The organism is Mucilaginibacter pallidiroseus, assembly GCF_007846085.1.
In the GTDB taxonomy this organism is placed as follows: domain Bacteria; phylum Bacteroidota; class Bacteroidia; order Sphingobacteriales; family Sphingobacteriaceae; genus Mucilaginibacter; species Mucilaginibacter pallidiroseus.
In genome coordinates this window covers 692,059-749,729 of sequence record NZ_VOEJ01000001.1, presented here as the reverse complement: position 1 = coordinate 749,729, position 57,671 = coordinate 692,059, and the positions used below count along the sequence as shown (strand labels likewise).

The following is a 57,671-nucleotide window of genomic DNA, read 5'->3' as shown; positions in this document are numbered from 1 at the left end:
AAAAGCGATAAAAGCCAACCAAACCTACGGCCTGGCATAGCAGGATTGTAGCGGCGATGGCATGGGCAAGCTTTAATTTGAATACAGTTGTAAACAAGTAAGGCAACAGATACTGCCCAGGTGACCACCAAGTAAGAAATTCGGACGCATTGGTTGCAATATTTTCGTGGGCGGGCAGTACAAGATTATTAAACCCATAGCCCCGTTGCATGCTTTTCATAACCTGCAACCCCCATGACGGGTCTGGGAATACAGCAGGCGCATTTATGAAGAGGAGCACTCCTGTAATTAACAGGACCAATAATATAACACTTGTTAAGATACTTGGCAATAATGCTTTTTTAATCAGCATAATATAAAATTAGACAGCAGCTATTTCCCTCTTCCTGACAGCAACTGCGGGGTTTCCCTGGTAAATAAAATATTCGTTAAGGTTTTTATTTGCTATGGAGCCCGTAGTAAGCACCGAATGGCTGCCTGCGGTGACGCCGGCGCTTACAGTTGCGCCGCAGCCTACCCAAACTCCGTCCTTTAATACGATGCTGCCGGTGATCAGATCGAACGAAGATTTTTTATAATTATGATTGCCAGTTTGTAAAATAGCCCCTTGCGAAAGGCATACGTTGCTACCAATAGTTACCATCACAAGGTTATCAATCCAAACGCCTTCACCAATCCAGGTATTATTATCAACTGTTAAATGCCAAGGATATTTGATGTTTACGTTTGGTTTTATGACAACTCCGGTTCCAATCTTTGCACCAAAGGCTCTCAATAAAAAGATTTTAATTTGGTTTATCGGCAATAAGTATGATTTAAAGATAATGGCATTGATGTAAAACCAAAGTGTCCGCTTAACCCAGCCAGCGCCGGGCTGGTAGGGGTGATTATTGTATAACGACAAGTCGGTTTGGCTCATACAATCAATATTGACGGTTAGTTAGGGACAAGTAATGCATACCCGCCAACTATTACTTAGCTAGGTTAAATATCAGCAAGGCTGTGTTGATGAGTAACAACGCTGGCTGTGCAATAAGCGAAAAGTTTTGCAGGTTTTCATTCCTAACAGCGCGTTTGTTTTTGGCAATGTAAATAATGTCGCCGCTTTGCAAAATCGCTTTTGGGTCCGATAATGAATTGATGTCGCTCAAGTCTATTGTGGTAACGGTTTTTACTCTGCCGCCTCTTATAATTTTTACATTCTTTTCATTGGCGGTTGGCATCAAGCCGCCGGCTTGTCCAATTATTTCAACGAGCGTAACATTATCTTTCTCGAGCATGAAGTTACCTTGGCTGGCTATATCGCCCAAAACAGTAACTTTTAAATTAACAACTTTCAGATCGATTATAGGATCTTTAAGCAGGCTTTTACGATAGAGGTCTTCAATTACTTTTGTAGCTTCAATACGTGTAAGGTTAGCAACCTTTACATGGCCAATAACGGGCAGTGTAACAGTTCCGTCTTGTTCTACCTGATAGGTTTGCCCGTTATTTGCAGAACCAGCACCTCCGGCGCTACCTGTACCCGATGCACTGCCCGGCACCTCATCTACAATGTATTTTAAGCTTTGCAGATTGCGTATTTGCAGCATATCCTGCGGTTTTATGCGGTAGCTTGAAAGCGGGATATCTGAATTGGCTGTACCAACAGTGTCAACCTTGGCTGTTTTTTGTTGAAAAAGCAATTGATTTTGCTGCGTAGAGCATGAAGTTAAAAAAGTAACTATTGCGATAAAACCAAGGAGTAATAATTTACACATATATAATATCTGCCGTATGTTAATAAAGAATAGGCAGCACGATCAAATTTACATAATTTGCGCAAAAAATAGCTACCAGTACGTGCCTTACCCTAAATTAACTGTTATCACCGTCGCCTTCAATGCATCAAAAACGCTTGAGCGTTGTATTAATTCTGTACTTAGCCAACAGTATGACAATATTGAATATATATTAATAGATGGTGGTTCAACAGATGACTCGGCCCTGATTTTTGAACAGTATCGCGATAGGATAGATGTGCTTATATCTGAACCTGATAATGGGTTGTATGATGCTATGAATAAAGGTATAGCACTTGCCACGGGCGACGTAATTGGGATGCTGAATGCCGACGATTTTTATGCTGATGAAAGTGTCCTGAGCGAAATTGCCCAAGCGTTCACTACCGGTACAATAGATGCGGTGTACGCCGACCTTGATTACATAGATGAGACGGACAAAGTAGTGCGTAAATGGTGTGCAGGCAGATATACACATGGATTATTTAATTATGGGTGGATGCCACCACACCCTACCTTCTATTGCAAAAGGGAACTGTATAGAACCCTGAATCATTACAGCCTAAATTATGGTACCGCTGCAGATTATGAATTGATGCTGCGTTTCATACATATAAATAAGATAAAGCTGGTTTATATAGAGCGAATACTTGTAAAAATGACGGTTGGCGGGGTTAGTAACAGCAGCCTGCAAAACAGGCTAAACTCGTTACGTCACGATTTGCGGGCAATGCGCCATAACGGCATTAAAATGCCTTATATTTCATTGTTGATGAAGCCCTTGCGTAAACTAAAACAGTTTCTTTAGGATTAATTATATTTATTATATTTGTAACACCCCTCAGATAATTTAGATAACTATTTTAACTGCATTGATGCCCGAATACTTAAGTACATATTACTTTCTGTATTATTTTTTAATAATAGTGTTTTCGGGCCTGATAACACTTTTTATTATTCCTTCCATATTACATGTTGCGCGTACAAGGCATTTGTACGATGATGTTGGCCACTTTCGCAAACAGCATGACCATGGCATTCCCCGTCTGGGTGGTGTTGCCATATTTGTAAGCTTTACCCTTACCATATTACTGTTCAGCATGATTGATAAGACGCTGCCTATAAGCTATTTGCTTACTGCTGCTATTATCCTGTTTGCTATGGGCATAAAGGACGATCTTTCAGGTGTCAATTCAAGCACAAAATTCTTTATCCAGTTTATTGTAGGTTTAATACTCGTAATACTTGGTGATATCCGGTTAACCAGTATGTATGGCGTTTTTAATATTTATGATTTGCCTTACGTGCCAAGCGTAGTATTGTCTGTATTGATGATAATGCTGCTTATAAATGCTTTTAACCTTATTGACGGTATAGACGGACTTGCCGGAACAACGTGTGTTGTAGTGCACGCCACGCTTGCTGTGTTGTTTATACTTTCAAACCATTATGAGCTTGCTGCCGTATCACTGGCGCTTGTGGGGGCAGTTGCCGGTTTTCTTCGTTTTAATTTTACCCCCGCTAAGATATTCATGGGCGATACAGGATCATTGCTCATTGGCCTGATATCAGCTGTTATGGCTATAAAGTTTATAGAACTCAATAAGGTTACGCCCTCAAGCAACCCCGCTATTTATTCGGCACCTGCTTTGGCTTTTGCCATACTGATAGGGCCGATATTTGATACTCTGCGCGTATTTACCCTACGTATCCTGAAAGGCCTGTCGCCATTTGCTGCAGACAGAAATCACATACATCATCGTATGCTCCGCCTAGGTTACAGCCACCTGCAAACCACTATTATATTGGTGATCATAAATATTATGGCTATTGGTGTAGCGCTTATTTTTAGTGGCTTGGGTAATTTTGTGTTGATCGGGCTGATCTTTGCAAATTCTTTATTGTTTAATTGGATAGTAACTTTTTGCCTGCGCTCAAAAGAACGCCATAATTTAGCCTTTAAAAACTTCTTTGTCTAGTCGGCAAAATTTTGCGTGATCATTAGGCCATAAATGCCACCGTCCATTATGCCAATGCCAACCCGACCGAAGTTTGGGTTTAAAATGTTCGCTCTGTGAGTTGGCGAATCTATAAGTCCTTGATGCGCTATTTGTATGGTTTGCGCAATAGCAATATTTTCACCCATTGCAGCAAATACAACGTTTCCATTCCGCATACGATTATAGGGATTACCGCCATCAGGGCTGTAGTGTGAAAAGTAGCTTTGCTTGAACATATCGGCCGAATGAAGGCGTGCCACTTGTACAATACTTTTATCGATGCTAAGCGGTCTCAATCTATTTTTCTTTCGTTCGGCATTCAAGATAGTAAGCATTTCCCTCTCAAGATCGGGCCGTGCCGTAGGGGCTGCTACTTTAAAAGGTAATTTTACAGGTTCATCGCTGCTGATCACTGCATTAGTTTTTGGCAGGCTGGCATTTACCGCTGCACGGAATACAGGCTCGATTTTCCCTTCTAACCATGCAATGCCCATACCCGCTTTACCCGCAAGGCGGCTTTCGCGCACTTCTACAGATGCGCCGTGCGTGAACGGGATGAGGGTGAAAAGGCTTCCCAACAATGTCAGCCATATGGTTCCATTTACACATCCTGGTATAACGCCAGCTGCCTTGTTAATTTTGTTATCATGTAAACTGTCAGGCACACGGTCGAGTATAAGGTTAGTGACATATTGCAGTAATGATTTCGCAATTATAGTAGCCATTACAAAAGCTACCGGCAATGCCCAAACACCAAGTGCATTTATTTTAAGCCAACCATGTGTTAAAAAAGCTATGGCAAGGGCACCCGTCCACGAAATAAGGGATAGTGCAGCCAGGATAAAGCCCTGCTTGTAGCCTTCCCAAACTGAATAGGCCAAAATAGCCACCAGTACTAAATCAATATAATTCATGGTATGCTCAATATAGCGCTTTTATCAATTCGGCTCAAGGGAAGGCGTTTTAACTAAATTACTTTCTGTTAAATAAAATAAATCCCATTAAATAGAGTTTAATTGCCAACCTTGATCTTATTGTGATATTGTGCTGTTGAATTACCTTGTTGAACCACTTATACCTATTAATGAAGTTTAAGTTGCTGATCTTGATGCTGACCCTATCGGCATCTACAACTATTGCCCAAAACTTTGATGCAAAGTTACTATCAAAAATAAACCCGAATGGCGGGTATAGCAGCACATGGGGCTTTGTTTCGAATAACGCCGTTCAGGTAGCCGTTGCCGCGCCATTTGCCATGATGGCGGTTGGTATAATTGAGCACGATCCTTTACTGAAGCGCAACGCCGTTAACACAGGCGTAGCTTTATTGGCCACCGGACTTATCACTCAAGGTGTGAAAAGCACCATACAAAGGCAGCGTCCATTTATGGCAAACCAGGGCATGATATTTCAGCAGGGCAATGCAGGTGGCTATTCTTTTCCGTCGGGCCACACTTCTGCTACGTTTTCTTTAGCAACCTCGCTAAGTTTGTCATATTCCAAATGGTACGTTATCGCACCATCTTTTGCTTTTGCTGGAGCAACAGCATACTCCCGCATGTATCGTGGAGCGCATTATCCGGGCGACGTATTAGGCGGCATTATTGTCGGTACGGGCACGTCTTTCCTAACCTGGAAACTTCAAAAGTGGATTTATAAATACAATAAAGCTTACAACAAGGGCTTTGTAAAAAACAAATGATTTTCTGATAAAACTGGTGAACGTAAAACTTCTCGTTGGCCATCTTTATTACGTTTTGGGAGTAACCGGGCTTTAAAGTCAGGGAGCATGCCTTAGCGGCTAGAACAAAATGTATCAAATTTCTTCTTTAAGCATAAATATGTTCATAAGTTTGTACATATTGTAAGCCAATAACAAACCTAATGCCAGCACTACTACGCTGTTAATATCAATTTGCGCCTACATAATACATTCATGCTTAGCCTATGATGAGTTTTATTAAAACAGTTTTGCTTGCCGCGAGTTTATCGGCGATCGCTGTTGTGTCAAGCGCGCAAAAACCAACTAAACAACCCGTTGACTATGCCGATCCGCTTTTGGGCACTTCGGAATCGAGATGGATGCTCAACCCTGGTGCAACAATGCCTTTCGGAATGGTGCAACTTGCTCCCGATAATCAGGGTGGTGTTTGGAAGTCAGGTTACGAATACACACTCAATAACGTTGGCGGGTTTAGCCATATCCACTCGTGGACAATGGCAGGTTTATCTGTAATGCCAACAGTAGGCGTTTTGAATACCCGCCGCGGGCCTGCAGATGGCCCTACCACAGGCTGGACAACCGGTTATCGGTCGCGCGTGTATAAAGAGACTGAAAAGGCAAGCCCTGGTTATTATGCCGTTAAGCTCATGAATGGCGATATCACTACAGAAATAACAACTACAACACGCTCTGGCTTCTTCAGGTTTACTTATCCAAAAGCCGAGGATGCGCACATTTTATTTGATTTAGATATCCCTTTTGAGGACACTGCTGAAATATTGGACGCAATATTTACCAAAGTAAGTGATACCCAAATAGATGGCTACTCCAAACAAAAAAGTGGTTGGAACGAGTACACAGTGTATTTTGTAATCCGCTTTGACAGGCCCATACAAGGGTTTGGTGGTTGGATAGGAAATAAACAGATCAAAAATGTTACTAAGGTTGCAGGTAAGGGCAGCATGGGTGCCTATGCAGATTTTAAAACCCAGGCAGGAGATGTTATACAAATGCAAACTGCTATTTCGTTGGTTAGCATTGACCAGGCAAAGCTGAATCTCACTACCGAAATGGATCCCTTTAAATGGAGCTTTGAGGCCGTGCATAACAATGCGCGTACAATATGGAACAACCTGCTAAGCAAAATTAAAGTTGAGGACAATAGCGAAATCAACAAAAAGAAATTTTACACCAACCTTTACCGCTCGTACGTAGCACGCACTACATGGAGCGATGTAAATGGTAAATGGATTGACCCTAATGAAAAGGAGCGCCAAACAGACCCGCGTTATCCTATCCTTGGCTCGGATGCTTTATGGAACACCTTCTGGAATCTAAACCAGCTTTGGACATTAGTGAACCCCGATATCGCCAGTAACTGGAGTAAGTCGCTTTTAGAGATTTACAAGGCAGGAGGGTGGCTGCCCAAGGGCCCGGCCGGGATTGAATATTCCGGTATAATGGAAGCATCGCATGAAATTTCATTAATCGCCAGTACATATCAAAAAGGTATCCGCGATTTTGATGCCAACCTGGCTTTGGATGCAATGCTGCATCAGCAAACAACACCCGGCGTTAAGACGCCTGAAGGAGGAATTGCAGGCAATAAGTTTTATAAATCGTACCTGGAGCTTGGCTATGTGCCAAATGATGAAGGACAGGTATCAAACACGTTGGAGTATGCATACGATGACTGGTGCGTAGCGCAAATGGCTAAAGCGCTTGGTAAAACCGTTGAGTATAATACTTTTATGAAACGGGCGGGCAATTACCGTAACATTTGGGACCCGAAAGTGAAGTATGTGCGTATGAAGAATCGGGATGGCAGTTGGGTAAAGGACTGGACACCTTATTGCTGCACCAGCTTTAACGGTTCGGGTTATCTGGAAGGTAATGCCTGGCAATACAGCTTTTTTAATCCGCATGATGTGCAGGGTATTATTAACCTGATGGGGAAGGATGAATTTAATAACCGCCTTAACGAAGGATTTATAAAATCGGCCAGGTATGATTTTAATGCCGAAGGCGATCTTTACGATCTTGTGCCTATTAATCATGGCAACCAGCCAAATATGCAGGCTTCGTGGCTTTTTAATTACTCGGGCAAGCCATGGCTTACACAGAAATGGACTCGTGAGATCATGAATAAGTATTACGGTGCAACGCCTTACAAGGGTTGGCTTGGCGATGAGGACGAAGGCCAGATGGGTGCCTGGTTTGTTATGGCGGCTATGGGCTTGTTTGAAACCGATGGCGGCGCGTCAACCAAGCCGTTTTATGAAATTGGCAGTCCGCTTTTTAATAAGGTAACCATTAACCTTAATCAACAATACTATAAAGGGAAAACTTTTATCATCGAAGCTCGCAACACATCGGACGTAAACCGCTATATACAATCAGCCACCCTAAATGACAAACCGCTTAATAAGCCTTGGTTTTACCATCAGGATTTGGTTAAAGGAGGTAGCTTGATATTAATAATGGGCCCGCAACCTAATACCAACTGGGGCAGTAAACCTGGCGACGCACCCCCATCTATGTCATCAGCTAATTAGCCGTTTAAAGGAGCTTATAATATCTTCGATGCTGTTTCGCGGCGCACTACAGGGGCCACTTCAGTTCCTAACAGCTCAATTGCCTTGAGTATTTTTGCGTGTGGCGTGTGGCCTGTAACCAGTTGTGCCAGGAAACGCGTGTTGCCGAAAAGCTCATATTGCTGCATTATCTTGTCGATAGCAAGCTGCGCATCGCCCACCACAAGCGGGCCGTCTTGCCTCAAATATTCAAACTGTTCCCTCGACATCGGCGACCAGCCCCTGTCGCGCCCCACGCGGTTCATTAAAGCCTCGTACGATGGGTAAAATGCACTTACAGCTTCACTATTTGTACCTGCAACAAGTGTTTGTGATGATATGCCCAACTGCAGTTTTGATATATCGTGGCCTGCTTTTTCTGCAGCTTCGCGGTAAAGTTCCACAAAGGGTATAAAATGCCTTGGTGCGCTGCCCAATATGGCTATCATCATTGGCAGACCCAAACGGCCGGCCCTAATGGCTGATGCCGGTGTGCCGCCTACACCCAACCAAACAGGTATTTGCTCCTGTACAGGCCGTGGGTAAACGCCCTGGTTACGTATTGGTGCACGGAAGTTACCCTGCCAATTTACGTTGATAGACTTATTGATCTGCATCAGCAAGTCAAGTTTTTCTTCAAATAATTGGTCGTAATCATTTAAATTGTAACCAAATAAAGGGTATGATTCGATAAATGATCCACGGCCCGCAATCATTTCCGCGCGCCCGCCAGATATCAGGTCGGCAGTGGCAAAAGCTTGGAAGGTGCGTACGGGATCGGCCGAGCTGAGTACGGTAACCGAGCTTGAAAGCTTTATATTTTTAGTGATAGCCCCCGCCGCAGCCATGAATATTTCGGGCGACGAAATCACGAAATCGGGGCGATGATGCTCGCCAAAGGCAAACACATCAAGCCCTACCTCATCTGCCAGTTTCACTTCTTCCAGCAATTGCTGCACACGTATATGTGCCAGTTTATCGTTGCCTGGCGTATTTGCCGGTTGCACTTCCCCAAATGTGCTGATGCCTATTTCCATAGTTTAATGATGATAAGCCAAAGTTATCTATATCAAGTTCAATAAATGATATCTTTAATCAAAAAACAGCTGAGTGTATATGACTAAGAATAAAACCACTGAAACTGAAAACAGCGTTGAAGCCTTTTTAGACAGCATTGCCGACAGTACAAAACGTGGCGACAGTTTAAAGTTAGTGCAGATTATGCAACAGGAAACCGGTTTTGAGCCTAAATTATGGGGGCCTAATACAATTGGATTTGGCAGCTATCATTACAAGTACGCCAGTGGCCATGAAGGCGACGCACCATTAGCAGCTTTTTCGCCAAGAGCAAAAGAATTTTTAATTTACTTGTCGGCAGAGTTCGAAGAAAAGCAACAGTTGCTTCAGCAACTCGGCAAGCATAGGGCGGCAGTAGCTTGCATCTATATTAAAAAATTGGAAGATATTGATCCCGATGCTTTGTGCAAAATGATTGTTGCATCTGTAAAGCACCTTAAAAATTTGTACATCGTTACATAAAAAGGAGCTAATTTATTTTACAGGCTAAAGTTTCATAAAGGTCAATTTTGACTATATTGAACTTCAAATGCCTGCCTTATGAAGAAAGCTTTATACCTTTTGTCTATTCTACTAATTGCATTGTTAGCGGTTTCATTTACCACCACCGACTGGCTTGAGGCTTTGTTAGGAAAACTGGAGCAATATGCAAGTAAAAATCCACAGGAAAAAGTATACATTCAGTTAGATAAGCCATATTACAGTATAGGGGATGATGTTTGGTTTAAAGCATATATGGTTAAAGCAGATGACAATCAACCCTCGCCTTTAAGCAATACCATATTCGTTTCGTTGCTTGACGAAAGTGACTCCGTAAGAAAAACGGTTGTTGTGCCTGTAGAGAATGGTACGGCTGATGGCAGTTTTACACTTACAGATTCATTGATTAATTCGGGGCATTATAAATTAATTGCTTACTCATCATTGATGCAGAACTTTGACAGTGACTTTTATTTTACCAAAGATTTGTTAATTGCCGATGCCCGAACATCTACCAGCCTGTTTTTAAAGGATCAGATTGATTTCGAAGGATCAAAGATGACGGCGAACATCGATATATATAATCCTTTAACTGACAAAAAGTTAGCAGGTACAGCTGTCGACTACAAAATCATTCAAAATAATAAAAGCTTAACGGATGGCAAGGCTGTTACTAACCAGGATGGTAAGTTAATTGTTACACATAATATGGCAAGCAATTTTGCCGAGAGCGGGCCTGTATTTTTGGAACTAGATATCCCCCAAAATGATAGAAGCGTCTCCAAAAGAATAATTAGTGTATATAATAAAAAAGCAAAACCCGATGTGCAATTTTTCCCGGAAAGCGGAAAACTTGTTGCAGGAGTAAGATCAAAAGTAGGTTTTAAGGCACTAGGGCCGGATGGTTTTGGCATAGATTTAAAAGGCTTCATTATAAATCAGAGCAATAAAAAGCTTTTTGATTTTAAGAGCAGCCATGCAGGTATGGGGGCATTTGCACTACAGCCCACCGCTGGCGACGTGTATACTGCAGTAATAACTGATGCAGCCGGCGCAGTAAACAAATACACCTTACCTAAAGTAGAAAATACAGGATATGTGTTAAGTGTCAACGGAATATCTGACGATAGCCTAACTGTAGCTGTACAAGCAGGCAAGGGAACGCCTTCAAATGATGAACTTGCAATTGTGGCACTTCAAAATAGTATTGTGATGTTTTCCGGGAGATTAAAAAAGGGTGTAAATTCATCAGCTGTTAAAATATCAAATGCAAAGTTCAACACTGGTATAGTTCAGTTTACACTTTTGTCATCATCCTCAATCCCTCTCGCCGAAAGGCTTTCATATATCCATCATGACGATCAGATAAATTTAACAATAAGCAGTGATAAACAGATATATAACAAGCGCGAGAAAGTTGATTTGACCGTGTCTGCGACTGATGATGATAAATCGCCTGTACAGGGTAACTTTTCAATCTCGGTTACCGACGAAAATAAAGTTGGCATAGATGAGGACGCTGAAACCACGATTCTATCAAATTTGCTATTAACGTCTGACTTGCATGGATACATAGAGGCCCCAAACTATTATTTTAACACCGACAATAAAGATAGGTATGTACATTTAGATAATTTATTACTTACGCAAGGCTGGCGACGTTTCAAGTGGACAGATGCGGTTTCCGGAAAACAATCACCATCACCTTATGATGCCAAAGGGGGTATAAGCGTTAGTGGCCAGGTATTAAGTTTAACAAACAAGCCTTTGCCTAACAGTAAGGTTTCGATATATGCGACAACAGAAAATGGCGTAGTTACCCTTGATACTGTTGCAGATGCGAGCGGAAGATTTATTTTTAAAAATATTCAAATACAGAATACCGCTAAATTTCTTGTTAAGGCTGAAAAAGCTAATGGAAACGTAAATGCCAAAATTGTTTTCGATGTTCCACCTAAGCGCAATTATACATCAACACCCATTATTAATGATTTTTCTACAAAAGGTTTGTTGGTGTATCTGCAATCAACAGAAAAGCGTTTCAATTTGATGCCAGACGGTTTGCCCGGCCATACAATCATGTTGAACGAGGTAAAAGTTAAAGATAAAAAAGTTGACAGGTATACAATCCCAGAGTCAGCAAAACTAGGTACTGGCAATGCCAACATCGTTTTAAAAAGTGAGGAAGTAGAGAAATACCAAAATTTGTGGGAAATATTTTATAATAAACCCGGCGTTGAAGTTCGTGACAGATCCGTTTACAGCGTTGGAAGAGTTGTATCGTTAACAAGACCTAATCGCTCGCCTATGTTGGTAAGGCTTAATGGCATGGCGGTAGATCAAAGTGTGATTTTAGATTTGCAGCCGTCGGTGGTGGAAGGCGTCGAAATATTTTTACCAGGTCCGGCCACTGCTATATATGGTAATGAAGGTTATTGGGGAGTGATAGAAATAACAACCAAAAAGGGTGGCGTCAAAAACTATTCACGTTCAACTAATATAAATAGCATTGTGGTAGATGGCAATGTTCCCGATAAAGAGTTTTATAGTCCAGTTTACGAAACTAAGAGTATTAAGTCAAATAATCCCGATTTGAGATCTACAATCTATTGGAACCCTGGTGTAAACAGTGATGCTGAGGGAAAAGCCAAAGTTTCATTTTATACTGCCGATGAGCCTGGAACATACAGGGTAACTATAGAAGGGCTTGATGCAGAAGGTCGGCTTGCACACAAGGTATATCGCTATAATGTCAAATAGATATCGACTCATTTGGACGTGAAAGCCTTTGAGATTTTAAGTCAATATTAATTTTCTGCTAATGAATAGGTTATAATTTGTTGTTTAAATTCTTTCAAAAAAAATTTGCTAAGGCAGTATAAAAAGCTACCTTTGCAATCCCAAACGGGATGTAGCGTAGCCCGGTATCGCGCCACATTTGGGATGTGGAGGCCGCAGGTTCGAATCCTGCCATCCCGACACCGGATTTTAAAACCCTGACGTAAGTCGGGGTTTTCTTTTTAAAAATGTTTTCTGTTTAACTTCGACAATATAACCGGTACTTTTAACCTACATTGTGTTAGCTGCTGGTATGGAGAACCATTTTACTCTTAAATTTTTAAAGCCTGAGCCGGAAATTTCTGCTTTTGTGGAAAGCATTGGTATGTTTCACAATCAAGGTGCTGAGGCGAAAGAAGTTGTGGTACTGCCCGACGGCCGAATCGATCTGTTTTTCTGGAAACCCGGGATTGAAGATTTCCAGGTAACGCTTATTGGATTGGAAACCGCGCCCGAGCAACGCTTTATTCCGCCTGGCACCAACGCCTTTGTAGTAAGTTTTAGGCCGCTAGCAGCAGAGTATATCTTGAAAACATCAGTTGCCGATATTTTAAATAGCGCAAAAAATCTGATTAATGACTTTTGGAATTTTGACAAAGATATTCTGGATGATTTCGATGCGTTTTACAACAGGGTTACAGAGAGTGTAAAAGCGCTTATCCCAACAAGCGTTGATAACAGGAAAACAAAACTGTTCGACTTGATTTATACATCAAACGGGGATTTAACCGTAAGTGCACTTGCCGACCAAACAGGGTGGAGCAGCCGGCAAATGAGCCGTTATTTTAATCAACAGTTTGGTTTATCGCCAAAAGCTTATTGCAATATCTTACGCTTCAGGGCATCATTGGGCCATATAGCTCAAGGAAAATTGTATCCACAATACAATTTTACAGATCAGGCTTACTTTATTAAAGAGATTAAGCGATTCGCCGGCGTTGTTCCCAAGGAGTTATCAAAGAACAAAAACGACCGATTTCTACTATTATCCGTTTTAAAGGGCGAATAGTTTTGTGCCGTATTAATTTTTACGGTATGCTATTACAAAATAAAACAGTAGGTATTATAGGCGGCGGCCCCGGCGGGCTAACCTTAGCAAGACTTTTACAAATCCAAAACATCAATGTCAAGCTATACGAGCGCGACGCTGACAAAAACGCGCGGGTACAGGGCTCGCCGTTAGATATGCATGAACAATCGGGCATGGCGGCTCTGCGCCAGGCAAAACTGCTGGATGCCTTTAAGCAGAACTTTATGCCTGGTGCCGACAGGAAGCTGATTGTAAACGAACAAGCCAAAATCTTTTTTAGTGACCACAACAAACCTGAAGAAAATTTCGGTCATCCACATTTCCGGCCGGAAATAGATCGCGGAACGCTAAGGAAGATTTTATTAGAATCATTGCAACCAGGCACAGTTGTATGGAACAGTCACTTTATGCAGATGAAAAAAATGGGTGAGGGCTGGCAATTGCATTTTAAAAACGGTACATCTGCCTATGCGGATGTTGTTGTGGCTGCCGACGGTGCCAACTCCAAAATAAGGCCTTACATTACAGATATTAAGCCGTTTTATACCGGAATTACCATGTTAGAAGGCAATGTGCCAGACGCGGCGTTACGCGCACCGCGAGTGAATGCGCTGATTAAGGGTGGCAAAATAATGGCTTTTGGTAAAGGTAAAAACCTTTTGCTTGGCCAAAAAGGTAACGGCGACCTCGGTTTTTACGCAAGCCTGCGGGTACCGGAAGATTGGGGTGCATCAAACGGACTGGATTATAACGATCACGAGTCGGTATTAAATTGGTTTAAGCGAGAATATGCAGGTTGGGCCGACATTTGGCAGGAACTATTTGTTGGCGCAGAAACGCCCTTTGTACCGCGTGTAATAAATTGCATGCCGTTAACTCAATCTTGGCAGGCACTCCCTAACCTTACCATGCTTGGCGATGCGGCCCACGTAATGCCACCGTTTGCAGGCGAGGGCGCAAATATGGCAATGCTTGATGCTTTAGAGCTATGCAATGCTTTAACAAGTGATGCTTATCAAACTCAGCAAGAAGCCATCACTGCCTATGAGGAGCAAATGCGCCGACGCGCTGCTCTTGCGGCAAAAGAGTCATTAGAGAATGGCGAGCGTATGCATGCTCGGGCTGCATTGGCTAATATGTTGCAGCTATTTGGCAACCATTAAGTTTTTTGCAATTAAAAATTTTGAAATATTAAATTAAAGTCTACTTTTGCAACCCCAATCGGGATGTAGCGTAGCCCGGTATCGCGCCACATTTGGGATGTGGAGGCCGCAGGTTCGAATCCTGCCATCCCGACGATACCACATATCAAACGATATGGAAAGCCTGTAAATCATTGATTTACAGGCTTTTTTGTTTTCCTGCCAACGCAAATGATATCAAATCATCGCAAGTTATCCGTCACCTAACTGAACACCTCTTTTCGTTTCATACTTTTGAGGTATTCAAAAGTGGTTTAAATCACTGTATAACAATACGTTACAAGGCAACGAACTTGCGTTGTTTTGCGCTGATTTGAGCTGATCTTTTGATGCCATTTGGTATGATTTAATACCTAATAAATGCAAATGGTTTAATTAGATCAATGTTATGAAAACGATCAACACATTCAGTGTCCACTTCAATTTGAGGACAGAAAAAGGAAAAGAGGGAAAAGCGCCGGTCTATGCGGCAATCAAGGTCAATGGAGAGAAAGCCATGCTGGCACTCAAACAGAGCGTTGCGACAAGGTGCTGGGACGTTCGGAAAGGTATGGGTAAGACTACGACCGCTGAAGGCAGGGAACTCAACATTTACCTGGAAGAGGTAAGGCAGGTATTGGGAGAATGTTACCGCGAGTTACAACTCAAACGGCGTGTGATCAGTGCCGATGCGGTTAAGAACGCTTTTCTTAAAAGCGGTGACGACGAACATACCCTGGAAGAAGTTGCCGAGTATCATAATGAAACCTCCAAAGGGATACTTGCACCAGCGACCATGAAAAATTATTATACTACCCAAAAGTATTTGCGGGAGTTTGTAAGCAATAAGTTAAAGAGAAGATCATTTTTTCTATCAGAGCTTAATTACAAGTTCATCCAAGACTTTGAGGTATTTCTGCGCAACCATCAGCCACTTGACCACCAGAAGCCACTAACGACCAACGGCATTATGAAACATCTCGAGCGATTTAAAAAGATGATCAATTTAGCTTGCCGGATCGAGTGGTTATACCGTGATCCGTTTGAAAAGTATCAATTGAAATTTGATCGCGTGGAGAAAGATTTTTTAACGTCTGACGAGCTGGCTGCACTAGAACAAAAACATCTGCTACTACCCAGGCTGAGCGTCGTTAGAGACATATTCGTATTTGCTTGTTATACCGGGCTTGCTTTTGTTGATGTGATGGAGCTTACGCCAGGCAACTTGGTCAAAGGTCAGGACGGCGGTCTATGGATCAAGACCTGTCGTCAGAAAACCACTATACCGGTCAATGTTCCGGTACTCAATGAACCGGAAAGGTTATTGAATAAGTACAAAGGAAACGTAAGAGCAGCTGCGAACGGAACGATCTTTCCCAGATTATCCAACCAAAAAATGAATAGCTACCTCAAGGAACTTGCTGAACTATGTGGGATAAATAAAGTCCTCACCTTCCATATGGCAAGGCATACCTTCGCCACCACTGTAACACTTGTGAACGGAGTGCCAATAGAAACGGTGAGCAAGCTTCTTGGTCATACGTCGATGCGTTCGACACAAGTCTACGCGAAGGTTATCGAAAGAAAAGTGAGCGAGGATATGGCAGCGTTGAAAGGAAAGCTCAAAGGACTGTCTGTTGCTTAAATGTTTGTTGAACAAAACTTTAAAAGGGAATGATCGATTTCAGCTAATCGTTCCTGATGGGCTTTAAGGTCACAAATTGTGACCTTAAAGCAGATTTAATCGACGGTCTTTCCAGTATATATTATAACTATCTTATTGTTTTCACAATTAGTGATAACCTTTATTGAACATCATGCAAACGAAGCAAAAATAACGGACGAAATTACTCCAAGTAAAATATGTTTCGTTTGGGTCAAAAAGAAGACTGGATCAGGATTTTGCAGAGCTATACAAAGTGGAAACCAAGCACCTTAAGCGCCAGGTAAGAAGGAATATTGAGCGATTCCCAGTGGCGGATTATATGTTCCAATTATCCCTGCAGAGTATCAGATTTCAAGGAGCCAAATTGGCACCTTGAAACAGGGGCAAAATATTAATTATGCCTTATGGCCTTTACAGAGCTGGGTATATGCATGCTTTCAAATGTGTTAAATAGTTCCACCGCCATCCAGGTAGTATACGTATCATGCGAATTTTTGTGCATGTCAGATAATTTTAACTGATACCACAGAGATACGTTTGGAAATCGAAAAGATCAGGAGCGAACTTTTTAATTATGGGAAAAACATGGAGATAGTCCTTTGCTATTTGGACAAATAATGGCACAAAATCGAATCCCAACAATGGGCTGCAAAGAATAGAAAGCGAATTGGATTTTGATAAAATCGTTATCTTGCCAATTGTTTCTAAACCTTTTTTAAAAATGAATTCTGATCAAATCTCGCAAACTAGAACCTTTATCAGTAGAGGTTGGGAGGTCTTTCTTCAATCAATTGCATCTCTAATGTTGGCTTGGGGAATTATTTGGATCGTTTTTGTTTATTGCTCATCTCCTTTGAAACAAAAAGTGCAATTACATGTGCCAACAAAAGGGGCACCATTTAAAGATTCCAGTACATTTAAACAGGATAAATCCACTGATAATGAAGAATCTGATAAAAATTATTGGGCGATACAGGGTACAAAGGGAGATTTCACCAATGGTATAGGTGGATTCTTCGCCGCCGCAGCTGGCTTCATTTATCTGTTTCTGTCCTTCTCTAAACAACGAGAATCGAATGCTGTTCAAAGGGATGCTTTTGCTCATGAGAAAATTGAGGGACGCTTCTTTGAACTAATAGGCCTTCATCGTGATAATGTAGCCGAATTATCTTTCACTTACTATTACAGAAAAAAGGTTGTTAATAGAGACCTACCGATGCCTGAACCAATAAAAGACCGTGTCACTCAAAGAAAGATTTTCCAAGTCTTCAAAACACAGTTTAAAGAGCTTCAAGACGAAATCGAACATTTTTTTATTGATAAAAAAATCACTGATGTTTATGAGGATACATACCGACTTCGCTTGATAAAAAATTCTACGGTGGTAGATCGAAATATCGACCTTCTTATACTAGCCAAAGCTGATATTTTATATTTAATGATCTTTTTTGGGGTAGGAATCGAGGGTCGGGAAACCATCTTAAATCTAACTAAAAATAAATACAAAGAACTCTTTTTAGTAGATGTTCTCAAGTATGCGGCTCTAAAACCCAAGGTAGAATCAGACTTTTATGTGAATTGGTGGGCTATCAACAGTTTAACTAATAAACGCCAGCGATTTGAAGAAATTTTGTTAAAGCGAAATCTAACATCTACAAATAAGAAAGTTAAAGTGACTAGTGAAAAAGATGTCAATATCCAAAGTAAAGCTACTTTTTACCCGGATGATTATGACAAGTACTATGGCGGACATCAATTCAGGTTGGGACATTACTTTAGACATCTATATCAAACAGTATCGTTTATCAATGACCAGCCCGATATTTCTGGCATTGATCAGCGAAATTATATCCGCCATTTGAGAGGACAGCTTTCCACAGATGAACAAATCATCTTCTTTTTAAATAGTCTGTCCCAATTAGGTCGTGTATGGGAATTGGAGGAAAAAAAGACAGGAATGGCGGTTGAAAGAAGACAACAACTGGTAACTGACTATGCACTTATAAAAAATATCCCTAACGATGAGGCTATAAAAGGGTTTAAATTATCACACTTTTATCCAAGCATTGACTATGAAGGTTTTATGAGTGTTAAATAAATCTCACCTAGTAAGAGACATATTAATTGCTTACACGATCAGTAGCCAATTTTAGTGGATTAGTCGTTTTTATTATTATCACATCAATATTAAATTAACCTTGCATATAGCAATGGAATACCGTACCACAATTAATAATATTTTTAGCCCCCGAAAACATACATTCGCTGTCCCAACGTATCAACGTGCATATTCATGGGAAAAGGAAAGGCAGGTTGCCCAATTTTTATCTGACCTTAAAGATCACCCAGATAGTGTCGAACAATATCATTATGGTCATTTTCTTTTTGAAAGAGATGAGGTAAAGCCAAATAAATTTTGGGTTATTGATGGTCAGCAACGCATGACAACAGCAATTATCTTTTTGAGTGCTATTTATCAGGTGTTGTCAAAGCTTTCAGAACATCAACGTGATTCATTTAATCTAAGGCAGGAATATCTAATAAGTAGTGATGATCAACAAAAATTTCATACAGTCGCTTACGATAACAATTTCTTTATTAACCTAGTTATAGAAAATAGGCAAGATAAAGTTGATACTAGATCACGCCAAAGGATAAAAGAGGCTTTTGATTACTTTTCTGAACAGATAAGTATATCACCGCTGCATGAAGTAATAAAATGGAAAGAACTTATTGAGAATGCTAAAATTACAACTGATATTGTTAACGATAAAGCAGAAGCTACACAAATATTCACATTCCAGAATGACAGAGGTAAAGGCTTAACCAATTTAGAAAAACTGAAGGCTTTCTTAATGTTGCAAATTTTTCTAAGTTGTAAGAATACGGACACAGATCCAAATGAAACTATTGGATTCATTGAGAAAGAATTCGAGCATGTCTATCGTGCAATAGAAAAAATAAAGATTGCAACTGAGGATCAAGTACTCGGCTATCATACAACTGCTTTTCTACCTTACGGAGATACAGCGATTGACAGAATAAAAAACTCGATTTCGAAGCTTAAATCAGAAGCAATTCAAAAATGGATAAAAAATTTTGTTGTTGAATTAAAGCGCTCTTTCGAGTTTGCTATTTCTATACAAGCCAAAAGAAAAACCTATAGCTTTGTAGGAGATATTCTATTCCTTGATCAAGCGAGTTGCTTTCCACTATTACTTAAGCTTTTTCATTATCATGAGAATGATCCGCAAATGGAGAAGGTATTGCGCTTAATTGAGATAATACTATTTCGATTAAAATACACAACAGGAAGTTATTATACTAATTCGCTTCCAACAATCGCGAATCGTTATCAAGGCAACGACATCAGAGAATTAATAAAACAGTTGTGGAATCATGCAAAGTTTGGTTTCCAACCGTATTGGAGCTTTGAGGCTGATTTTAACAGAAGGTTAGATGGTGATAATCACTACACGGGGCTTACAAGATATTTACTTTGGAAATACGAAAATTCGTTGAGAGATGGTGTTCGTGAACCTTACATGCTATTTCCCGAATTTAAGAATTTATATGGCACTCCCAAACTAGAGAACACGCTTGATCATTGGATGCCTCGAAATCCATACGAGATTGAGTATGAACAAGAGTTTAAAGATAAATACTTAAATAATATTGGAAATCTAGTTTTATCAACTAGAGGACGTAACGCAAGTGACAGCAATAATCTACCTGGTAATCGCTCTACATATTCAACTCTTATCTCACGCCAGTTATTAGAAGACTTTAAGGGCTCTTGGGGAAAGGAGCAAATATCGCTTAGACAATCGTACATAGTGGCATTTGCTAAACATTATTGGGACCCCGACAAAGCTTAAAGTTCGAATAAGAGATTTATGGAGGCATCCTACCCTTAATTTTTGAACTCGCAAATTTTATTCACTGAGATAATTCTATGAGCGACTTGGAAGAAATTCTACTATTTAAAATTAATATCAAACACTCCATCCCATTGTATCGCTTAAACAACCGGCAGCAGTAAGCAGGAAGACTGTCAAGGGCGCTGCTGCCAATGAAAGCCATTAAGTGCAGCGTTCATACACCCTTGACAGTTTTCCTGCGGCGCTAATTTTGTGATGGCGGTACAGGGGTCAATTACTTTGTGGGGGAAAAGGCAAGTCTATGGTGAGAGATAGCGAGCCATAGTATTGACTGTGCGGCAGAAAGGCTGTCGGTGTAGTGGAACCCGGAGCGATAGCGTGTGGTGAAATGCAACGGTCTGCCTTTCTGCAAGGGCTAATCTATCATTTGCTCTTTTATCTGGTGATACATTCCTTCAGCAGTTATGAACAGCTTGCACACTTTGTCTGATAACGCCTTCACTATATCTTTATCAACGTAAAAGTCGTCTTTATACCTTGCTGCGGAATAGGCCGTTTGTAAAAGCTCAAAAAGCTGTACATCCTCAATTACACTAAAGTCAAATACATTTTTCAAGTCATCAGTGAAGATCAACGTTATCCTTAGCTGCCTGGCCAGATTATGAATGGAGAGCCGGTAACCCAAGTTGACCCTTATGATAGCGCTTAAAGTGCTTTCTACAGCCTGATGCATCAGGAACACAGCTAAATTGTAATTGCCTTCATTAAAGCAGCTTAGGGACGTATCCAGAAAGTCTTTACCTTGCTTACCCCAACGGTTCCATATAGCTTCTACCTGGTTTTTTATATGTATTTCATCTGGATTCCGCAGTTCGGGTAACTCCAATTTAGATGACTGGTAAGCTATTTTGTCTTTCCGTAAAGCATTGATAAAAAAGCGACTCCCTTCTTTGAGCGCCCTAAGAAAAGCGTCTGACTTATGAACGATCGCGCAAACATTGATCAGATGACCGCATTTCTTCTCGATCTTATCTAAGAGTTGATGTTCCGATGTTTTGTCTTGCTCCTTAGTGATAATTAGCAGATAGAACGTGTCAGGATCAGGATGTGTCCCAAGGTGAATAATCATTAATACAGGCTCAATCTCCTTTAGTATGATCTCTACCAACTGGCTTAGGCCAAGCTGTTCAGCGGTGGTAATTGCTTCATTAAACCTGCAATTGAAATTCATTAATGGCAATCTTACAGGATACCGCTTTACCTGCGTAGATGCTAACTCACCAGATCCATCTACGCTCTTCTTTAACGTTGGTTCGACCTCCCGCTGCTTGATGACCCATGCGGCTTCGTAAAGCTTTTGCATGTTCTCGTAAAAATAGATCACATCGCTGGTGTCTAAGAACTCATCTGCTGAATGATTGGACAGGGCAGTTTCCAGCCACTCATAAAGAAGATCAAGGTATTGACCAACAGTATAGATCTTAAAGAAATTGCCGATAGCCAAATAGGGATTAATGCGTTCGGCGGAGGATAGGTGAACAGGATAATGCAGCCAATCCTGTTCTTCTTGCTGTAATTGTAGATCAAAGTTAATATGAACGGCATTCGCCAACTTCAATGCTCTCTTTGTTCGGCTGATTAAGTAAACTGCTTCGACTAACCTTGCATTTAACTGGTGCGTAAACAGCAACCCAGCTGGACTTTTCTTGTGTTCATCCGTGTAATAACCCTCCTCAATCACATGCTTACGCCATTCCAGTAAGCTTTCTAAATGTCCGGGTAGCCAGTCAGCGGAAAAGAAATCACTGATCACCTTTAAAGGCTCGTTGACCTCATCCTGGTCAAGATACTTAGGATAAAAGTTTTGTACATCATATTGCTTTAAGTCCATGACTGATGCTATTGTGACCGGCCTTTATTGACCGGCAACACAAAAAAATAGCAGAACACCTACGTGCCGAACCACAGCTATTTGTACTTTACAATAATGCGGTTGTTTCGTACATTTACAATAATTGATACATTTACACCATGGCAGAGACTTTACACATCGGAAGAAAGATCAGCAAGATTCGTGAGTTACGTGGTATTAAGCAGGAAGCACTGGCTGCGTTGCTCGGTATCAGCCAGCAAGCTATTTCTAAAATTGAACAAAGCGAAGAGGTAGAAGACTTAGCGTTAAATAAGATTGCTGCAGCTTTAGGAGTTACTCCAGAAGCAATCAAAAACTTTAGTGAAGATGCGGTATTGAATATTATTAATAATACTTTTACCAGTCACGATACGTCAACCCTAAACGCCATTAACTTCCAACCAACGTTTAACCCTATTGACAAACTAGTAGAAGTTTTCGAAGAGAATAAAAAGCTCTATGAGCAGTTGTTAGCGAGTGAGCGAGAGAAAATCGAGCTTTTAAAAAACTTAAAATAATATCAGCTCCGCAAGGGGCTTTTTTATTTGCGGTCAGCCTTGCATAGTTTACTTATTAAAAATGCATATTTCTGTTTCTAAGTTTCTGCATTAACAGAAATGTTCATTTCTATAAATGCAGAAATCTATTTTTCTATATCTCTACATTTGCAGTCTACTCATGGAATTAGTTAAATTATTTGTTGGCGGCTTCCCGCTTGAGATCGACGAATTGGAACTGGCCAAGTTATTTGCACCGCATGGTGACATCAGTACCATCAAGATCGTTCGTGATAAGAAAACACGCATTTGTAAAGGCTATGCCTTTATTGAAATGAATGACCGGCAAGGAGCCGAAGCTGCGGTAGAAGCTCTGGATGGCACAGATATGAACGGCAAGCAGCTCACTGTTAAGATCAATGAGGAACCCGCTGCAAAACCAAGCTATGCACCTAAAGCTTTTGCTCCGCAAAGACAACCTGTTTATCAAAAGGTATCTAGGCCAGGTACCGAGGAACGTAAGAAAAGGCCAAGAAGGACTTTGTGATCAAAAACCATTACTAACCCAATCTTTGACCTTTTCTCTTCTTACGTTTGCGTTTGAACTCATTCAATGCACTTTGATATATATCACCAGCAGGGTGATCAGTGCCGAGCAAACTCCCGACAAGATCGCTACCAGGTAAAGCCTGACGACCCACCTGCTGCCCACCTTGTTGTTGGCTTTGTGAATCTGCTCCGCGCTGTATACGATACTTTTGATTTGGAACGCCAGATTGGTTGCTGTGCTGTCCATCAGTTCCAGCCGCCTGCTGGTATCTGCTATCTTTTGCTCTGATCTGATCCTGTAGTTTTCCAGCGCCTTGCTGTATAGCTTTTCTATTTCCGGCAGTAACTTTTGTATCTGCGTCAATTCCGGTTGCTGTTCCTCTTGTGGCATATTCACCGGCTCTTGCTGATTGTTGGAAGTCTCTTGTCCTAACATTTGCCTTGTAAATTGCTGTGCGATCTCTTTCTTGTTCATAATTGATAGCATTTTTTATGGCCTGCCATTTATAAGCATTACCTAAATGAGCACCTTTGAAATGCATGCCTTCATAACCATAGGATATACCGCTCACAAAACCGGTACTGGCCTGGTTAAACAATACGTTGATTCCCTTCGCTTCCAGCGCCTGAATGAACTGTGCTGTATCCGGCTTACTGCTGAGCACATCTTTAATGATCTCCTGTAACTGCATTTTAGAGGACGGCACATTCGTTCGCTTCATCATCTCCAGTTCATTCTTGGTCATTGCTCTTTCCTGCGCCTGCCTGCTGGAAATGACCTCTGTTAAGCCATACTGCTTCTCCAGCTTTCTGAGTACCTGCTCGCTGCGCTGGTAGTCCCTGCTATCAGAAACCACTTGCCCGTCATAGCCGATACGGTTGACCAGAATATGCAGGTGCGGATGATCCGCATCGTAATGTCGGAAGATGGCATATTGGTGCTGGTCAAATCCCATGTTGTTCAAATATTCATTTGCAATCATGTTCATTTGTTCATCACCCAGGTTCTCGTTTGGCGGAAAGTTGAGCGAGGTATGATAGAAGTATTTTTGAAGGTTTGGCCTTAACATTCTGACCAAAGCCACTTCACCCATGATAGAATCCTCTTTGCCCGATGTAAAAGTCATATCCAGGACTTTCGCCTTACCATGCTCAACCTTTTGCAGGTTGTAGCGTAATGCGCCCCTGAATCCTTTTCCTTTGACCTGGTCCGCTGTCATTTCATTAAGCAGTTAAGTATATCCTTCTGGGTTTTGATCAAAGCGCTCAGTATGGTTACAAAAACTGGTGATAATCTACCAGCGTTCAATTGCTTCACCGCCTGGTTAAGGTTAACACCGATCTTATGTAGCTCCCGGTAAAGTGCCGCATTGATGGGCGACAGCTTGATCGCAGGAAACCTGCCGGTAAATGCTTTCTGCCTGATCCAGTTGGCTGGTGTCATTGCCGATGCCTGGGCATAATTGCAAATCATCTCGTTCTCTTCTTTTGTGAGGCGTATATTGACCTGAATGATCCTTTTATCTTCTTCCTGTAAAGCCGGTCTTCCCATGATCTTTGATTTTAAACGAAGTGCAAAATCTAGCTTATCTCCGAAGGAGCAAGCCGTTTAAGCGTAGCGAAAACATGGCTTGCTCCTAAACGCTGAACACACTTCTATTTACTGAAACTGATCCGTTTACTCTTGACTTCCCCCTTTAAAACCTTCATGATATCCTCGTAATTGTAATACAGGATACCACCGATCTTGGTGAACGGAATGGTTCCGTTATCCCTGAGCGTTTGTAAAGTGTTGCTGGAAATCTTGAGCAGGTTCTTGACCTGGTAACTCTTTAAAAACTTTCTTGGTTCCTCACCTGAACCGCCGCTGATCAGTGCTTTCATTTGACTCAGCAGTCGTTCTCCAAACTCCTGCAAGTCTTCCTTCGTGATGATTTCTGCTGCCATAATTATTCATTTACTGATATAAAACTCAAACCTAAATTCCTCTCAGATGCTCCACAAGTACAACTTTTAAGTTGTACCCCCGCGACAAAGTTGTACCCTTCCTTTAAGAATAGTTGACAACCTGTGCACACATGAGTGATATTTACACTGCGTTTGTTTAAGTACAAAGGTGCTGACCTGATATAAATAAATATCACACCTCATGTACGAGGTAGGATGTTTTATACAAAAATGAGTTAAGAGAATTGGAATTTACTCCGAGTTTATCCGAGTCGGAACAATGATATTATGTGTTAACCCCACATTATGCTTAGTGATATGACGTCAGGGCGGAGTGTGCCTACGAATATAAATTTCGCGTGCAAAGGAGTACTCCTTTTATTTTTGCGATAAAAGTTAGCCACTCTCGAATTTAAATTAACCTATCAAGATGTTATAGGTTCGAGCCATTCTTTCGTAAGATTGTTTTAAATCCTTATCCATCTACCCTGAAAACGCGAGTTTGCAGTACAAGTTCAATAGACGCATTTCGTTTAGCGATCCCGCGTTTGTTTGGGCAATTCGTGCATCTCCGACGACAACTGCAAGGCATTGCGCTCTTGATACCGCTACGTTAACCCTGTTCTTATCCAGTATAAATGATAAGCCGCGGGAGCCGTACTCGCCGTAACTGGAACACATAGATAAAACGCATACCGGCGCTTCTTGGCCTTGGAATTTATCCACACTGGCTACTCTTGCTCCTTCCGGCAATACTGCTTTCAAGGTGCGCACCTGTGAATTGTACGGTGAAATAAAGAGAAAATCTGATAAAGCCAATTGTCGAGTAGTTCCATCGGACGCGGTGTAATTCTTGCCTATTAATGATCGAAAAATAGCGCTAACCATTACTGCTTCCTCGTCACTTTGTTGGATATTACCGTCATGTTCAACATTGATAAATGCAACGCCGCACTCCGGTAAAGATACCTCAGCCAAAGGGTCTGTGTCAATTTTTTGCCGTTCACAATTTTCGTGAGATCCAAGCCGGTTTTCGTAAACGCTTTCGGAAATGAAACGACAAACCGAGGGATGCATCCTCCTCGATTGACCCAAAAACAATCCGTAATCCGCCGGTACTACGGCATGGAATACAGGAGCGTCTGTTAGACTTAATTTTTCATCTTTCAGCGCATATTGTAATACGGACATTCCTGAATCACCGGGATGACTTCCCTGAAGCGGCTGCTCCAGCTGCATCTGATCGCCCAGCAAAACCAAGTTGGAAGCGCTGCGCGCCATAGCGACGGCATTAGCAAGCGATACCTGCCCAGCTTCGTCGATAAATAAGAAGTCCAGTTTATTTTGCAGTTCCGGCCTGCTAAATAACCAGGCCGTACCAGCTATAAGACCCCCACGATATTGGTTTGCCGCATCCTTGTTTGAGCCCACATAACGCATAAGTGGGTTGTCGCTGAAAAGTTCGCCTTCACTTTCTCCGCTGGCTTTCAGGCCCGCCAAGGAGTGCCCCTTTGCCCGTATGATTTTACCACATTCAATTAATAAGTTGATTACCGCCTTATGACTATTCGAGGCTACACCAACATTTTTACCCGCTTCAAGCAGGCTGGCGATCATATTTGAACCCGTAAAAGTTTTACCTGTCCCCGGCGGCCCCTGTATGACTAAGCAACCCGCACTCATCTCTTGGCTTACCCGGGTTGCTGCGGAAACAGTATCTTCTCCAGCTTTTTGCAGTTCTGCCACAGGTGTCGCTCTTGTTAATAAAGCCGAAATTGACCCCGGAATAATTCCTGCTAAATAATCCCGGCCAATACTGGCGAGCGCTGCCTGTATTTCCTTTGCAGGTACATATTCGCTAAGGATAATTGAACCGGCGGATGGGAACCGCCCATTCATTTTTTCATTTAATGCTTTATTACCAATTTTAAGACTTAGGCGACCGGAATTGGAGTCAATTGCAATTAGCGTGAATTTGGCATCAAGGTCATTACAAAACATCACCTGTTTGCCTTCTTCCATTTTGCATTCCTGCAAACCCTCAAAGGTGTAATCCTGAATTTGGGACTGTTTATCGGATTTGGGCGCACCGATCGCTTGAACTCCGTAAATGCATGCCGGATCATCACTCAATTCTTCGGCTTCAGCCTCAGCTCGGTCGAACATTCGCCACCAAACTGGCTTTTGTTCCCGACGATGGAAATCAATCAGGTCTCCTAATGTTGTAGCAATGGGCTCATTTTTGTTTCGAAGCTGGTCTGCGATTTGCAGTCGTTCGGCTAATTCCTGTGACGCTGCGGTAGGTTCTTCATCTCGCTCTTTCTTCTTTTTGGGTAAATAGTTTATACCGTTGTCTGCTGCTAATTTGGTCAACCACCGGAACAATTCTACTGTGGACCGGCAGTCATCTTCATTATAATCACGTATCGCTTTTAAAATATCGCTTTCCTGCCATTGCCTCGGTTGCCCGCTTTCTATCCACCGGGCATACTGCACGATCGAACCGGCAGCTGTTGCAACTTCGGTGGTGCGCTTTGGCCTATATAATAATTCGATTGACTTTATTGAATAGCTGGCTTCGCCGATTCGGATGCCCTGGCGAACAACCTTGTACAAGTCAACTAATACGTCATTACGTAATAATTCATCTACTTCTTCCTGACGGGTATCATGCCGTATGCTCAATCGTCTTAACGCACTCTCCTCATAGGCTGCATAGTGATAGATATGCATACCAGGGTTTTCGATCCATCTCTTAAAAACCCAATCGATGAAGCCTTGAAAGGCAGCTTTTTCACTTTCACGGTCATGCGCCCACCAATCAAAAAACTCAAAATCATTGGTTGTAGCGCCAAAAAGATACTCGAGGCCGCCCATGGTCAACGGATATCCCTCCATATCAAAAAAAATATCGGCAGGGTGTGCAGGCGGAAGTAACTCCAAGCCAAACGCAGCAAGGGCTTCTGCCGGCTTTGCGATCAACTCGTAACGAGCATCAGCCGTTGAGTCTTTTTGCCGGTCCGCCTTTGTACCGCATTGCAAACGTGCTTGGGCAACTATTTTAATTAAGGTGTCGTTGGCTAACTTATGAATACCGCTACCAGTAAATTCAGCTAACTGGCTCATCGTAGCGATACCTGCTTTTGCCAATTTTTTGATTTGTCCCGTTGTAATCCCGGCTACCTGAACTAAGTGGTCATTGTTGGCGAAATAGCGATCTGCATGCGATTGCCAACGGCCATGATCAGCTGATGCCAAAGGCTCCGGGCAATCTTTCAGGTTATCGGTAAAGGTTTCCTGCATCTCGAGGAAATTGTTCTTTACCCGTTTGTAGTAATGATAAAAGTCCTCGGTGCGGAATACGACCCTTTGCCCAGTCCCTAAAATAATACCGAACTTTTCCGGCATCGACTCTCCTGTTGTAGCCGCATACATTTCAGCATAGCAGCACAATTGTACGGCATAATAAGGTTTTGGCGAACGCGCCAATTTCGTGTCCCATAATTCGTAGGCGTCACTTTCATTTAAAATTAAAAAATCCGCATAGCCAGCAAATTGATCTTTTTGTAACGCCGCCTGGAAAACTATTGGCACCCGACTTTTTATGGCTGCTGTAGTGTTAGTAACAGCTATTTCAAAATCGCTACGTTCAATTTTAGCAATAGGTATTCCCTTAGCCTCCATCTCCGCCAGCATCGCTTGTTCATGTATGTCACCGGTTTCAGCAATAAGCTTGGTTTCCTCACTTTCCTCGTCGGGCGTTACCAGATCCCTATTCTCCAAATAATAACGGTCCATCCACGAAGCAAACGATGAAGCAACGAAAGTGATCAAGTCACTTGGGGAAAAAATGATAGAGCCGGCAGATTTTCTCATAGCTGATTTAGTAATACATAAAATGTAAATTGTTGTAACGCTACCTATTTAGCGTTTACAGAATAATTGTTAATAATGTTGCTTGCGATTTCGACAATCTTTTCAGCGAGGCTTTTCGGTTCCAACACAGTGACGTGAGCGCCGTAATTCAAAATAATGCCCACCAATTCAAAGTTGATGATAACATTTAATGTAATAATCAATCCCTCTTTATCGTCCTTCAGAATATTCTGTGAATGATGCATTTTCTGACTTCGTAAATAATGGCCTTCGGACTCGACAAACTTTAACACTACTCTTTCAACCAGGCCGTTTCCGGTTCCAACGCCAATACAATTCGTGAGGTAGCTTTTATCAACTAATCCTTCATCTAGAAAAGGGCAATCTGACTTTTCCAATGCAGTGATTCTGTCGAGCCCATACGTTCTTGTAGCTCTTTTCTGTTCATTCTTGCCAATAATATACCAACGGTTCCGGTATTCTTTTAACAGATAAGGATGAAAGTCATATACCTCCGGCGAATGACCGAATTTTTGGTAGGTGATTTGCAAACATCTTTTTTCCTGTATAGCTTCGATGATCGTATCTATATACTCCACGCCCTTTGCAAAAGGGGTCCGCTCGAAGTCGATAAAATTTAAAACAGCGCCCTGGTCTGACCGTTTCGAGAACTTGACTATTTTGTTTATAGTATTGGTAAAGGCGTTGAGCAGTGGAATATTTCGATATTGATTAAGTGTCGATGCAGCTAATCTAAGTGCTTTAAGGTCTTCAGCATTAAGCGGCAGTTTATCAATCGAATAGTCGGGGTCCGTATAATAATAGCCAAACGGTGATTTCGAGTGTTTAATCGGAGCAAAGTAGCTGAGCTGACGACTGTTCTTCATTTTTTCGATATCACCACTAATGCTGCTCGTGGAAATATCAATATCAGTTTCTTCTAAAATAGCATCCACAAGATCCTGCTTTGACCAGTATTTCTTGGTACGGTGGCAAAGACAGTCGTTAATCACCCGAATACGGGCCATGAGGTCTTTATTGGCTGGCAAGGTTCAGATATTAAATATTTATAAAAATACAAAAAAAAGCAAAACACAAATAGGTTGTATTCTGCGCCTTTATTATTGTATCATTTAATACTCTAAATTAATATAGACTATGGCAAATTGTAACAGACTCTTTTGCGATTACGGCAAAAGCATCACGCCATCGAACGAGCAGATGCAGCAGATGATTAACTCGAGGACGACGCTTGAAAAGAAGATTATTACCAAATTAGAAGAAAGGCTAGGGATGACGCCTACGTTTTATACACAGGGTTCAGCATCCAAAAATATGCGTACCATTATCATTAAGGAAAATGGCACCTACGATGCGGACCGTGGTGTTTATCTTCCTCGTAAACCTGATGTCAGCGCAACTACTGTACAACGGTATGTCTATGAGGCAGTAAATGATCATACCGCCGATGGAGCAGAGCACAGAAAAAAGTGTATACGCGTTTTTTATCGCTGCGCCTACAATATTGATTTCCCGGTTTATTACGAGGTAACCGACGAAGATTATGCGTACATGGCAGTGAAGGATAATGGTTGGATAAAAGACGATCCATGGCACATAATTACCTGGTTTGAAAAGCGAAAGGACGCTGATGGCCAACTCGTCCGAATGGTAAAATACTTAAAAGGATGGGCTTCGAAATGCTCCTCTAAAATGCCAAGTGGTATCGCACTCACCGTCTGGGCAACCAATAATTATGTAAGAATTGAGGATAGGGACGACGAATGCCTGTACAATTTGTTGAAGGCCATTCGTTCCGCAAATTACTACCGGGTTTCTTGTATATCGCCGGTGGAGCCATATGACGATCTGACTGCAAAGCTTACTGAAGATCAAAAAGCCAAATTCAGAGCTGAATTGGATAAATTTATTGATGATGCCAAGAAAGCACTTGATAAACCTAACCAGTTGAAGGCGTCTCGCATTTGGCAAAAATACCTTGGACAGCGTTTTCCTGATGGTGTGGACGAGGACACGGATGCTAAAATGAAAGCCCTTTATGCCGCTGCTAGTGTGACCTCTCGTTTAACTAGTTCGGGGCAATTTAGCAATACCAGCGGCGTAGCAGGACAATATAACCGGAATTATGGCAGCTAATATTTTAATACCACAGCGCCGACTTCAAGGAACGCATTTACTGCGCGTTGAGGCCGCGTTATTAAAAAAGCATTATGATTTTTTAACGTCAAAAATTATAAATGGGGTTCTTTTTGTTCACGGTTATTGCAAGCCGACAAATTACTCGATCACTTATAATTATAAGATTGTGTATGATCCTGCTAAAACCCCGAAGGTTTACGTAACGGAGCCACAAATTTGCTATCATGAAGAAATACACATGTATGCTGATGATAACCGTCTATGCCTTTATTATCCGAGGGATCATAGCTGGAACGACAATTCGCGTTTGTTTAATACGATCATACCATGGACGCATAAATGGTTCCTGTTTTATGAACTCTATTTAATCACAGGTAAATGGGAGCATCCTTACGTTGAACATAGAAGAATTTAAATTATTAATAATACAGTTATGGCAGTACTAGATTATAACAGACGACTATCCAATCTTCAAAGTAGGCGATTTGATCCGGGGTTGAACGAATCCGCGTTAACGAAATCATTCAGTGCTTCAGACATCCCACAAGACATTAAGTACCTATTTGAATCGATGAAACCTATAGGTACGAAATATAACGCCAAAACTATTCAAGCCGCTGAAAATGTTCAAAGCCATCTTGAGAGAGGGCTTAAAGTACATTTTGACAGGGCTTATAGAACACAAGGTTCGGTTAGAACCAACACGAACATAAGGGTACATAGTGATTTTGATTTGCTTACGATTATTGATAAATATTTTTACCCTCAAACCTCGACCCGTAATGTATATACGGAATCAGATCCCGATGCAGATATTGAGGAGCTAAGAAAGCAGGCTACCGCTATCATGAAATTTCAGTATGATACCGTTGACGATAGCGGCGACAAATGCATCTCCATTGAAAACAAGCATCTAAACCGCAAAGTAGATATTGTATTTGCTTACTGGTACAATTCAGATAAATATCAGGAATTAAGAGATGAATTCTATCGCGGCGTGTACCTGTATAGTTTTAAAAAGAAAACCAAACATCGGGATTTCCCTTTTGCTACGATCCATAACGTAAATGTAAAGGGAGATACTACTAATGATGGCCTAAGAAAGGGAGTTAGATTATTAAAAAATCTCCGGGCTAACTCGGACGTTGAATTGAAGGTACTTAAAAGCTTTCAGTTAAATTCGATAGTATACGCTATCGATAATACCCCTCTGACCTACACTATTGGAGATGAGATTAGGATTGCCAGGGTTGTTTCCGAGCAAATGGGAAAACTTATTGATAACCCAACCTATCGAAAATCGATATCAAGTCCTAACGGAGTTGAAAAACCACTTTATGACGACAACACTGTTCCCGAACTGATTTTACTCAAAGGTGATCTTGATACTCTCATAGAAGATGCATCAAAAGACTTATATAAAAGCCACACACTTCAACGGACACTTTTAAGCTATTAATTATGAATGATTTAAAACCCCAAATATTTATAGGTTCTTCCACTGGCGGTTACAGTATCGCCGAAAAGGTAAAAAATTGCCTTTCTATTGTTGGCGATTGTCATCTTTGGAAAGACGACGGTGTATGGGAGGTTAACACCAGCACTTTCGATAACTTGCTTCGCATGGTCAAATTTTTTGATTTCGGAGTATTCGTTGCAACTGCTGATGATCTGACACTTACAGTTGACGATAAAATTGTGATCGAGCCGCGGGACAATGTTATCCTGGAGATGGCGCTTTATCTTGGTGCACTAGGTAAAGACAAGTCCTTTTTACTAGTTGAAAAGGGTATCAAACTTCCAACAGATTTTAGCGGTATTTATATGCCCCGTTTTATTGCGACTGATGATACATCTATTCACAACGCCTGTAACGAGTTCATCCATAAAATTAATGAACATTATCGCTTAGGCCATTTGAGCCTTTATCCAACTACTGCGTTGGCAATTGGCTATTATAAGAACTTTATTGAGGGTATGGTTGAAAGCATCCATGATGCTGAAAATTTAGAATATGAAGGCGCCATATTTACCGATTTTAAATTGAAAGTTGTTATACCAAATGATTTAAGCGGCTATATCCGGCAAAAAGCCTCTCTTTTTTATAAAAGACATGGATTTGGCGAGAACAAGATTAAAACGAAATATAGAAGCCAACCTGCTTGGTTCCATTTAGACGTTAATAATGCGCCGCACGGTGTTATTTACGATATGCCAAGCACACTTACGGGTATTGATGATGCCATAGAAATGGTACTTCAGAAAGGTTTCACCGGAAGAACAGCGATGCAGGAAATAATTGAGCAGCGGGAGTTAAATAATTTCAGGCGCGTATTGCAAATTCAGATTAACAAAAGCCCCTACGCAAAAGCCGTAGTTGAAATAATAGACGAATTTTAAAAAGACAGTTCAGAACTCTTAAAACAAATAGTTAATTCATTTATATAAAAAAGTATGGGAATCAAGCCAGGACCAAAAAGAATTGCTAAATCCACTGGAAAACCAGATCAACGGCAAAGGGATAACAAGCAAACGCCGGGAAATACACCGTCATTAAAACCGCACGAACATAAGAAGGGCAAATGAATTCACTTTTTTAATTACGTTCTTTCTTGGGACATCAAGTTATAAATGAAGGCAAGTCGGACTTCATTTTAATAATCGGGATAGCTCAAGGCAGTGCTTGCAGTCAAACTTGATGTTCCAACTGGGAACATCAAGTCTGAACTCATCTACGTTATGAGCGGCTCACTTTCTTGAGGCGAATGGAGTTTCTGGATGTCATTTTTGATTTGAAGCATATCCATATCTCGGCTAACCTGACTATCTGAAAACTTTGCTTAATGCTAGGTAGTACGGAAATTTTTACGGCCCAGCATATTCAGAAGTTATTACCAGCGCATTTGAAATCAGTTCTATCTCTCTTGAAAAAGCCAATTCAACGCTGCTTCCATAACGCCATTGTACCATTCTACCTCACTGTTCGTTGCAGACGCCAGCTCATTTGAATATTCAAAAAATCGTAGAATATGTCGGGGTTCGGGCACGTAATCTGCATTATGTGAATCCTCAACCATTTTCAGAAACACCCGCAATGGTAAAGGTACAATGGTCGAAGTTCCGCCATAATATGCAATATTTAATCGGTGAAGCCCATAAAAATGTGCAATCACCGATTCATTGATTGTAGGAGCAATGAAAAGGCAATATGCAGGCTTGTTAGTTTCCCGTTTATATTTAGCTAAGTGCCGAGTTACTGATTCACCTTCAGTCTCATACTGGCGCTGTCCGCTTTGCATTGTTACTTCGACGGTTAAACCGAAATCTTCGTAATCACATTGGATATCAGCCATGTTGCCTTGTGCGGTTGACATGGGCTGCCCGAAGTCGTCAAACTTTAAATTTGCTTTGATATTGCCTCCATCAAGCATAGTCATCGCTCGCCAAGTATTCCATTCAAGCATTAAAGGCGTATCGTATAAATCATTATCCAATATTTGTGAAAAAGTAGTATTAATATCATCAAAAAGCCGGTAATCTTTTATGGCCGATACTTGTTCGCTAATTAACTGTTCCTTTCGTGATTCTCGGGCATTGGACAAAAGCTCTTTTAGTTCCGGTAGGTTAACTCCTGACGGGATCAATAGTTCAGGGAACTCTGCAGCCAGTCTTCGCAACAGTAATTCCCTGTTATCTGTTAAGAGCACGGGTAATTGCGGATTACCTAAATAAGTGGTATAACTGGCTTCATTGTCGGTAAAGATCGGGTCACGGTCCGTATTCGCTAAAAAATAATCAACTTCCGGAATCTTTTCAGGAACGATGGATACTGATTTTCCCAAATGTGATATATTGACCAAACCAGTTGCTCTAAGATAACGAACGCAGGCATCTGCGTAATCACGCATATTACTTGCTTTAGTTTTTAAGAATTTAGCTACAGAAGCATCATGAGTTTCTCGTGTCCTCGTATTGCCAGCAAGGATATCGTTCTCGTATATTAAGCGGAGTTCCGCATCGAGGTATCCAGCTTTGAAGCGGCGATAGTTACCTTCATTCTGTGCCTTGGCTACCCTAAAAGCGTCAATTTTCGAAACAATTTGTTCAAACTGCCTATAGTCAACCAACTGCAAACCAAAAATAACCAGCTCATCAAATTTCAGCGAACCAAAATGACGGATTAAACGGAATATTTCTAGGTATGGTTTAACCCAGAACTCAGCAGAATTAACTGTTGGCCGGTGGAAGGGAGATGGTACTTGAAATTTCAATAACTGTCTGAGAAATATTTCTTCTTTTCGGGCCGCATTTATGAGCTCCTGTCCCGCAGGAGTTAAGGTGATTACTGGCGATAAGATTACAAAACCCAAGGATTTAGGACCACGATTTATCCGGTCACGTGCGCTGAAAGCAGGGTCATTAGCACCTTCCCCGCTGAAGAAGTTTTCTTCTTTCAGCAAATCCATGAACGCCCTTTGATTGTCAGTATTCCAGGGAACTCCGGAGAAATGCTCGCTCAAAAGCTGTATCTCGGGAATCATTTTAGATGGCGTCCTGGGGGAAGTGGTTAGAAAGATTACTTTACTATCGATCCTAGCCATATTAAGAAGCCAATTCGATTTGAGGTTTAGGATTTAAATAACGCATTTCGCTGCTGCTTTTGTAATTGGCCAACAGGATGTGGGAAGCTGAAGCCTTAAAGCGATTACGAATGTTGACTGCATAAGCTTTCTCATATTCATCGATGATTAAGTCGCCATACAGTTTTTCGGTTAATGGTGTACGGCCAATTACCATCAGTGCTTTACATTTTAGCTTACGGTAAGCTGAGGCCAATTCAATATGGTTTTTTTCTGTAAAGCCGTCTTTATGCTCTATGTTTCCGTAATCTGAAAAAATGCAATCATATGGCGGGTCCAAGAACATAAAATCATCTTTCTTAGCGAGTTGAAATATCTTCTTGTAATCGCTATTAAAAATTTCTGTAGTTCCGAGTAATTTTTGATGAGCTTCGGTAATTAAAGATGTATTAAAGTTTGCATAGCGTCCATATGGTACGTTAAATTCACCTTTGGCATTATGACGGATCATTCCAGAATAGGCTGTTTTGTTAATGTAGAAATACAATGCTGCATCGGAATATTTTTTATCTATTAGCTCGTTATACATATCCCTCAGCTCATAGTAGAAAGCCTCATTCTCATCATTTACACGGTTATCCGGGCTTTTAGCTTTTAATTGCTCATACCGTTTTCGATTATCTGTGTAAATCCGCTCGATTGATTCTAATTCGGCAGACAACGTCTTAAAGTCCGATTTGACCATCGAGTAAAATGCCATCAGTCTACTATTAATGTCATTGATTATCGCTTTTTGGGGTTCGAGGTAAAAATACAATGCCCCTCCGCCGAAAAACGGCTCAATATAACGTCCGGAAAAGTCCGGTATATGTTTGACGAGGTGTGGCAATTCCTTGGACTTGCCGCCCCGATATTTTATTAGCGGTTTCATGATAATCCTTTGTACAAACTTCGACAAATAATCGTTAAAAAAGTATTTTAGTTTCTGAGCTATCTGCCACGTTCAGGACTACCTAATGGACAAAGGCTCAAAAACGAGCGAATGCTTTTGTTTTATATCACTAAATGTGTATCTTTAATTATGAAAAGAGGTAGTTACCTAAGTGAACACCTGCTTTGATTTGTTTCTATTAACGCGTTAAATATAAGGAATTTACAAGCATAGGTTATCGTCCTGCCATCCCGACTGATACCATTCAAAAGCCCTTAAATCTTAAGATTTAAGGGCTTTCGTTTTCTTTCTATACTAGTAAAGTAAGTTTTTTCGGTAAAAACTTAGTGCCAATACGTCCCGGCAAAACCCAGCACCATACCCATCCACATGCCAATTGCAAACACTACAAAGCTTAATACATTGGCTAAAACCGTATGCCAGCCACCTTTGCTGCGCATGTTTCCCATCAGGTAGTAAAAAACGCCGCTCATGGCGCCAGCAAATGTCATTACTAATAGTGGCCTCAGTACCCAATATTTATTCCAGGTTGGGTCGGGCTCACCTGTTTGTAGTAAGAATGTCGACACTATAATTAGGCCGACACCTGCTCCTTGTAATATCCGTTTTCCCAACGGTCCCGACTGATTTCGTTGGGCTGTATCGATGGCTGCCATATATAAGTATTTTAATATTGTAGGTTATATTAAGGAACAGGATTGCAATGCAAAGATGTTCCTTAAAACTTTGTTATTGTATTAAATTTAGTTGATGCCAAACTGAAAGCAAATTTATATGTTGCGACTGTATTATTTTACCCTCTTATGGCTTCAGGTTTTTTTGCAATTTTGGATGATATAGGCGCTTTGATGGACGATGTTTCGGTAGCGGCAAAGGTTGCAACCCGTAAAACAGCAGGTATACTTGGCGACGATCTTGCCGTAAATGCAGAAAAGGCCACAGGTTTCCTGGCCTCGCGGGAGCTGCCGGTACTGTGGGGAATCACAAAAGGCTCTTTAATTAATAAACTGATTATTGTGCCTATTGCCTTGTTGCTTAATTCGTTTTTTCCTGCCGCCATAAATATAGTGCTTATTATAGGAGGCTTTTATTTAGCTTATGAAGGAGTGGAAAAGATAATTGAATTTCTGTTTCATCGTTCCAAAAAAGGCCGCGAGGTAATTGAAGAAAAAACCAGTCAGGCAGATGCCGAAAAGGCTAAAATTAAATCGGCCATCACAACAGATTTTATACTATCGGTAGAGATTGTAATTATAGCCCTTGGCTCCGTTACGCAAGAAAACTTAACCATACAAATCATTACTGTTTCGGTAGTGGCGCTACTGGCTACCATAGGCGTGTATGGTATAGTAGCGCTAATAGTGCGTATGGATGATGCCGGTTATAAACTCATAAAAAGCAATAATGATAAAGGCTTTTTATCAAGCCTGGGCCATCTGCTTGTAAAGGCATTGCCTGTTATAATTAAAATTTTAGGGGTTGTAGGCACCATTGCACTAATTCTTGTTTCGGGCGGTATCTTTGCACATAACGTCGAATTTCTGCACCACGTACTTCCAAATTTGCCTTCGATAATTAAAGAGCTGTTGTTGGGAATTGCTGCAGGCCTTATAGCCTTTGCTGTGATAACAGGCGCGAAAAGTGTGTTCAAGCCGGCTAAGGTTAAAGCATAATCATAACGCCCTTAAAAAATCCAGGTATGGCTGCACGCTTTCTTCAACGCCATCCTTAGCAATTTTATAGTCAAGTCCGTAATACGCAAAAAATGGACGGTAGTCGGCTTTTATATACTCAAAGGATAACTTGAAAGGACGTATTAGTTCGTTTACCGTATACCTGTACCTACCATCTACAGTATATTCTTCTTCATCAACACCTGCCGTTATTGCGAGTGTAATTATTTTACCGCCCATTTTGTAACCACTTTGGCTGCCGTAGGCCCAGCCGTGCGTTAAAATATCGTCAAACCATGTTTTTAACAAGCCCGGGCAGCTAAACCAGTAAAATGGAAACTGAAAAACTATCTTTTCATATTGCTCAATCAGTGCCTGTTCTCTTTGCACGTCAATTTTGCCATCAGGATATGTGCCATGCAGATTGTGTATATAGTATTGATCGGGATATTTCTGCAGTTCTTCCACCCAACGTTTGTTTATAACTGAGGTTTCTAAATTGGGGTGCGTTACAATTATTAATGTTTTCATATCAATTTTGATGGCAAAGCTAATGCCCAACCCATGCAATTTGTATATTGGCAGCCCATTGTTAGGTACTATCAAAAATGTAAGTAATGACTAAAATTAAAGAAGCATCAACCAATTTTTCCAATAGGCAAGCGCTTGCCGAGGAGTGCCCCGAGGTTTATGCGGCCCACATTATTGGCGGGCAATGGTCATTAGTTATATGCTCCTGGTTATTGACTGGTAAGCTGCGGTTTAGTGAACTCAAAAGCCGGTTACCAAACATTACGGAGCGCATGCTGACCTTGCGACTACGCAAACTTGAGGAAGATAAAATTATTAAAAGAACAATTTATGCCGAAGTGCCGCCAAGGGTTGAATATGAACTTACTCAAATTGGCTACGAGCTGCAACCCATTATTAAACAACTCGAAAAGTGGGGCGAAAAACATAAAAGTTTGCAGTCGTAAATTAAAAAACGACGCTTAGCTATAAACAAACTTTCCTTAAATCAGCAATCTATGAACCTTATTAAATTCTTCCTGTTGCTTTTCGTTCTATCGCTGGCATCAATGCCCGCTATGTTATTTGCGCAAGGCAAAGCAGTTATCCCGGGTGACTTTGCCGACCCATCCATCATTAAAGTAAAGGACACATACTACGCTGTGGGCACATCGTCAGAGTGGGCGCCGCATTTCCCTGTTTATGTTTCGAGTGATTTAAAAAACTGGCAACAAGCTGGATATGTATTTGATAAAGCACCTGCATGGACATCCGGCTCTTTTTGGGCGCCCGAGTATTATAAAATCAATGACACATACTATATATATTATACTGCCCGTCGCAAAAGCGATAATACATCTTACATTGGCGTAGCAACCTCAAATTATCCTGACAAGGGATTTAAAGATCATGGTGTTATTATCGAATTTGGTAAAGAAGCTATAGATGCTTTTGTATTTAATGATGGCGGCCAATTATACATCACCTTCAAGGCGTACGGCCTTGATAACCGCCCGATCGAACTATTAGGTAGCAAACTTTCTGCGGATGGTTTGAGCTTGGAAGGTGAGACGTTTTCTCTCCTTAAAGATGATCAACGGATAGGGATGGAAGGGCAAAGCATTATAAAGCACGACGATTATTACTACCTGTTTTACTCGGCCGGCGATTGTTGCGGTATAAAATGCGGCTACAATGTACGGGTAGCGCGGGCCAAGTCATTTACCGGGCCATATGAGATTTATGCTAATAACCCCATACTTGCCGAAAATAACGATTGGAAATGTATGGGCCATGGCACCTTTGTACAAACAGGTGACGGTAAACTGGCTTACCTGCATCATGCTTACAACAAAAATAGCAACGTACTCGCCGGTCGGCAGGGGTTATTATCAGCGCTTACCTGGCCGCAAGAAAATGGCTGGCCTGTTTTTAAAGCTCAAACGGAGATGCTTGGCAATGCCGAGCGAAGTTTAGTCGACAATTTCAATGGCAACGCAATAGCAAAATATTGGCAATGGGATTTCAGAAATGCTTCGCCAGTTGTTAAACAAGGGGCGGGGTTGCTTCACTTGAGCGGAACTGTTAAGCCAGGCAACAAAGCGGGGATTGTGTTAACGGTAAGGCCGGTATCAAACAACTTCGAGGCAAGCACTATAATAAACAATTATAACGAAGCATTAAAAGGGCTGGCGTTTTACGGGGATGCAAATGCCGCTTTGGGTGTAGGCATTAGTGGCAATAAAATTATCGCTTGGCAGGTTAAGGGTAATACGTTTGATACGCTCGCCTTTAAACCTGTCAACAAATCGGTTCCTGTAAAACTCAAATTATCAGTTGTTGACGGGAAAAAGTGTTTGTTGCTATTTAAACAAGGCAAAACTGATTGGACGCCTTTGCAAACTGTAGCTGACATTAGCTTTTTACCGCAGTGGGACAGAAGCCCGCGTGTGGGCCTGCATTTTAAAGGCGATGAGAAGCTTGATGCAGCTTTTACAAACTTTACGATGGTAAGTAAATAAACAAATAAGTAGCCTGGTAAGTGGTTGCTAAAAAAATAATTTTTCGATTTTTTAAAATGTTTCTTTTTGTTGGTCGTCTTACAAGTAAACACAACAACGGCCCTCATGAAAACAACCATTACCACATATCGAACCATGCAGCACGAGCTGTTATGCCAATATAACAACCCTGCCGAGGGCAACATAATTGAAAAAGACCTTGCTATCCTGTTTCTCGACTTGCGGGACTACACCGGTCTTCTACAGGCTCAACCTGCTCGCGAGGTTGTGCATATGGTAAAAAAGTTGTTTGGCTTTTTCAGCAACGTCATCAATTCATTTGGTGGGCGGGTTATAGATAGGGCAGGCGATAGTTTGTATGCTGTGTTCGGTTTGAAAACCAGCGTGCAGACAGCAGTGGTTGAAGCTTTTAATGCATCTAAGATGTTGTTTGATGCCTTGGCATATTTCAATACAAATTTTGCTGTTGCACGTTTCAACAAACCAATTGAAATTGGCATTGGCTTACATGCAGGTAACGTTATAATTGAAGAGATGCAGAATGAACAGGGTGCCTATCTTTCTGTAATGGGTTTGCCTGTAAATATCGCCGCCAGGCTACAGGCCGAAACACGTGTACTTGACAATGATTTTATTGTGTCCGAACATGCCTATGGCATGCTGGATGGTGCACAGCGGAACGATCAACATTTTGAGTCGCGTAGTGTTAATGTGCACGGCGTAAACAATAAACAAAGCATCAGGCTTGCCGGCAGTGCCTATCATAACAGCAAACTACTAAACGACGAACTTAGCTACCTGCTTGCAATAGCAGGTTGATGGTTCAGGTTTCCTAATTTATACAAGGGCACCAGCGGTAACGCTGGTGCTTTTTTTATGTGATTATAAGCTTCCAAAATATTGCGGCTAACAGGTAAGGGAAGCACCACATGTGCTTAGACGAAGTTATGATATGTGGCAAACCAATTAATTACAGTTTTCGGTAACAATTGCAATCAATTGTTGTTGGTAGGGTAATTTACGTTTTACACATGGAGAAACACATCTATCAAACAGGTATAATAGGCAACTGTGCATTTTTGGCACATATTGATAAGAACACAAATGTTGAATGGATGTGCTGGCCACGTTTCGATAGCCAGTTTATTTTTGGTGGCTTGCTGGATAAAAACAAAGGCGGCGAGTTTTCTATAAAGCCTGGCGGAGAGTTTGTATCAAACCAATATTATCTCGAGAATACCAATATAATGCGTACGGAGATTACCTGCGCCGAGGGAAAATACTGCATAACAGATTTTGCTCCGAGGTTCAGTAAAAACCGGACCTATTACCGCCCTTTGATGCTCATCCGTAAAATTGATGTGCTTGAGGGCAACCCGCGTATAAGGGTTAAGTGTGATCCGGTTTGCGATTATGGCCGCAGCAAGTGGGAACGAATACAGGGTAGCCGCTCTATAGAGTTTCACGGTTGTGATGAAAAGATGATGCTTACATCAAACATCCCTACAACTTACTTGCTGGAAGACCAGTACTTTGCACTTAACGAAACAAAATATCTGGTTTTAACCTACGGTACCGAGATTGACCGCTCATTGGCTGGTTTATGTGAAGAATACCTGCGCGAAACTAAGGAGTATTGGCGTTTATGGATAAAACACTCATCAATAGCTACATTTTACCAACCATACGTTATCAGGGCTGCGCTTGCACTTAAAATACACCAGTATGAAGATACAGGTGCCATCATAGCAGCCAGTACAAGCAGCCTTCCCGAATTTATGGGCAGCGGCCGCAACTGGGATTACCGGTATTGCTGGTTGCGCGATACTTTTTATGTACTTACTTCATTAAACCATATTGGGCATTTTGAGGAAATGGAGCGGTATTTTAATTATGTAACGGATATATCATTCTCTCACGATAGCGATTTCAGGTATCAGCCGCTTTATGGCATAACCGGTAAAAAGGATCTCACGGAAACCATCATGGATCATTTGGATGGTTACATGGGCAACAAACCGGTACGTATAGGTAACCAGGCGTCAGAGCATATACAAAATGATATTTACGGCCAGGTACTTATATCATTACTTCCCCTTTATACCGATCATCGCTTTATATTCAGAGAGCGAAAGGATTCTGATAAATGGATAGCAACCATCCTTGACAAAATTGAACGCACTATTGACGAAAAGGATGCAGGCATTTGGGAGTTCAGGAATATCGCACACATACATTGCTACAGTAACCTTTTCCAGTGGGCGGGATGTAATGCTGCAGAAAAGATAGCTTTAAGCATCAATAATGATCAGCTGGTACAAAAGGCAAGATCGTTGCGTGAACGCGCCGCAGCGCACATCGAACAGTGTTATGATCATGAACGTAAGGTCTATACGCATGCAGCAGGCAGCCCGCATTTAGATGCAAGTACTTTGCAGCTTATAATGATGAACTACCTGGATCCCGAATCACAAAAGGCAAAAGATCACCTCATAGCATTGGAAAAGGAACTGAAGACTGAGGGCGGATTATTTTACAGGTATCTTCATAATGATGATTTTGGCAAACCCAAAACAACGTTTTTGATATGCGCATTTTGGTACGTGGAAGCCTTAGCTTGCGTTGGCCGTTTGGATGACGCTATCAAAGAGTTTGAAAAGCTGATGAAATACTGCAACCACCTGTTACTGTTTAGCGAGGATGTGGATGAAGAAACAGGCAGCCAGTGGGGTAACTTTCCGCAGGCATATAGCCATGTTGGGCTTATGAACGCTGCCTACCGCATTGCCATGAAACTTGATAAACCCATATTTTTATAAAGAACATGGAAGAGCTGTTGGGCGCATGGTCAAAACAATTACCGCCTTGGGCATGGAACCTTATTATTATAGCTTTCATCCTCATAATCGGCGTTGTAATACGCTATATTGCCGGGCTGCTGCTCAATTACTATAAAAATAAAAAGGAGGACGAGTATTCGTTTTTGCGCTCAATAGTAACACACTTAAGCAGTTCGCTCAACCATTTTGTGCCGCTCCTGCTTACCAATGTGTTACTGCCCTTTGTAGCAGTTCAATCTCGATATCTTGATGATATAAAGCGATGGTTGGGTATATTCCTGCTGATATCATTTGCCAGGCTGCTCATGCGTGCCATGCGCGTGCTTGAGGATCTTATTTATCACAAATACGATCTCAACAAAGAGGATAATTTAAAGGAGCGTAAAATAAGAACACAGCTGCAGTTTGTACGTAAGGTTGCCGCAGTGTTTATATTTATCATAACGCTATCGCTGATTTTATTGAGTTTTGATAGCGTGCGCAAGCTAGGGGCAGGGTTGCTTACCGGTGTTGGGATAGGTGGTGTTATAATAGGTTTTGCTGCACAAAAATCGCTTGGTAATTTGTTAGCCGGTTTCCAGATCGCTTTTACACAACCCATAAGGATTGACGATGTGCTGGTGGTTGAAGGGGAGTGGGGCAAGGTGGAGGAAATTACACTTACCTATGTGGTGCTAAATATCTGGGATCAGCGCAGGCTCATATTGCCCATTAATTACTTTATCGAAAAGCCTTTCCAGAATTGGACGCGCACTACATCACAAATTTTAGGTACTGTGTTTTTGTATGTAGATTATAACGTACCTACAGATGCTTTGCGGGATGAACTTACCCGGTTATTAAATTTGTCTCCGTTATGGGATAAGCGTGTGGGTATACTGCAAGTTACCGATACAAAGGAAAGTACCGTTGAGCTGCGTGCTTTGGTAAGCGCTCGTAACTCATCGCAGGCTTTTGATTTGCGTTGCTATGTCCGCGAAAACCTCATTAAATATCTGAATTCGAATTATCCTGATAGCCTGTCGAAACGAAGAGAGTTGGTTACCCTTGCAAAAGACACACTAAACGAACCTACCGACGCAGCTAATATTGATGGTAATTAAATATAAAACCCCGGCCATTTTAATATGACCGGGGTTTCCCAAATACAGTATTTCTTTCTCGAGATTACTTGTTTTTGATATCGGTTACTTCTTTACGGATATCTGTAGCAGCAACTTTTAGTTGTTGCATAGCGTTACGTAAACGTGTACCTGCTGCTTTGTTTCCTTTTTCGTAGAATGCTGTAGCGTCTGCTTCTGCAGAGGCAATAAGCTCTTTTAATGATGTGAATTTTTCCATTTTATTGATTCTTTGTGTGGCAAAAGTAATTAAAATACTCTTAATGCGATATTTATACTACAGTCTGCCTTTTTAAGGGTGAAATATCTACTTAATCTACTTAATTGGCGTTACGGTAAAGTCTTGAAAAACAACAGAAAAGCTTTTTTTCCCAGGTGCCGCAGCTACCATTCCTATTTGTGCGTTTACTTTTGGAGGGAAGTAAGCCAGGCGCAGCATTTTAAAGTCTTTGTTGTCAAATGAATACTGGATCTGCACATAGTCGCCCTTGCGAAGCAGCTTTAACCATATAGATTTCGGGCTGTCATTACGTGGCACAACAGACCAGTCGGACACGCCGCGGGTAACAACTGCGCTTACGTTCTGCACGCCATCTACGTACTCAATACCTGTTTTAATCCAGTTCTCGTTATCTATCCGTACCATTAAGCCTGCCTGGTGAAATAGCTCTTCGTAGTTACCTGTTACTTTTACAGACGCTTCAAAGTTACCGGCAAGTTCCTGGTAATAAAACGGCCCCGAGTCGCGAATAAAATCATAATGGGTTATGCGCCAGTAATCGGTTTTAGGATCAACCGTCATGGTTAATTCCTTAGCGTCGCCGCTCCACTTTTTGGGTTGATTGTACCATTTCATTCCGTTGGTGGTTTGCGCAAAACCAATGCTTGCAGTTAGGAGCATGGTTAGAGTTAGTAACTGTTTTTTCATGATAACTTGTGTGCAGTAAAATGTACTTAAAGGCTTGCAAAATAGCTTTTTTTGCCGCTTTGCCCGCAATTGGATGTATGAAAACGCAGTATTTTTATTGTTTTAAACCTGTTGAGAAAATTTAAGGTAGTTAAGTTGACTTATTATCGCAATTGGCTTCAAATTTGTTTTAGTTGATTACATGAAAAGAAGAGTACTTGTAATTGAGGATGAGCCGATTATTGCAGAGATGATAAGCATTTTGCTTGAGATGGAAGGCTTTAATGTAATTAGCCTTGCCGATACGGAACGTGCGCGTAAAAAGTTACTGGCCGGCGAAGTGGATATGGTTATGCTCGATTTAAATTTGAAAGGTGAAAACGGACAATCGATGTGCCGTTATATTAAAGCCGAAGAAGGCCTTAAACATATACCTGTGATATTGGTATCGGCTAATAGCGACCTTGAGCAAATTACAGCAGCTTGCGGTGCAGATGATCACATACACAAGCCTTTCGACATGCACAACTTTACGCAAAAGGTACGCAACCAAGCCAACATGATAAATTAGGTTATCTATTAAGCTTTGGGATAACTATTGCCTTGCCGGCTTGCAGCAAATCTTTTGTAATAGTGCTTGTGTAGGCTTTTATTTCGTCCTGAAATTCACTTACAGAAGCGCCTGATCTTATTTCTTCAAGCCTTTTTTCCCAGTTACCGGTAAGTTCGGCTTGGGCTATTTGTTGGTTTTTCACCACATCGTAAACAGCGAGGCCGGTAACAGTAGGTACAAGATTTTTTTTCTCACGAACAATGTAGTTACGCTTAAGCAGTGTTTCTATCATAGCTGCACGGGTTGCCGGCGTGCCAAGTCCGCTATCTTTCATAGCCTGGCGCAGCTCTTCATCGTCAATTTCTTTGCCGGCGGTCTCCAATGCTTTTAATAAACTTGCTTCATTATACAATGGCTTTGGCTTTGTTTGTTTTTCGAGCAAGGCTTTGTTTACTATCGGCAGGTTTTCACCTTGTTGCACTTTGGGTAAAGTTGGGTTTTCTTCATCCTTTTTTTCTTCATCTTTATCGTTAAAAACAGCACGCCATCCTGCGGTTTTTATCACGGTACCACTTGCCACATATTTTGCACCCGATTGTATCACAATTTTTGTGATCTCCTTGATACAATCCTGATTAAACGCCTCCAGCATGCGACCCGCAACCATATCATATATGGCCTGTAAATCGGGCGTTAAGTGGTTAGGCATCTCGCCGGTAGGCAAAATTGCATGGTGGTCGGTCACTTTTTTTGCATTAACACTACGCTTGTTAAGCTTAACGCCTGTAAGCAAATTTGCTTGTTTGCCAAAAGTTTCGTGGTTGTTGAACTTGGCAATGAGGTTTGGCACTTCGGCAAACACATCGTCGCCAATGTAGCGGCTGCCTGTACGTGGGTAGGTAACTAATTTGCTCTCATACAAGTTTTGCAGCAAACTCAACGCCTGGTCGGCTGTGAAACCTTTGCGTTTATTTGCTTCCTGCTGTAAACTGCTTAAGTCATGCAAAAGCGGGGGCGGTTCTTTACGTGGTTTCGCGTCCACGCTTAAAACCAAGCCTGTTGGCTCAACCTTTTCCAAAACGGCTTGCGCTTCTTCACGGGTCTTGAAACTTTTATCAGAAATGGCCCTAAATAGTTGTCCGTCCTTATCGGGCTGTATTGCCACCTGGTAAAAGGTTTCGGGGACAAAGTTTTTGTTCTCCAGGTATCGGGCACAAATCATGGCAAGGGTAGGTGTTTGAACCCTGCCTAACGATAAAACCGACCGTGTGCCCGATGATAAGCTGAGCGCCTGCGTGGCGTTCATACCCACCAGCCAGTCGGACTGTGAGCGGCAGTGCGCCGAGTTGAAAAGTGTATCGTAATCGGTGCCGGGTTTCAAATTTCTGAATCCATCTTTAATGGCGGCATCTGTTTGCGACGAAATCCAAAGGCGCTTAAACGGCTTTTTGCATTTAAGGTAATAATAAATGTACCTGAAAATCAGTTCGCCTTCGCGACCGGCATCCGTTGCTACGATGATTTCGGTAGCTTCATCAAACAGTGTTTTAATGATATCCAGCTGCTTTTTTGCGCCGGGATCATCAACCAAACCGTCTTTAGTTTTGACCTTGCGTAAGGAAAGTTTAAATTTAGGCGGCAACATAGGCAGGTTTTGAACATTCCAGCCGTAGTAACCATATTCTTGCGGGGCGGCTAATTGCAGCAAGTGGCCAAAGGCCCAGGTGAATGTGTATCCTTTGCCTTCAATGTAGCCTTCTCTTTTTGTTGTTGCACCAAATACTTTGGCTATTTCGCGGCCTACTGATGGCTTTTCTGCAAGAATTACTTTCATAAGTACGGCAGCGAAATTAGGTAAACGATACCCGCAACACAAAGGTTGTTGAGAACTAATACAGTCGAGATATATTAGAAAGCGTTACGGAAGTTTATCCAACTTGAAGTAGCCGAGTGTTATTTTGTCTTCCGGCAAATTGGTTTGAGGTGTTAATGCTATATGATACATGGCTTTTTGTGCCGGGCTTAAAATATCTTCTATCCTGTAAATATCATCCACATCAATGCCGTATTTCTCATCAATATGAGAGTTGGCACCCTTCATGCCTTTGACTGTAGCCGACTTGAAAAATACTGTCTGTTTAGCATTTTGCACGGCTTGTGTACGGTCATCCTGAACAGAAAGGATAACATAATGTTGCTCCTCAAGCCGGTTTTCGGTATAGCCGCCAAGGTTAACAAAAAAAAGCTTTTTGCCGGGTGGTTCGTTAACACCAGTCTTGGCTATAATTTCTACTCGGTGGCCATCAACAGCGTGTACTTCGCGCCAGCCATCAATATGGATGCTTGCGCCCGCTTCTGGCCAAAAGGCTTTTATTTCGGGCACAAGTTCTTTTAACGATGTGGCTATTCCAAAAAAATAATCATGCTGTTCCACATTGCGTTTAGGCGATTTGGACCCTAAAAGTATCATAAATAACTTAGGCTTCTCGGCTTGGGTTATGCTATCCATATGGTTTATGACTGTAAAATGCGTTTACTAACGCGTTCTGATGCTGCTTCGCAAAAATCGAGCCCCGAGTAGTCGGGGTTATAGCCACCTATGTAAGGTACGCTCATCATGTAAACGCGGTCATTAAAAGCGCCATATTTATCTACCACCTGGAAATCGTCATTTATCGTAATGCCCGGTACTGACAGGTAATAATTTCCCTGGCCGTCGGTACTCACTTTGTTTTTTCCGCTTTTCAATGCATTTAATCCTTCGGCAGCATCCCTGAATTTGATTTTGGCGGGGCTTACGGTATTATTTGCCAGCAAGCCGGGGTAAGGCAAATCATCGTATGAAAGATGTGGCTGGCCAACACAATCTACAAACGTTTCGTAGTGCTGTGAGTACTTATTGCCTTTCTCGTCTGTGTAATCGTAAATGGCGCCGCCTGTTTCCACAGCTTTTGTATTGCTATCATCACCGACTGTAATTATATCCAAAACACCGGCCTTATGCAGTGCCATCATATCGTCTACCGAGGGTTGGGGAGCAAAGGCAATCACTACGGATATCAGCGGCATAAGCGTTTTATGAAGGCGCAAAGTATCTTCGGCGGAAAAATACTTCGCCGGGTAGTTCATGTCGAAACTAAGCACGGCCAGCATTTCTTTCCAGTAAACAGATTGGTGTTTTTCTATAGATATTTCGGCTTCTTCATATTCTGCTTCTATCAATTTAAATGGCTCGGTACCTTCTCTCACCTTCATAACGGCAGTTACAAAGTCCTCAATGCTCATATCTTTAATACGCTCGTAAAATTCGGGGCGTTTTTCTTTAAAGCTATCTTTAAAGTTTCTTTCAAAAACAAAATCAAGAGAAAGAAATCCATCATTTTCGGCGCGATTACAAGCAATGACTTCTTCACTAAGTACCGAATCTTTCGACAAATGCGAATCCTCTAGATGGAAACGTACAGCAGGCAGCAAACCGTTGCGCGAATGCATAACCATTTTGAAATTGGGGCTATCTGCTGCAAGTTGATAAGTTAAGTCGCCGTTATCGTTTACCGAAAAGGATCCGTTTTCTCGCGCCATTGTACGTATGGCATCAATTGCAGTAAGCGACGAGCCCCTTAAAGCCACCGGGTGGTTGGCCTTAAATTTCAGTTTTGCCGGCGGGTATGGCGAATCAAAATAGCCCTTTACCTTGCCCTCATGTTTTTTGGGCCAGCGGTGCCCGCTACAAACAATAACCGTGTCAAATTCAAATTTTTCGCCATTTTCGCTTTGTAAGGTAACAGTGGCTTTATTTGCATCATCGGTTATATCAACTATAGTAGTACCATAATGTACCGTTGTTTGTATACCGGCTGTTTTGGCAGCTTTTTGCAACAAAGCAAATTGGGCGCCTAAGTATTGGCCAAAAAGCAAGCGCGGCAGCACCTTGTATTCGTTGAAATTTTTCGGGTCAATCTTATACTTATCAAGTGTGTCTTTCGATACCGAACTAATCCATTCGGAAATGGTGTTTACCAACTCCGGTATCTCGTTGTCAGACACGTTTGTGATATGCTCATCATTGGCACCGTCGGTGCTGTAGGGCATACCGGCACCCAGTTGCTGATTTTTTTCGAAGATGTCAATGGTAACTTCGGAATGGCCGGAATCGACTAATCTTTTATACATGAATAGGCCACTTGGCCCACCGCCAATTATGGCTATGCGTTGTAAAGTTTTCAAATTTTTGGAGTAGCGGAAAATAGTGTAACTACACAAATTTTGTATAGACTATTGTTCAACTAAACAAAAACGAAAATGTTTTTTTAGTTTAAAATATATCCTAAAATTACAGCTCAGCTAGTATTCAACAAACAGTTCATCAGGGTAGCACCACAACCAGCGCTCGCCCGGCTGATCAGATGCTATAACGGGATGTTGCGTGGCGTTGTAGTGCTTTGTCATATGTTGGTTTGGTGATTGATCGCAACATAACGTTACACCGCACGTTTGGCAAGTACGCAGGTGAACCCACTCATCGCCGGTTTTAATGCATTCTTCGCAAACGTGTTCATCGCCAAGTTTTACCTGCGTAATAGCCAGCATGTGTTTGCATAACATTTGGTCTTCCATGTTAATATGTGTGTTTTAAGCCAATAACAAAGTATCGTCGGCTTAAAGCTAAAACATTCTTTTTATTATTTTATTTAACAGTGTATAACTATGGCATCTACCAAAACCTCTATTTACAGTGCCCTCATAGCAAACTTGCTTATTGCTATCACCAAATTTATTGCCGGGGGTATCACAAACAGCGGGGCAATGCTGGCCGAGGGTGTACACTCGGTGGTGGATACTGTGAACGAATTACTTTTGCTGCTCGGCATAAGCCGAAGCAAAAAACCTGCAGACGCATCACACCCTTTTGGCTATGGAAAGGAGCTTTACTTTTGGTCGTTCATTGTTTCAATATTGATATTTGGTCTGGGTGGCGGCATTTCCATTTATGAAGGCATAAATCATATACAACATCCGGAATCTCTGGAGCGGCCTACTATAAATTATATTGTGCTGGGCCTTTCTATATTATTTGAAGGCACTTCTCTTGTTATTGCTACCAAACAATTTAACCAGGCCCGCGGCGAAACCGCATGGTGGGAGGCCATTGTTAAAAGTAAAGATCCATCAACATTCCTGGTTTTATTTGAGGACGCTGCGGCTGTGGCAGGCTTATTCATAGTATTGATTTGTACTGCGCTAAATCATAAATATGATCTGCCTTACCTTGATGGCGTTGCATCCATTTTGGTTGGCCTAGTGTTGGTACTGGTATCGGCTATTTTAGCGCGCGAAAGCAGGAGTTTATTAATGGGCGAGGGGATATCTGCCGAAACCCGTAAAAACATTTGCAGACTGGTTGAACAGGATGCGGCGGTGAAAAAAACAATGCACATTTTATCCACCTATCAATCGCCTGAAGAGATTTTACTAATGCTGATTATCAGTTTTAAAAACGAGTTGAACACTGTTGAATTGAACGATGCTATTGATCGAATAAGAGCCACCGTAAAGGTAGAGTACAAACTGGTAAGGTTTGTAATAATTCAGCCAGAGACGGAGCAACATCACCAAAATTTCATGGAGTAATTACTTGCCAAATCCTTTCTAAAACGCTTAAATTATTTTCTTCAAATTTAATAATTACTAATATTTTTAGTAATTTTGAATTGATATGAATGAGGAAAGGATAACCGAAAAGCTCAATATTTTAGCCGATGCAGCCAAGTATGATGTGTCTTGCTCATCAAGCGGAAGTAAGCGTAAAAATGATAATAAGGGTTTAGGCAACGCGAGTAACGGTATCTGCCATTCGTATACCGAGGATGGACGCTGTGTATCTTTATTAAAAATATTGCTTACCAACCATTGTATTTTTGATTGTGCTTATTGCGTATCGCGCAAAAGCAATGATATTAAACGTGCTGCCTTTACAGTTCAGGAAGTAGTTGATCTGACTATTAACTTTTATCGTCGTAATTATATCGAGGGATTATTTTTAAGCTCGGGCATTTTTAAGGATGCTGATTATACCATGGAGCGATTGGTACTCATTGCTAAAAAGCTACGTACCGAACATAAATTTAACGGTTATATTCATTTAAAATCAATTCCGGGCGCGAGTGACGAATTGATGAATGAGGCAGGATTGTATGCTGATAGATTGAGCGTAAATCTTGAAATGCCAACCGAGGCAGGCCTTAAATTATTGGCGCCCGACAAAAGTCATCAGGAGATGATTAAGCCAATGGGTTATCTTAAAAAGGCAATCATTCAGCGCACCGAAGAAAAGAAGATTTTTAAAAAGGCACCCATGTTTGCGCCCGCAGGCCAAAGCACACAGGTAATTATTGGCGCCACGCCCGAGAATGATAATCAAATACTCCACTCGGCCAATTACTTTTATAAAAACTTTAACCTGCGCCGTGTATATTATTCGGGCTATGTACCTGTATTGGCCGACAGCCGCTTGCCGGCTTTAAATACAAGTGTGCCCATGGTTCGTGAAAATCGGCTTTACCAGGCAGATTGGTTGATGCGGAATTACGGCTTTCATGTTAATGAAATTGTAAATGATGGACAGCCACATCTTGATCTTGATATCGACCCGAAGCTGGGATGGGCCATCCGAAATATGCATGAGTTTCCAATAGATATAAATAAAGCCGATTTACGAATGATTTTACGAGTACCCGGTATAGGTGTGCAATCGGCTCATAAAATAGTAAGTGCCCGCCGGTTTGGTAAATTAAACTGGGATCAAATTAAACAATTAGGTGTGAGCCTGAACCGCGCAAAATATTTCATTATCTGTAATAGCAGCGAATTTGAACGCCGTGACCTTACCGGTAATAATATCAAGCAATTTATATTGGCTACATCGCACAGCAAATATCTCAAGAACACACAAACCCAACTCAATTTATTTTGATATGGTTACCACATTATTATATGATGGCACCTTTGAGGGTTTGTTAACAGCTGTGTTTGAAATATATGAGCATAAGTTAGGGAAGGTGAATTTGCTGCGTAAAGAGCATTATACCGAAACAATGTTTGACGCAGTAATGGATGTAGTTAGCGACGAGGCAAGGGCGACCAGGGTTTTGGGTGGCTTAAAAAAGAAATTATCTGGGATGGGGGTGCAACGTTTGTATGCGGCGCACCTGTCGGGAATGGATAGGGAAGAAAATAACTATATAGGCTTTATCCGGTATGTTTTTGATAGCAGCGAAAACGTTGAGGAGGATTACGGTAACAGGTATGTGATGCGTGTTTCGGAAATTGTGCGGATGGTTAGGAGAGAAAAGCATAGGATGGAGGCCTTTATACGTTTTCAGAAATTGCAGGATGGCACGTACTATTCGGTGATTGAGCCTGATTTTAATGTGTTACCGTTGTTAATGAAACATTTTAGAAATCGTTATGCTGATCAGAAATGGATCATTTATGATATCAGGCGTAAATACGGTATGTATTATAATTTACATGATGTAGAGTATATTAACATTGATTTTGCTGAGACCAATAAAGCCAGCGACATTGACGGTGTGCTAAGTGAAGATGAAGGCCTTTACCAGCATCTCTGGAAAAACTACTTTAAAAGTGTAAATATCCAGTCGCGTAAAAACACTAAGTTACATGTGCGCCATATACCCAAACGTTACTGGAAACATCTAACAGAAAAAATTTAATTTTTAATAATTTACGCAATTAATAAAAGCTTATTTCATTAGCGCGTAGCCTGATGTGTTGATAAAGTGAAATGTTGATAAACTTGCAATTTCAGTTTTAACACAGCTGATTAAGCGCTAATACTATGTTTATAAACGGTTATCAGATGTTAATAACGTGTTAAAAATAAATGTAAAAAAATACTTGACACGTATATCATTTTGTCCCGATATTGTAAATAGCAAGAACGACGTACTTTGACAGCCTTACAGGAAATTTGAAATTGAATCGGGCAAACCTCCGGGCGCGCTAAAGATCAAGGGAAGTTCCTAAGTACTTAAAAAAATGGGAGTTGCGATAGCAACAAACTTTTGAGAGTAGATGAGGTATTATTTATGCTGCAATACTTTACGAAGAAAAGCAGTAACAATAATGATCTTGAGGTAATCTGCGTTAGCATCAATGAGCTATCCATATTCTTTGTCGAAAACGGATAAATCAGCGTTGCACGGGTAAAACATTGTTGTTATCCCCAAGGAGGTCTAACAAACGCTTACCAACAGCTACTAAAGTCAATCATATCCGCGAGGAATAGGTTGGCTGAAGCAGAAAAGTTTGGTTTGAAGGGTTTAGATTTTGCAAGGAAGCGGGCGGTTATACATCGTAAACAATTGATATGTCTTACAATTCTTCATCGGGTTGTGTTAGCATGCAGTGGTGCAATTAACAAAGAGGTAATCAGGTCGGTTAAATTACACAAAACTTGTTAGCTTCATGACGGCTATGGCTGTTATGAAGTACAGGAAACGGAAGTTGATTCGAAAGAGGAAGCTTCCGTTTTCCTTTTTAAAGACTTTTTTTAGACTGCGCTCAATCTCACTTTATATACTTTTGGCCAAACAAGGTTTAAACATTATTGCCTATTTTAGCAATGATGAGCAAGGAAACTACCGACCGTAAAAAGAAGATATTTGTACTGGATACTTCTGTTATCCTGTATGATCATAACGCCTTTGAAAATTTCCAGGAGCATGATGTTGCTATACCCATACAGGTATTAGAAGAGCTTGACAACATGAAAAGCGGCAACGATACCCGCAACTTTGAGGCGCGCAGCTTTATAAGGCTGATGGACGATATGTCGCGCAACAGGCTCATCAACCAGTGGACACCACTGAATGGCAAAAGCAAAGGAAACTTCAAAGTTATTATGGATGTCAAAAACAGCAGCGCAGACGCCGAGCTGGTTTTTGGATCTGACAAAACAGACCACCGGATCCTGAACGCGGCCCTTGGCGTTCAGTTTGAGCATCCAGACCGTAAGGTGATCCTTGTATCAAAAGACATCTGTCTGCGCCTGAAAGCTAAATCACTTAACCTAAACGCCGAAGACTATGAAACAGGCAAGGTTAAAAATCTTGATGAGTTATACAGCGGCAAAACTGTTTTGAATAAGGTTACCGAAAAGCTATTAAGTAAGTTCAATAAAACGGAAAGCCTGCCTGCCGGGAGCTTAGACATTGCGACTGATAGCGGCAATCATTTTTATGTTTTAAACAGTAAAAACGGCAGCACCGCTGGTTTTTATAATTCCCAAACAGGCGAGGTAGAAAAAGTGATTGAGCAACCTGTGTTGAACATTTCGCCCCGTAACCAGGAACAGGCTTTTGCCATACATGCGCTGCTTCATCCCGATATTAAACTGGTAACTATACAAGGCAATGCCGGTACAGGTAAAACTTTACTGGCACTGGCCAGTGCGCTTGAGCAGCGCAAGTTTTACAGGCAGGTGTTTGTTACGCGCCCTATAGTGCCGTTAAGCAACAAAGACATAGGCTTTTTGCCTGGTGACGTGAAATCAAAGATAGACCCTTACATGGCACCCATTTGGGATAATCTAAAATTTATAAAAGATCAATTTGCCGAGGATGCTAAAATGCAGGCGAAGATAGATGAGTTGGTGAGTAACGACAAGATATCAATAACGCCACTGGCGTTTATAAGGGGCCGCACGCTAAGCAAAATCTTCTTTATAGTCGACGAAGCCCAAAACCTTACGCCGCATGAGGTAAAGACCATTATATCTCGCGCCGGGGAAAACAGCAAATTTGTTTTTACAGGCGACATTTACCAGATTGATACGCCCTACCTGGATGCTGAAAGTAATGGACTCTCATACCTCATAGATAAGGCTAAAGGGCACCCGCTATACGCTCATATCACCTTGCAAAAAGGGGAGCGGAGCGAATTGGCTAACCTGGCTACCGAGTTATTATAGATACTACTCGACGCCTTTAACCTTCATTTGCATGGTGTAAATTGCCGTTGAAGCGGTAATGAATAAAATATCTTTTTTTCGCCCGCCAAAGCATAGGTTGGCTGTCCATGGTTCCGGCACATCGATATGAGCGATTTTGACACCGTCAGCATTATAGATTGTTACACCTTTGCCAGCCAGGTACAAATTTCCTTTTTCGTCGAGCGTTATGCCATCTGCGCCTTGGTTTATAAATATTTTTCTGTTACTAAGCTTACCGTCTTTTTGGATTTCGAAACGGTAAATTTTATTATCGCCTATATCTGCCACGTAAAGGATTTTGCCATTCGGCGTTCCTACAATCCCATTGGGTCGCACCATGCTTTCATCAAGCGCAATTGGTTCTTTAGCCCCTGCAGGTAAGTAGAAAACGTTTTGAGTTGGCATGTCCGGCTTGGTGCGTGTCCAGTAATCGCGTTGATAATAAGGGTCGGTAAAGTATATGTTACCGTTTGGGTGCACCCAAAGATCATTAGGCCCGTTGAGCAGGTGCCCTTTAAAGTCTTTTATCAGCACGGTTACCTTTTTATTTTTATTAACCTGCCACAGTTGATTGTGCTCATCGGCACAAACGAGTAAGTTGCCTTTCCTGTCAAAGTAGGTACCATTACCACGCCCGGCGCTGTCCATAAATACCGAAAGCTTACCGTTTAAACCATACTTCCATATCTTATTATTCGGCTGATCAGTAAAATAAACGTTTCCAGTCTTGTCTGCAGCAGGCCCTTCGGTGAATTTAAATTGCCTTGATATCAGTTGCGGGCGTAATGTTGTATCAAACAAGGTCTGCTGGCTAAAAGCCGAATAGCTTATTATAGAAAAGAAAATAAAGATTAAGTTTTTCATACGTACTATGATCTAAACATCAGCTATAGTCCAAAGTTTTAGTGGTGCGATGTGGTTAAACCTAATTGTTTTTTAATTTCGCAGCTGCGTAAGGTCCAATCCGGTTAAATTCAATGTACTCAAAAGATCAGGCATCACAAATAAGGCAATCATTCTGGACGGCATTTGGGCAATATATGAGTCCGGTTTTATCTGCCGAGGGCCTCAGAACCAATTGGATCAATTACAAAACCGGGGTAAAGCATATTAGCTTTCGCATGCAGGCCGACAATAAAATTGCCCAAATCAGTATTGATCTGTCACACCCCGATACTGAGCTGCAGGAATTATTTTTTGATCAGCTGCAATCTTATAAAACGCTACTGCACGCTACACTCGGTGAAGAATGGAATTGGCAACTACACTGTCACGATGAGTTTGGTAAAACAATAAGTCGTGTTTACACAAGCCTTCCGTCTGTAAGC

Annotated in this window: 52 protein-coding genes and 2 tRNA genes (2 of these 54 only partly in view); 32 read left to right on the top strand and 22 right to left on the bottom strand. The window is 41.5% G+C overall.

The window, feature by feature from the left end:
• The 3 genes in view from FPZ43_RS03350 to FPZ43_RS03340 are tightly spaced (at most 52 nt apart) and all read right to left on the bottom strand, a layout consistent with a single transcriptional unit that may run on beyond the window.
• Positions 1–352, bottom strand: the 5' end (the start) of a protein-coding gene (locus FPZ43_RS03350) for a hypothetical protein (RefSeq protein WP_146380418.1). It extends 1,232 nt beyond the left edge of the window; the window shows 352 of its 1,584 coding nt (coding positions 1–352); it begins with the start codon at positions 350–352; its stop codon lies beyond the left edge, outside the window.
• A gap of 9 nt (positions 353–361) precedes the next feature.
• The gene (locus FPZ43_RS03345; RefSeq protein ID WP_146380417.1) at positions 362–919 is read right to left on the bottom strand and encodes a WcaF family extracellular polysaccharide biosynthesis acetyltransferase; all 558 of its coding nucleotides are present in this window, start codon (positions 917–919) and stop codon (positions 362–364) included.
• Between the two features lie 52 nt (positions 920–971).
• Complete coding sequence (locus FPZ43_RS03340; RefSeq protein WP_146380416.1) at positions 972–1,760, bottom strand: polysaccharide biosynthesis/export family protein; 789 nt, start codon at positions 1,758–1,760, stop codon at positions 972–974.
• Positions 1,761–1,776: 16 nt separating this feature from the next.
• Here FPZ43_RS03340 and FPZ43_RS03335 point away from each other — a divergent pair, with 16 nt between their 5' ends.
• On the top strand, positions 1,777–2,589 hold the full coding sequence (locus tag FPZ43_RS03335) for a glycosyltransferase family 2 protein (protein WP_146380415.1): 813 nt from the start codon (positions 1,777–1,779) through the stop codon (positions 2,587–2,589).
• A gap of 67 nt (positions 2,590–2,656) precedes the next feature.
• On the top strand, positions 2,657–3,760 hold the full coding sequence (locus FPZ43_RS03330; protein WP_146380414.1) for an MraY family glycosyltransferase: 1,104 nt from the start codon (positions 2,657–2,659) through the stop codon (positions 3,758–3,760).
• Here the strand turns inward: FPZ43_RS03330 and FPZ43_RS03325 are convergent.
• Positions 3,757–4,695 (bottom strand): CvpA family protein, encoded by a 939-nt coding sequence (locus tag FPZ43_RS03325; protein ID WP_146380413.1) that lies wholly within the window; start codon positions 4,693–4,695, stop codon positions 3,757–3,759. The two genes, FPZ43_RS03330 and FPZ43_RS03325, sit on opposite strands and share 4 nt — an antisense overlap.
• A gap of 170 nt (positions 4,696–4,865) precedes the next feature.
• Between FPZ43_RS03325 and FPZ43_RS03320 the strand changes: the two genes are divergently transcribed.
• Positions 4,866–5,483 (top strand): phosphatase PAP2 family protein, encoded by a 618-nt coding sequence (locus tag FPZ43_RS03320; RefSeq protein WP_146380412.1) that lies wholly within the window; start codon positions 4,866–4,868, stop codon positions 5,481–5,483.
• 245 nt (positions 5,484–5,728) lie between these two features.
• Positions 5,729–8,059, top strand: coding sequence for a GH92 family glycosyl hydrolase (locus FPZ43_RS03315; protein WP_222430916.1), 2,331 nt, complete (start codon positions 5,729–5,731; stop codon positions 8,057–8,059).
• Between the two features lie 14 nt (positions 8,060–8,073).
• Here the strand turns inward: FPZ43_RS03315 and FPZ43_RS03310 are convergent, their stop codons facing one another.
• A complete protein-coding gene (locus FPZ43_RS03310; RefSeq protein ID WP_146380411.1) occupies positions 8,074–9,114 on the bottom strand; it encodes an LLM class flavin-dependent oxidoreductase in 1,041 nt (346 codons plus the stop codon).
• Positions 9,115–9,193: 79 nt separating this feature from the next.
• Between FPZ43_RS03310 and FPZ43_RS03305 the strand changes: the two genes are divergently transcribed.
• The 10 genes from FPZ43_RS03305 to FPZ43_RS03260 all read left to right on the top strand — a co-directional run bounded on the left by FPZ43_RS03305 (position 9,194) and on the right by FPZ43_RS03260 (position 20,227).
• A complete protein-coding gene (locus FPZ43_RS03305) occupies positions 9,194–9,616 on the top strand; it encodes a DUF1801 domain-containing protein (RefSeq protein ID WP_146380410.1) in 423 nt (140 codons plus the stop codon).
• A 78-nt stretch (positions 9,617–9,694) separates the two neighbouring features.
• Positions 9,695–12,394, top strand: coding sequence for a hypothetical protein (locus tag FPZ43_RS03300; RefSeq protein ID WP_146380409.1), 2,700 nt, complete (start codon positions 9,695–9,697; stop codon positions 12,392–12,394).
• A 145-nt stretch (positions 12,395–12,539) separates the two neighbouring features.
• Positions 12,540–12,613: transfer RNA gene (locus tag FPZ43_RS03295), tRNA-Pro, on the top strand.
• A 112-nt stretch (positions 12,614–12,725) separates the two neighbouring features.
• On the top strand, positions 12,726–13,481 hold the full coding sequence (locus FPZ43_RS03290; protein WP_146380408.1) for a helix-turn-helix domain-containing protein: 756 nt from the start codon (positions 12,726–12,728) through the stop codon (positions 13,479–13,481).
• Between the two features lie 26 nt (positions 13,482–13,507).
• A complete protein-coding gene (locus FPZ43_RS03285) occupies positions 13,508–14,665 on the top strand; it encodes an FAD-dependent oxidoreductase (protein ID WP_146380407.1) in 1,158 nt (385 codons plus the stop codon).
• A gap of 59 nt (positions 14,666–14,724) precedes the next feature.
• A tRNA-Pro gene (locus FPZ43_RS03280) sits at positions 14,725–14,798 on the top strand.
• Between the two features lie 294 nt (positions 14,799–15,092).
• Positions 15,093–16,328 carry a site-specific integrase gene (locus tag FPZ43_RS03275; protein ID WP_146380406.1) on the top strand — a complete coding sequence of 412 codons (1,236 nt, stop codon included), beginning with the start codon at positions 15,093–15,095 and terminating at the stop codon, positions 16,326–16,328.
• A 244-nt stretch (positions 16,329–16,572) separates the two neighbouring features.
• A complete protein-coding gene (locus FPZ43_RS19695) occupies positions 16,573–16,725 on the top strand; it encodes an ORF6N domain-containing protein (RefSeq protein WP_391563958.1) in 153 nt (50 codons plus the stop codon).
• A gap of 291 nt (positions 16,726–17,016) precedes the next feature.
• The gene (locus FPZ43_RS03265; protein ID WP_146380405.1) at positions 17,017–18,447 is read left to right on the top strand and encodes a putative phage abortive infection protein; all 1,431 of its coding nucleotides are present in this window, start codon (positions 17,017–17,019) and stop codon (positions 18,445–18,447) included.
• A 112-nt stretch (positions 18,448–18,559) separates the two neighbouring features.
• Positions 18,560–20,227, top strand: coding sequence for a DUF262 domain-containing protein (locus FPZ43_RS03260; RefSeq protein ID WP_146380404.1), 1,668 nt, complete (start codon positions 18,560–18,562; stop codon positions 20,225–20,227).
• 418 nt (positions 20,228–20,645) lie between these two features.
• Here FPZ43_RS03260 and FPZ43_RS03255 read toward each other — a convergent pair whose 3' ends face one another.
• Positions 20,646–22,121: a HEPN domain-containing protein gene (locus FPZ43_RS03255; RefSeq protein WP_146380403.1), complete on the bottom strand. Its 1,476-nt coding sequence runs from the start codon at positions 22,119–22,121 to the stop codon at positions 20,646–20,648.
• Between the two features lie 140 nt (positions 22,122–22,261).
• Here FPZ43_RS03255 and FPZ43_RS03250 point away from each other — a divergent pair, with 140 nt between their 5' ends.
• Entirely contained in the window at positions 22,262–22,660 is a 399-nt protein-coding gene (locus tag FPZ43_RS03250; RefSeq protein WP_146380402.1) for a helix-turn-helix domain-containing protein, read from the top strand.
• A 160-nt stretch (positions 22,661–22,820) separates the two neighbouring features.
• Complete coding sequence (locus FPZ43_RS03245; RefSeq protein ID WP_186461749.1) at positions 22,821–23,186, top strand: RNA recognition motif domain-containing protein; 366 nt, start codon at positions 22,821–22,823, stop codon at positions 23,184–23,186.
• 13 nt (positions 23,187–23,199) lie between these two features.
• Here FPZ43_RS03245 and FPZ43_RS03240 read toward each other — a convergent pair whose 3' ends face one another.
• From FPZ43_RS03240 to FPZ43_RS03220, 5 genes are all read right to left on the bottom strand, one after another.
• The gene (locus tag FPZ43_RS03240) at positions 23,200–24,408 is read right to left on the bottom strand and encodes a relaxase/mobilization nuclease domain-containing protein (protein WP_146380400.1); all 1,209 of its coding nucleotides are present in this window, start codon (positions 24,406–24,408) and stop codon (positions 23,200–23,202) included.
• Complete coding sequence (locus FPZ43_RS03235) at positions 24,405–24,740, bottom strand: plasmid mobilization protein (protein ID WP_146380399.1); 336 nt, start codon at positions 24,738–24,740, stop codon at positions 24,405–24,407. The genes FPZ43_RS03240 and FPZ43_RS03235 overlap by 4 nt, the downstream gene beginning before the upstream one ends.
• A gap of 104 nt (positions 24,741–24,844) precedes the next feature.
• The gene (locus FPZ43_RS03230) at positions 24,845–25,135 is read right to left on the bottom strand and encodes a helix-turn-helix domain-containing protein (protein WP_146380398.1); all 291 of its coding nucleotides are present in this window, start codon (positions 25,133–25,135) and stop codon (positions 24,845–24,847) included.
• A gap of 483 nt (positions 25,136–25,618) precedes the next feature.
• On the bottom strand, positions 25,619–29,011 hold the full coding sequence (locus tag FPZ43_RS03225) for a TM0106 family RecB-like putative nuclease (protein WP_146380397.1): 3,393 nt from the start codon (positions 29,009–29,011) through the stop codon (positions 25,619–25,621).
• Positions 29,012–29,055: 44 nt separating this feature from the next.
• Positions 29,056–30,060 carry a helix-turn-helix transcriptional regulator gene (locus FPZ43_RS03220; protein ID WP_146380396.1) on the bottom strand — a complete coding sequence of 335 codons (1,005 nt, stop codon included), beginning with the start codon at positions 30,058–30,060 and terminating at the stop codon, positions 29,056–29,058.
• A gap of 109 nt (positions 30,061–30,169) precedes the next feature.
• Here FPZ43_RS03220 and FPZ43_RS03215 point away from each other — a divergent pair, with 109 nt between their 5' ends.
• The 4 genes from FPZ43_RS03215 (at position 30,170) to FPZ43_RS03200 (ending at position 33,571) form a co-directional block, all read left to right on the top strand.
• Positions 30,170–31,168, top strand: coding sequence for a cyclic GMP-AMP synthase DncV-like nucleotidyltransferase (locus FPZ43_RS03215; protein ID WP_146380395.1), 999 nt, complete (start codon positions 30,170–30,172; stop codon positions 31,166–31,168).
• On the top strand, positions 31,158–31,586 hold the full coding sequence (locus tag FPZ43_RS03210; RefSeq protein ID WP_146380394.1) for a hypothetical protein: 429 nt from the start codon (positions 31,158–31,160) through the stop codon (positions 31,584–31,586). The genes FPZ43_RS03215 and FPZ43_RS03210 overlap by 11 nt, the downstream gene beginning before the upstream one ends.
• 156 nt (positions 31,587–31,742) lie before the next feature.
• Entirely contained in the window at positions 31,743–32,630 is an 888-nt protein-coding gene (locus FPZ43_RS03205) for a nucleotidyltransferase family protein (protein WP_146380393.1), read from the top strand.
• 2 nt (positions 32,631–32,632) lie between these two features.
• Positions 32,633–33,571 (top strand): STING domain-containing protein, encoded by a 939-nt coding sequence (locus FPZ43_RS03200; protein ID WP_146380392.1) that lies wholly within the window; start codon positions 32,633–32,635, stop codon positions 33,569–33,571.
• Between the two features lie 515 nt (positions 33,572–34,086).
• Here FPZ43_RS03200 and FPZ43_RS03195 read toward each other — a convergent pair.
• The 3 genes from FPZ43_RS03195 to FPZ43_RS03185 form a co-directional block, all read right to left on the bottom strand.
• The gene (locus FPZ43_RS03195) at positions 34,087–35,712 is read right to left on the bottom strand and encodes an AlwI family type II restriction endonuclease (protein WP_222430915.1); all 1,626 of its coding nucleotides are present in this window, start codon (positions 35,710–35,712) and stop codon (positions 34,087–34,089) included.
• Positions 35,713–35,773: 61 nt separating this feature from the next.
• Positions 35,774–36,682, bottom strand: coding sequence for a DNA adenine methylase (locus FPZ43_RS03190; RefSeq protein ID WP_146380390.1), 909 nt, complete (start codon positions 36,680–36,682; stop codon positions 35,774–35,776).
• 344 nt (positions 36,683–37,026) lie between these two features.
• Positions 37,027–37,359 carry a potassium transporter KefB gene (locus tag FPZ43_RS03185; RefSeq protein WP_146380389.1) on the bottom strand — a complete coding sequence of 111 codons (333 nt, stop codon included), beginning with the start codon at positions 37,357–37,359 and terminating at the stop codon, positions 37,027–37,029.
• A 147-nt stretch (positions 37,360–37,506) separates the two neighbouring features.
• Here FPZ43_RS03185 and FPZ43_RS03180 point away from each other — a divergent pair, with 147 nt between their 5' ends.
• Positions 37,507–38,376, top strand: a complete 870-nt coding sequence (locus FPZ43_RS03180; RefSeq protein WP_146380388.1) for a DUF808 domain-containing protein — start codon at positions 37,507–37,509, stop codon at positions 38,374–38,376.
• Here FPZ43_RS03180 and FPZ43_RS03175 read toward each other — a convergent pair whose 3' ends face one another.
• Positions 38,377–38,907 (bottom strand): NAD(P)H-dependent oxidoreductase, encoded by a 531-nt coding sequence (locus FPZ43_RS03175; protein WP_146380387.1) that lies wholly within the window; start codon positions 38,905–38,907, stop codon positions 38,377–38,379.
• An 86-nt stretch (positions 38,908–38,993) separates the two neighbouring features.
• Between FPZ43_RS03175 and FPZ43_RS03170 the strand changes: the two genes are divergently transcribed.
• The 5 genes from FPZ43_RS03170 to FPZ43_RS03150 all read left to right on the top strand — a co-directional run bounded on the left by FPZ43_RS03170 (position 38,994) and on the right by FPZ43_RS03150 (position 44,850).
• Entirely contained in the window at positions 38,994–39,353 is a 360-nt protein-coding gene (locus FPZ43_RS03170) for a winged helix-turn-helix transcriptional regulator (protein ID WP_146380386.1), read from the top strand.
• A gap of 51 nt (positions 39,354–39,404) precedes the next feature.
• On the top strand, positions 39,405–40,907 hold the full coding sequence (locus FPZ43_RS03165) for a glycoside hydrolase family 43 protein (protein WP_146380385.1): 1,503 nt from the start codon (positions 39,405–39,407) through the stop codon (positions 40,905–40,907).
• A gap of 105 nt (positions 40,908–41,012) precedes the next feature.
• Positions 41,013–41,726, top strand: coding sequence for an adenylate/guanylate cyclase domain-containing protein (locus FPZ43_RS03160; protein WP_146380384.1), 714 nt, complete (start codon positions 41,013–41,015; stop codon positions 41,724–41,726).
• A gap of 212 nt (positions 41,727–41,938) precedes the next feature.
• Positions 41,939–43,726: a glycoside hydrolase family 15 protein gene (locus tag FPZ43_RS03155; protein WP_146380383.1), complete on the top strand. Its 1,788-nt coding sequence runs from the start codon at positions 41,939–41,941 to the stop codon at positions 43,724–43,726.
• A gap of 5 nt (positions 43,727–43,731) precedes the next feature.
• Positions 43,732–44,850: a mechanosensitive ion channel family protein gene (locus FPZ43_RS03150; RefSeq protein WP_146380382.1), complete on the top strand. Its 1,119-nt coding sequence runs from the start codon at positions 43,732–43,734 to the stop codon at positions 44,848–44,850.
• Between the two features lie 64 nt (positions 44,851–44,914).
• Here the strand turns inward: FPZ43_RS03150 and FPZ43_RS03145 are convergent, their stop codons facing one another.
• Positions 44,915–45,088: a histone H1 gene (locus FPZ43_RS03145; protein ID WP_146380381.1), complete on the bottom strand. Its 174-nt coding sequence runs from the start codon at positions 45,086–45,088 to the stop codon at positions 44,915–44,917.
• Between the two features lie 96 nt (positions 45,089–45,184).
• Positions 45,185–45,796, bottom strand: coding sequence for a DUF1349 domain-containing protein (locus FPZ43_RS03140; protein WP_222430914.1), 612 nt, complete (start codon positions 45,794–45,796; stop codon positions 45,185–45,187).
• A 181-nt stretch (positions 45,797–45,977) separates the two neighbouring features.
• Here FPZ43_RS03140 and FPZ43_RS03135 point away from each other — a divergent pair, with 181 nt between their 5' ends.
• On the top strand, positions 45,978–46,346 hold the full coding sequence (locus tag FPZ43_RS03135; RefSeq protein WP_146380380.1) for a response regulator transcription factor: 369 nt from the start codon (positions 45,978–45,980) through the stop codon (positions 46,344–46,346).
• Between the two features lies 1 nt (position 46,347).
• Here the strand turns inward: FPZ43_RS03135 and FPZ43_RS03130 are convergent, their stop codons facing one another.
• From FPZ43_RS03130 to FPZ43_RS03115, 4 genes are all read right to left on the bottom strand, one after another.
• Entirely contained in the window at positions 46,348–48,162 is a 1,815-nt protein-coding gene (locus FPZ43_RS03130; protein WP_146380379.1) for a DNA topoisomerase, read from the bottom strand.
• Between the two features lie 84 nt (positions 48,163–48,246).
• Positions 48,247–48,837, bottom strand: coding sequence for a DUF1543 domain-containing protein (locus FPZ43_RS03125; RefSeq protein WP_146380378.1), 591 nt, complete (start codon positions 48,835–48,837; stop codon positions 48,247–48,249).
• A 5-nt stretch (positions 48,838–48,842) separates the two neighbouring features.
• The gene (locus FPZ43_RS03120) at positions 48,843–50,555 is read right to left on the bottom strand and encodes an FAD/NAD(P)-binding protein (RefSeq protein WP_146380377.1); all 1,713 of its coding nucleotides are present in this window, start codon (positions 50,553–50,555) and stop codon (positions 48,843–48,845) included.
• 117 nt (positions 50,556–50,672) lie between these two features.
• Complete coding sequence (locus tag FPZ43_RS03115; RefSeq protein ID WP_146380376.1) at positions 50,673–50,945, bottom strand: UBP-type zinc finger domain-containing protein; 273 nt, start codon at positions 50,943–50,945, stop codon at positions 50,673–50,675.
• A 90-nt stretch (positions 50,946–51,035) separates the two neighbouring features.
• Here FPZ43_RS03115 and FPZ43_RS03110 point away from each other — a divergent pair, with 90 nt between their 5' ends.
• The 4 genes from FPZ43_RS03110 to FPZ43_RS03095 all read left to right on the top strand — a co-directional run bounded on the left by FPZ43_RS03110 (position 51,036) and on the right by FPZ43_RS03095 (position 56,322).
• Entirely contained in the window at positions 51,036–51,959 is a 924-nt protein-coding gene (locus FPZ43_RS03110) for a cation diffusion facilitator family transporter (protein WP_146380375.1), read from the top strand.
• An 85-nt stretch (positions 51,960–52,044) separates the two neighbouring features.
• Positions 52,045–53,301, top strand: coding sequence for a putative DNA modification/repair radical SAM protein (locus tag FPZ43_RS03105; protein WP_146380374.1), 1,257 nt, complete (start codon positions 52,045–52,047; stop codon positions 53,299–53,301).
• Position 53,302: 1 nt separating this feature from the next.
• Complete coding sequence (locus FPZ43_RS03100; protein WP_146380373.1) at positions 53,303–54,064, top strand: TIGR03915 family putative DNA repair protein; 762 nt, start codon at positions 53,303–53,305, stop codon at positions 54,062–54,064.
• Positions 54,065–54,975: 911 nt separating this feature from the next.
• Positions 54,976–56,322 (top strand): PhoH family protein, encoded by a 1,347-nt coding sequence (locus FPZ43_RS03095; protein WP_261380974.1) that lies wholly within the window; start codon positions 54,976–54,978, stop codon positions 56,320–56,322.
• A 3-nt stretch (positions 56,323–56,325) separates the two neighbouring features.
• Here FPZ43_RS03095 and FPZ43_RS03090 read toward each other — a convergent pair whose 3' ends face one another.
• Complete coding sequence (locus FPZ43_RS03090) at positions 56,326–57,207, bottom strand: SMP-30/gluconolactonase/LRE family protein (RefSeq protein WP_146380372.1); 882 nt, start codon at positions 57,205–57,207, stop codon at positions 56,326–56,328.
• A gap of 113 nt (positions 57,208–57,320) precedes the next feature.
• On the opposite strand from FPZ43_RS03090, the gene FPZ43_RS03085 reads away from it, so the two are divergent.
• On the top strand, positions 57,321–57,671 hold the 5' portion of the coding sequence (locus tag FPZ43_RS03085; RefSeq protein ID WP_146380371.1) for a DUF4268 domain-containing protein. 108 nt of this gene lie beyond the right edge of the window; 351 of the gene's 459 nt are visible here — the first part of the coding sequence; it begins with the start codon at positions 57,321–57,323; its stop codon lies beyond the right edge, outside the window.

Coding starts and splice junctions, on each gene's coding strand:
- FPZ43_RS03130 (WP_146380379.1), bottom strand. CDS start 48,162: ATGAAAGTAATTCTTGCAGAAAAGCCATCAGTAGGCCGCGAAATAGCC.
- FPZ43_RS03150 (WP_146380382.1), top strand. CDS start 43,732: ATGGAAGAGCTGTTGGGCGCATGGTCAAAACAATTACCGCCTTGGGCA.
- FPZ43_RS03190 (WP_146380390.1), bottom strand. CDS start 36,682: ATGAAACCGCTAATAAAATATCGGGGCGGCAAGTCCAAGGAATTGCCA.
- FPZ43_RS03290 (WP_146380408.1), top strand. CDS start 12,726: ATGGAGAACCATTTTACTCTTAAATTTTTAAAGCCTGAGCCGGAAATT.
- FPZ43_RS03195 (WP_222430915.1), bottom strand. CDS start 35,712: ATGATTCCCGAGATACAGCTTTTGAGCGAGCATTTCTCCGGAGTTCCC.
- FPZ43_RS03140 (WP_222430914.1), bottom strand. CDS start 45,796: ATGAAAAAACAGTTACTAACTCTAACCATGCTCCTAACTGCAAGCATT.
- FPZ43_RS03310 (WP_146380411.1), bottom strand. CDS start 9,114: ATGGAAATAGGCATCAGCACATTTGGGGAAGTGCAACCGGCAAATACG.
- FPZ43_RS03205 (WP_146380393.1), top strand. CDS start 31,743: ATGAAACCTATAGGTACGAAATATAACGCCAAAACTATTCAAGCCGCT.
- FPZ43_RS03225 (WP_146380397.1), bottom strand. CDS start 29,011: ATGAGAAAATCTGCCGGCTCTATCATTTTTTCCCCAAGTGACTTGATC.
- FPZ43_RS03315 (WP_222430916.1), top strand. CDS start 5,729: ATGATGAGTTTTATTAAAACAGTTTTGCTTGCCGCGAGTTTATCGGCG.
- FPZ43_RS03300 (WP_146380409.1), top strand. CDS start 9,695: ATGAAGAAAGCTTTATACCTTTTGTCTATTCTACTAATTGCATTGTTA.
- FPZ43_RS03095 (WP_261380974.1), top strand. CDS start 54,976: ATGATGAGCAAGGAAACTACCGACCGTAAAAAGAAGATATTTGTACTG.
- FPZ43_RS03250 (WP_146380402.1), top strand. CDS start 22,262: ATGGCAGAGACTTTACACATCGGAAGAAAGATCAGCAAGATTCGTGAG.
- FPZ43_RS03125 (WP_146380378.1), bottom strand. CDS start 48,837: ATGGATAGCATAACCCAAGCCGAGAAGCCTAAGTTATTTATGATACTT.
- FPZ43_RS03230 (WP_146380398.1), bottom strand. CDS start 25,135: ATGGCAGCAGAAATCATCACGAAGGAAGACTTGCAGGAGTTTGGAGAA.
- FPZ43_RS03185 (WP_146380389.1), bottom strand. CDS start 37,359: ATGGCAGCCATCGATACAGCCCAACGAAATCAGTCGGGACCGTTGGGA.
- FPZ43_RS03240 (WP_146380400.1), bottom strand. CDS start 24,408: ATGACAGCGGACCAGGTCAAAGGAAAAGGATTCAGGGGCGCATTACGC.
- FPZ43_RS03215 (WP_146380395.1), top strand. CDS start 30,170: ATGGCAAATTGTAACAGACTCTTTTGCGATTACGGCAAAAGCATCACG.
- FPZ43_RS03325 (WP_146380413.1), bottom strand. CDS start 4,695: ATGAATTATATTGATTTAGTACTGGTGGCTATTTTGGCCTATTCAGTT.
- FPZ43_RS03210 (WP_146380394.1), top strand. CDS start 31,158: ATGGCAGCTAATATTTTAATACCACAGCGCCGACTTCAAGGAACGCAT.
- FPZ43_RS03100 (WP_146380373.1), top strand. CDS start 53,303: ATGGTTACCACATTATTATATGATGGCACCTTTGAGGGTTTGTTAACA.
- FPZ43_RS03285 (WP_146380407.1), top strand. CDS start 13,508: ATGCTATTACAAAATAAAACAGTAGGTATTATAGGCGGCGGCCCCGGC.
- FPZ43_RS03145 (WP_146380381.1), bottom strand. CDS start 45,088: ATGGAAAAATTCACATCATTAAAAGAGCTTATTGCCTCTGCAGAAGCA.
- FPZ43_RS03330 (WP_146380414.1), top strand. CDS start 2,657: ATGCCCGAATACTTAAGTACATATTACTTTCTGTATTATTTTTTAATA.
- FPZ43_RS03105 (WP_146380374.1), top strand. CDS start 52,045: ATGAATGAGGAAAGGATAACCGAAAAGCTCAATATTTTAGCCGATGCA.
- FPZ43_RS03135 (WP_146380380.1), top strand. CDS start 45,978: ATGAAAAGAAGAGTACTTGTAATTGAGGATGAGCCGATTATTGCAGAG.
- FPZ43_RS03345 (WP_146380417.1), bottom strand. CDS start 919: ATGAGCCAAACCGACTTGTCGTTATACAATAATCACCCCTACCAGCCC.
- FPZ43_RS03170 (WP_146380386.1), top strand. CDS start 38,994: ATGACTAAAATTAAAGAAGCATCAACCAATTTTTCCAATAGGCAAGCG.
- FPZ43_RS03275 (WP_146380406.1), top strand. CDS start 15,093: ATGAAAACGATCAACACATTCAGTGTCCACTTCAATTTGAGGACAGAA.
- FPZ43_RS03090 (WP_146380372.1), bottom strand. CDS start 57,207: ATGAAAAACTTAATCTTTATTTTCTTTTCTATAATAAGCTATTCGGCT.
- FPZ43_RS03175 (WP_146380387.1), bottom strand. CDS start 38,907: ATGAAAACATTAATAATTGTAACGCACCCCAATTTAGAAACCTCAGTT.
- FPZ43_RS03255 (WP_146380403.1), bottom strand. CDS start 22,121: ATGGACTTAAAGCAATATGATGTACAAAACTTTTATCCTAAGTATCTT.
- FPZ43_RS03340 (WP_146380416.1), bottom strand. CDS start 1,760: ATGTGTAAATTATTACTCCTTGGTTTTATCGCAATAGTTACTTTTTTA.
- FPZ43_RS03335 (WP_146380415.1), top strand. CDS start 1,777: ATGTTAATAAAGAATAGGCAGCACGATCAAATTTACATAATTTGCGCA.
- FPZ43_RS03200 (WP_146380392.1), top strand. CDS start 32,633: ATGAATGATTTAAAACCCCAAATATTTATAGGTTCTTCCACTGGCGGT.
- FPZ43_RS03305 (WP_146380410.1), top strand. CDS start 9,194: ATGACTAAGAATAAAACCACTGAAACTGAAAACAGCGTTGAAGCCTTT.
- FPZ43_RS03180 (WP_146380388.1), top strand. CDS start 37,507: ATGGCTTCAGGTTTTTTTGCAATTTTGGATGATATAGGCGCTTTGATG.
- FPZ43_RS03260 (WP_146380404.1), top strand. CDS start 18,560: ATGGAATACCGTACCACAATTAATAATATTTTTAGCCCCCGAAAACAT.
- FPZ43_RS03165 (WP_146380385.1), top strand. CDS start 39,405: ATGAACCTTATTAAATTCTTCCTGTTGCTTTTCGTTCTATCGCTGGCA.
- FPZ43_RS03155 (WP_146380383.1), top strand. CDS start 41,939: ATGGAGAAACACATCTATCAAACAGGTATAATAGGCAACTGTGCATTT.
- FPZ43_RS03320 (WP_146380412.1), top strand. CDS start 4,866: ATGAAGTTTAAGTTGCTGATCTTGATGCTGACCCTATCGGCATCTACA.
- FPZ43_RS03110 (WP_146380375.1), top strand. CDS start 51,036: ATGGCATCTACCAAAACCTCTATTTACAGTGCCCTCATAGCAAACTTG.
- FPZ43_RS03235 (WP_146380399.1), bottom strand. CDS start 24,740: ATGGGAAGACCGGCTTTACAGGAAGAAGATAAAAGGATCATTCAGGTC.
- FPZ43_RS03115 (WP_146380376.1), bottom strand. CDS start 50,945: ATGGAAGACCAAATGTTATGCAAACACATGCTGGCTATTACGCAGGTA.
- FPZ43_RS03245 (WP_186461749.1), top strand. CDS start 22,821: ATGGAATTAGTTAAATTATTTGTTGGCGGCTTCCCGCTTGAGATCGAC.
- FPZ43_RS03160 (WP_146380384.1), top strand. CDS start 41,013: ATGAAAACAACCATTACCACATATCGAACCATGCAGCACGAGCTGTTA.